This window comes from Porphyromonas miyakawae, from assembly GCF_045865415.1.
GTDB lineage: Bacteria > Bacteroidota > Bacteroidia > Bacteroidales > Porphyromonadaceae > Porphyromonas > Porphyromonas miyakawae.
Map to the genome: position 1 here is coordinate 1,086,200 of NZ_BAAFSF010000001.1, position 57,671 is coordinate 1,143,870.

Genomic DNA, 57,671 nt, shown 5'->3' on the forward strand with positions numbered 1-57,671 from the left:
GAAGAGGGGAAACTATTGACACACGAAAAAGATAAATCTGTACTAACCCTAATGAATGTAGAAAGCCTTATCGAAACAGACTTTCTTACAGTAACCCCTAACATGAGCCTTGGTGATGTAGTGGTGCTCATTGGTAATGGGAGACGCAATATATTCCCGGTGATAGATGACGAAGGAAAGCTAAAGGGATTAGTTCTATTGGATGATATTAGAAATATCATGTTCCGTCCGGAACTATACGAACGTTTTAGTGTACAACGATTCATGGTTTCGGCTCCGGCACAAATAGTATTACCTCAGTCTATGGAAAGTACGATGGATCTCTTTGATCGTACAAAAGCTTGGAATCTACCGGTCGTGGACAAAGAGGGACACTATATGGGTATGCTATCCAAATCAAAGATATTTAATAGCTATAGAGATACTTTGGCAGAACTTACCACTGGTGACTAAAAATCATTGCTAACCAAAACAAAAATTATATGACTACTCCTCATCATCCGGAACAAAACATCGTGTTCATGGGAACCGCACTATTTGCTGTGGGTTTCTTAGAAGATCTTATCAATGACGGGTATCACGTTTCCCTTGTAGTAACGACACCGGACAAACCACAAGGACGCGGACACAAGCTTAAAGGGAGCCCTGTCAAAGAGGCTGCCCTACGCTTAGGATTGCCCATTGCACAACCGGAAAAACTATCTGATACAAGCTTTTTACATACCCTGCAAGAAGCAAAACCCACTCTGGCCCTTGTAGTAGCTTTCCGCATGTTACCCGAGTCAGTTTGGTCTCTACCCACCTTAGGTACGTTCAATATACATGCCTCATTATTGCCTCGATGGCGTGGAGCGGCTCCGATTAACCATGCTATTCGTATGGGAGATAAGGAAACAGGTGTTACCCTATTCCGACTCACTCATGATTTAGATGAGGGAGATATCTATGCTCAATGCAGCACACCCATAGAGCCCAATGAGACTTTTGGCGAACTATACGATCGCCTGAACCAATTAGGTCGCAATATGCTGCGGAGTAAATTACCGGCTCTATTAGATGGAAGTGCTACTGCAACCCCACAAGATAGAAGTACTGAGCTACCTTATGCCTACAAGCTCAATAAAGAGAATAGTCGAATTGACTGGAATCTTCCGGCTCGCTTTGTGCATAATTTCGTACGCTCTTTATCACCTTCTCCCGGAGCTTGGACAATGCTGCATTTAGACGAGGAGCATGAGCCAATCTCTATAAAAATACTATCTACTGAAAGCCTGGAAGAGGAATCGTATGAAAACACTCTCCCGGGTAAGATAATCTTAGATGAAAAAGGCGTGATTAAGGTGGCTTGCCAAAGTGGATGCATTAAAGTACTTACACTCCAAGCAGCCGGCAAGAAAGTAATGTCTTCTCGAGATTTTCTCAATGGAACGAAGCTTACTAATAGTAGATTCCTTGAATAAATGATTGGTCTTTTCAATGATAGCTTTCCTCCCATTATGGACGGAGTTGCTATGGTTACCTATAACTATGCCTACTACCTACAAAGAAAAGGGGCTGAAGTATGTGTAGTGGTACCCAATACCCCCGGAGAGAAAAAAGAGGAACCTTTTGCAATCTATCGCTACCCTTCCATACCCATTCCCGGCAGAAGACCCTATCGGTATGGACTCAGTATGCTGAATATGAAGGTATTCAAAGAAATCAGCTCACAGCATTACACAATAGTTCATGCACATAGTCCTTTTACTAGTGGGAAGATTGCACAAAAGATTGCACAAAAACAGCATATTCCCTTGGTGGCTACTTTCCATTCTAAGTTTCGCTACGACATAGAGCGTTATGTAAAAAGTGAGCTTATCGTGGATCTCGTATTAAAACAGATCATGTCATTTTTCAATACTGTGGATGAAGTATGGGTGCCGCAGCCTGCTGTCCTAGAGACTCTTCGTGAATATGGATACGAAGGCCCTGCAATGGTAATCCCGAACGGCAATGACATGGTCAACAAGTATGACGAAGATACTCTCAAACGATCTTTCAGAGAGAAGGAGCATATCCCGAATGAGGAGGCTATATTACTCTTTGTTGGGCAGCAAACTCGCGAAAAGAACATCCCTTTTCTCATTAACAGTCTAGCTCTGGTTAATCACCCTTTCCGATGTTATTTCGTAGGAGATGGCTATGGGATAGAGCTCTTCAAGGAGCAAGCTACGGAGCTTGGCATAGGAGATAAATGCCATTTTGTCGGCCCCATATACAATAGAGAAGAACTTGCTGCGTACTATGCAGCAGCCGATCTTTTCGTCTTTCCGTCGCTATATGATACATGGGCTTTAGTTATTCGAGAAGCGGCAGCACTGTCTACTCCCTCGCTCCTCATCGAGGGGAGTACCATCGCTAAGCCTATCATACCGAATATAAATGGGTTCATTACTGCGGAGAAAAATAATGAGTATGCAGCCTCCATTGATAGAATATTGGCAAACAAAGAATTGCTAAATTCCGTAGCTGCAAAAGCACGCACTACTCTGTCTCAATCTTGGGAAGAAGTGGCCGACATAGTCCTCAAACGTTATCAGTATCTCATTGAACAATACAAGTCTAAAGATGGCAACAAACACAGCTAAGAAGAAAAGGAATAAACGTATTATTCTTCGTATAGCCATCCCACTATTTATTAGCATCTTAGTAGTGGGTATATTGTTCAACCAAAGCTTTCACCCGAATGCTTTTCGAGAACTCCATTTTACCGGTAGAACCTGTATAGGAATTATACTCGCCCTACTAGCTTTTGCGATACAGAATGCTGCGACCTCCATTCGTTTCGGGCGACTATCGGATAATCAGATTTCTTTCAGAGGAGGACTACGGGTACAAATGATGCAAGAATTCACCGGAATTGTAACTCCCTCTTCTGTAGGGGGAAGTAGTCTGGTCTTCCTCTTTCTCTCCGGTGAAGGTGTCAACTCTGGAAAGGCAGCAGCGATCTCCTTCTCTACCCTTTTCTTAGATCAATTATTCCTTTTTTTAGCCTCCTTGCTGTTATATTTTTTTGCTCCCCATGAAATCTTTTTAGGAGGAGCCGAGCTATTTGGTGTAGGCGTGAGAATAACCTTTTTAATTCTCACGATCATTGTGGGGATTTGGACGTTAATCTTGTACATAGCTCTCTTTAGAAAGCCACAACTAATTGGAGCTTTCATCAAGGGGATATTCCGTTTACGTCTTTTTAGGCGCTATAGTCACAAGGCCTCCGCTCTAATACATGACCTTATCATGGCCTCAGGAGAGATGAAAAAGATGCCCTTTTCCTATTGGGTGGAGCTATTCTTTCTCTCCGCAGTAGCTTGGTGTATGCGCTTTGGCATAGCAATTGCGCTCATATGGGGTTTTAGTTCTGCAAATAGTGGATATTTCATTGCTTTCTTAAAGCAATTTATCATTTGGGTCACTTCATTGATCAGTCCTACTCCGGGAGCAAGTGGTCTAGCGGAATATATGTTCCAATACTATTATGAAAGCTATTTTGATACTGCCTCCATTGCGCTTGTAGTAGCTGTTATATGGCGCGGTATCAGCGCTTATATCTATTTGCTGATTGGAGGGTGGATACTTTCTGTTAAGGCGCCGGATATGGGGCTTCTGACCTCCACTGAGCTTAAGAGAAAGCACTTGTTAGGTGCAAAAAGGAAACGGGGGAAGGAGGAACTTTTGAGCTAATTGATCTCCAAGAAGCCTTTTGGAGGCGCTAAGCTTGGTATATACGCATTACACAGTCGCTACAGTCAAAGCTCAGACGAAATAAGCGATCATTTAGCCTCAGATAGAGTGGCTCCTCATAAGGCATTTTTTTAGATGACTGTGTACAGTAACCAATATGTCGTCGGAGACAATGCTTAGTAGTCATGAGGGCAGCTTCATATACCGGAGTCAACTCATAGGCCTCTTGAGGTACTTTATCAGAGAGATAAGAGTATGTTAATCTTGACGCACTATTAGCTATATTGTAAGCATAAGTCAATGGCTGCTTAATTAAGTGCTCCATTTGGATAGGACGCATATAGTTTCGTTCTCTAGGCTTGAAGCGGAGCCGCAAACTACGCTCCATGGCGGCTACAGCACGTCTCTTTAGTTCTCCCAGTTGAGAGACAGGTACAAAAAAGCCGTTTAATTCTAATTGGCACTCCACGGCAGTAAACGGTGTACCGCCTAACTTAGTCAAAGTCTCTTCTATGCGTTGTACATCCGGCTCTCGTTTTGCTTTATCAAGTGTAGTATGCTGTGCTACAGTGACCTGCATAGAAAGTTCGTCCTTAATAGCCATGGTGAGCTTCAGAAGCTCTTTGCTCGCTTCCAAATGGAGGGTTACTTTAATTGTTCTCTCTGTGGCATTCTCTTGAGAGAGCGCTTTCTCAAACGCCACATCCATATTTCTCCAAAGAAGAGTTCCTTTGGGTATATTCATTTTCTCAGCGGCCATAAAGCGTTGAGCATCTAATACCCTATTGACCCGCAGTCCGAATAGTTTTCCCTCCGGAGTGATGTAGCATAAGCCGTCTCCATTGTGCAGAGCTTGTTTTGTAGTGATGAAAACACATGCCCCCTCACATTTCCTCACTTGACCTATCTCTTCTCCCATGCTCTTAGGGCTCTCCGGTACAATAAGTGCCTCGGACATATTTCCCTTAGAAAGCTGATACTCCGTAAAGGATCGATTAAAGCTCTTGTACGGATTGGGCGTAAAACGATAATTAATTGCTCCTAATGAAGCACGTTTATAGAGATCAGAGTGCGCATCGATAAACGCATCCAGCAACTGCCTGTAATAAGCAGTTATATTACGTACATAGGAGGCACTTTTCATTCTCCCCTCTATCTTAAATGAGGTGACTCCGGCTTTAATCAAGTCAGGTAATATACGACTGCGGTTCAAGTCTTTCAAAGAAAGCAAATAACTATCTTTTATAATAACCTTCTCTTTCGCATCCACCAGATCATATGCCATACGGCACATCTGCGCACATTCACCGCGGTTTGCGCTACGCCCTGTCACAGCTTGCGACATGTAGCATCGTCCACTATAGGATACACATAAAGCTCCATGAATAAATGTTTCCAGCCGAAGTCCGGGAACACCTTTTGCCAAATCAGCCGTTTCCTCTACAGAGAGTTCTCTAGCCAATACAGCTTGCTCAAAGCCAAGCTCTTGAAGAAGTTGGAGTTGCTCTATTGAGCAATTATGACATTGTGTACTTGCATGCAGTGGAATAGGAGGTAAATCCAACGATAGGAGTCCAAAGTCCTGTATAATAAGCGCATCGCACCCAATTGCATATAGTGTATGGATAAGCCGTTCAGACTTCTTTAGCTCTTTTTCGAAGAGAATGGTGTTTAATGCCACATAAACCTTTGCTCCAAATATGTGGGCATTACGGCATATTTCAGAAATATCCTCAATAGAAACCCCACGCGCCTTACGTGCACTGAATTGGGGAGCTCCCACATATACAGCATCGGCACCTGCGGAAAGAGCTGCAAGTGCCGTGTCCAAATTGCCGGCCGGAGCCAACAACTCTAAAGGGACCCGTCTGTCAGAGCTTTTGTCCATACGACAAGTCTCCGGCATCACCCAGTCCGGGTACTATGTAGGAGTGCTCATTGATCTCATTATCTAAGGCAGCCACCCAAACTGTCGTCTCAATATCTTTAGGCAGCGTCTCCTCCAAATAAGCGAGTGCCGGCTTACTGGCTATAATAGCTGCTATATGTAAGCGTTTGGGCATTCCTTTGGTTGCTATTGCACGGAAAGCCATTTCCATAGAGCCTCCGGTTGCCAGCATCGGATCGGTCAAAATGAGAGTTTTGCCACTTATACTGGGACTAGCAATGTACTCAATATGTATATCAAAATGTAATGAATCTTTGTACTTACGATAAGCGGATACAAATGCATTCTCCGCCTCATCGAAATAGTTAAGAAAGCCATGATGAAAAGGGAGTCCGGCACGTAAAATGGTACCCAAAACAATGTTATCTGACAAGCGATGCACTTCAGCTTGCCCTAAAGGTGTTGTGGTTGTAGTCGTTTCAAAAGCGAGCCGACGACTTATTTCGTAAGCCATGATCTCTCCCAAGCGCTCAATATTTCGACGGAATCGCATTCGGTCGTTCTGTATCTCCACGCTTCGCAACTGCGCTATATACTCACTAATAAGCGAGGGAGTATGTGTAAAATCGATGAGTTCTATCATTATTGTATTGTTTTGTTTACTCTATATGGGGAAACGGGAGCTTACACAGCACCGCATCGCCTTTGCAAAAATACACTATTCACAGCGAACTGACATCCTATACAATAGGCAAACCGCCAACATACCTATAAAGTTCCTCCTACTTACTGATATAAAACATCTGTATCTTTCATTTGAAACATCTGTATCTTTCGCATAAAACATCAGAACCTCTCAATTGAAAGGTTCTGATGTTTCATTTTCAAAAAGTACTACTTCAGTATCGCCTTTTTGATCTTTTTGACGGCATGATGAAAAGAGGCCTTTAAAGCACCCTCAGAAGTACCGGTGAGCTCTGCCATTTTAGTATAAGAAAGCTCCTCATAATGACGCAAAAGAAAAACTTGTTGTTGCTTGGGTGGAAGCTCATCAATTGCCAAACGCAATTTGATTTCTAACTCATCCCCATCAAAGTAGGGATCCTCAGAAAGCTGCTCAATGAGGTATTGGTTATCTTCCGTAAGCTCTGTGAAATGGCGTTGTTTTCGTCGCTTTGCTTTTAGGAAGGAGAGGGACTCATAATATGCGATCCGATACATCCATGTAAATAGCTTAGCCTCACCCCGGAAGTCTCCAATGCCATTCCATATTTTAAGAAGTACCTCCTGAAGTACATCATTAGTATCCTCATGATTAATAAGCATATGACGGATCTGTGCATAAAGCTTCTCCGCATAGAGATCGACCAACTCACCAAATGCAACACGCTTCTGCAGAGGATCTTGTAGTCGATTGACAAGATCTTGCTCTGCATCGCTATTGCTATCTTGTATTTTTCTTTCCTCTGCCATTATTGGACTATAGAGGGTCACTTTCATCCAGTAAATCGTCCTGTTCGGTGAACGGCTCAACCCCTTCATACTCAGCGCCACTGACCTGTGAGAAATCGGGCAACTGCTGCGGAGTAACCTGCTCAACATCTTCATTCACAGGAAGCTCTTTGTAGTCGTAATAAGAAAGTTTTTCTTCCAACTGCTTGATATGCAACTCCAAACCATCCTTTTCAGTATGTAACGCCTTTAGCTCCTTTTCATTCTTCAGCCATCCCATTACCCCACGTATAGATAGACCGAGAGCCATCAAAGAGAGTGCACCCAAGCATCCGAATATGGAGACTGTTCCCTTATAGGGACTCATCGGAGAGCACCAACCAAAAATGGCATTGAGTAACAGCTGCAGAAAGAGCCCTATCAGCATCATCAGTACTACAACCGTTATGTAAGCCCCAAACATACGCTTTCGCATCATTCGCGGTGCGAGCAGATAGTAATTGGCATACCATAGTGCAATTAAGAAGAGATCCGTTATCCACAAAGAATAATACAGATTCGGACGCTGCCAAAAGAAAGGAACATCTGCAGCACTACCGCCTACTATTAAGGATTGAATAATCATTAGGACCGGCCACAAGAGTGTGTACACAATCCAGGACGAATGTTTATTTGATTTTCTCTGTATTACCATACTTAAGCGAATTATACACTATCTTTGCCACAAAGATAGAGGAAAAAAGTCTCTTGAAATAGAAAATGAACATTACCAGCGCACAATTTGTCAAGAGTAGCTCTTCAGTAGAAGAATGCCCCACGGACAATCTCCCCGAGTATGCGTTCATTGGGCGCTCCAACGTAGGAAAGAGCAGTCTTATCAATATGCTTACCGGGAAGCCAAAGCTTGCCTTAACAGGAAGCACGCCGGGTAAGACAAGGCTTATTAACCACTTTTTAATTAATGAGTCGTGGCATATTGTTGATTTGCCCGGTTATGGCTTTGCACGCCGCGGACTTAAAGAGCGTGAGGCTTTTGCAAAGATGATCGATGACTATGTCACGAAGCGCAGCCAGTTAGTAAGCCTTTTTATTCTCATTGACAGCAGGATAGCACCTCAAGCAATTGACTTAAAGTTTATTCGTGACATGGGAGAAAAAGGAATTCCCTTTGTACTCATCATGACTAAGATAGATAAGATATCTAAAGGGAAACTGCAGTCAGCCATTGCGCATTACAAAGATGTACTTAGTGAGGAGTGGGAAGAGCTTCCTCCTTTTCTTGTATCCTCGGCAGAAACAAAACAAGGACGCGACGAAATATTGCATTATATATCTCAAACCATCCACTTATAAGCTATGAAAAAAACTGTATTGGTAACAGGAGGAACCGGCTATATAGGGTCACATACTACAGTTCGACTGATTGAAGCTGGGTATAAGGTCATATGTGTAGATAATTTATACAACTCAAAGTTAGAGGTATTAGATGCGATTGAAGCCATCAGCGGAGAGCGTCCTCGCTTCTATCAGGTCGATTGTACGGATCGTAATGCTATGAAGCAGGTTTTTGCTGAACAAGAGATACATGCCGTGATCCATTTCGCTGCGCTAAAAGCTGTCGGTGAATCTGTTGAGATGCCGGTTGCCTACTACCGCAATAACATAGACTCATTACTCACATTGCTTGAATGCATGGAGCACTCAACAAGTACATGCGCCTTAGTATTTTCTTCCTCTTGTACGGTCTATGGACAGCCTCATAAGCTGCCGGTAGACGAGACTGCTCCCATACTACCGGCCTTATCTCCCTATGGTAATACGAAGCAGATCAACGAGGAGATAATTCGAGACGCTATTTCAGCCGGTGCTACATATAAGGCAATTTTATTACGCTATTTTAATCCTATCGGTGCCCACCCTTCCGCCTTGATCGGTGAACAACCCAATGGCATACCCCAAAACTTAGTACCGTATATCGTACAAACAGCGGCAGGCATACGCAAAGAATTAGCTGTTTTTGGAGATGATTATTCCACTCCAGATGGTAGTTGTATTAGGGACTATATAGACATTATTGACTTAGCAGATGCTCACATTGCCGCTCTCCATCATTTACTTGAAGAAGAGTCAGCTGCCCCCATTGATAGCTTCAATATAGGTACAGGAAAGGGTGTGAGCGTATTAGAGCTGGTAAATACTTTTGAGAAGGTAAATGGAGTAAAGGTACCTTATCATATTGCTCCACGAAGAGAGGGGGACATAGAGGCTATTTGGGCAAATTCAGATAAAGCGACTAAAGAACTCCATTGGCAAGCTAAACGCACACTTGAAGAGACCCTCCGGAGTGCCTGGAAATGGCAGCTACACTCAATGGGCAAAGAGGAATGAGCTACTCACTTTGAAATATTTGAAAGATGAAGAGTTATGCAAATGCATCACTTTTTCATTCCGGAGATTGGTCTATTAACCATTGATACACAATCACTTCCCTGGAGCATAAAAGAGCACCCTATGGAGATACCCATGGACGAAAGCCTGGAGTTATATCAATGGATGACTCATGCCTGCCCCAGTCCAGTACCTCTCTTATTAGGCACATCCTTTCAACAAAAGGTATGGAACGCACTTTGTAAGATTCCTTTTGGGGAAACTATATCCTATCAAGATTTAGCAATTCAAATTGGCCAAAGCAAAGCGTTTAGAGCAGTGGCAATGGCGGCAGCTCACAATCCTTTTCCTTTGGTAATCCCATGTCACAGATTGATTAGGAGCGACGGATCTATTGGAGGATATTCGGCAGGCTCCGGACCTGAACTAAAAGAAAAGCTACTACTTTGGGAGCAGCGCTTAGCGCAAGAGCTTCATCTTAATAGCAGGAGTAAGCAGTGAGGTAAGCCGCATGAAAGTATCAAAGAGAACCACTTTGGTAAATACATTACCCTTAACATGGCGGATAGCTTTTTCAAGCAATTCAAATATTTTGGCAAGCGTATCTACCGTAACTATGCCCTCAAGTGATGTTACCAGCTGCAATTCCTCACTGGTAATCTCTGATTCGTCTATTCCACTACACACACCTGCACGAAAGGCGTAGCGAAAACTATCCTCCATATAAGCCAAAGCAGCAATAACCCACTCACGTCCTTTGCCCGACATTGTCTCAGCAAGCCGCTGCATATTGGCCACATTTCTTTGTAACAAAGCTTGAATGAGGGTTTTATAAGCCACAAAGAAGTCCGGAGCGGCACCACTCAGCTCCATCTGTTTAATGGCACGACTTAAGATTCCATCGGAGCGAAGCATAGCGCGCTCAATGGCTGCGGGAGTTGCTTCAGGATAATACTTGCGTAAAGAGGTTATTATGCTCTGCCTATTCTCAGGGAGCAATTCAATCCTCTGCATACGACTTTTCACAGTAGAGAGCAATCGCTCTGTATCATAGGAAACTGAAATAAATAGACTTCCCTGAGGGGGCTCCTCCATCAGCTTAAGCAGCTTATTGGAAGCATCTATACTCATACGTTCCGGCTCATAAATAATGATAGCCCGCCAATTGCCGATGCTAATTGTTCGGCTGAGCTTATCTTCTATATACTCTGCATCTTTTGCGTATATAATGGGTTGGCTGTTACCTGCGTCAAGAGCATTAAGCCAATCTGAGTGATCATAGAGAGCACCTTTCTCCATTATCATATCACGCCACGATTCAAAGTATATCTCAGAGGGGTTAGTTGCTCCGGAGGCCTTTACTACAGGATAAACAAAGAACAACTCCGGATGGGTAAGCGAGGCAACTTTTCGACAATTGGAGCAGACTCCACACGAATCCTCATTACTTCTATGAGAACAGGTGAGATACTGAAAGAATGCAATGGAAAGAGCTATTCCGGGCATTCCATCTTCCATTTCAATCAAAAGGTTGTGTGGGACTCTACCGGTACATGCCATCTGCCGCAAAGTTTCCTTTGCTACATCATAACCCTCTATGTCTACAAAGCGCATTCTTTACTCTTTTTCTAAGGAAGTAATTTTAAACGATAGGATTTGGGGTAGTAACTATTGATTCGTTGCCCTACCCTATTACCAAAGCCCAAAGGGATACCCTGATAAGTAAGCGTAACCAAACCTCTCTGCTTACTTTCAATTGATAGAGCGGCACCGGATAAATAACGAAGTGCATCTTCATATTCAAGCGAACAGCTATCAAAAGCCCCCATAGAGAATTGCATAGATAAAGGAAGAAGAGAATGGGGAATCTCACCATTACCCTTCTTTTCGGTAAGCGGGATACCGGCAAAAATAGGCTTTATATCAGACTGACAAAGACTTCTATAAGCACACTCAACTGACTCACTCATAAGAAAATGAACGCCTCCTTCTAAAGCATAGATAGCCCCTGACCGAAAGCGATCGTCATGTATCCAATCCTTATAAGGTACTTTAGGACTTTGGGTAGCAATTTTAGATAGATCTTTAAGCCGCTTTTCTCCACACTTTGCATTTTTCCTCAAGACGGCAAAGAAAAGCCCCTCTCCATTTAATCGATGTGGGAAAAGATGATAGGAAGATGTGGAGGTTTGCACCCAATTCCACTCAGTAGGAATTTCAAGTGCCACCTCATCGCACCTCTTTGAATGCAAGTAAGCCACCTGTTCCTCATTCTCTTTTCTATTAAAAGTACACGTAGAGTATACGATGAGGCCACCGGGACGAAGCATATCAAAGGCAGAATCCAGTATTTTCTTTTGGCGGGAACTACAGAGCGCTACGGTGTCAAGAGACCAATCTTCACGTGCCGATATACTCTTTCTGAACATTCCTTCTCCGGAACAGGGCGCATCAACCAAGATAAGGTCAAACAGTATACCGCAAGAAGCAAGCTGCTCAGGAAATACAGACGTCACAATTGTTTCTGGATATCCCCATTTAGCTATATTCTCTACTAATGTACTTGCACGCTTAGGAATAGGCTCATTTGCAATAAGTAAAGACCCATTCGGCAGAATAGAGCTTAGCAAAGAAGCTTTTCCTCCGGGCGCTGCACAAAGGTCTAACGCTTTAATAGGCTCAGAAGGCAAAAGAGACTTAACCTGACTGATCGCTTGTGACGAAGCCTCCTGTACATAGTACCCGGCGGCATGCCAAAGTGGATCCCATGCAAAAACAGGACGCTCCGTTAAAGTAAAACCACCTTTATACCAAGGTACCGCTGCTTCAATTTGTAAATGGTCTAAAGAGTATCCATATCGCTCGCTTTTTACAGCGTTCAGACGTATAGCATAACTTGGTGAAGTCTCCTCCAAGCATTGAAAAAGAGCGTTAGCTTCATTGGGATATTCCTTGGCAAACAACTCCTTAAATTCGCTGCTTAGCTGTGGCATCGGCACTGAACATTCTGGTTGTCTCATCTACCTAAAATAAATAAGGATGGTACTTCAGGCAATTTAGTTTCCTTGCTACGCCACTCAGTTATCCTAAGGGTTTTTACAAAACCATCTGCAGCGGTTAGGTTACTAGCTACAGTAAGAAAGAGATTTTTACTGCAATGCGTCAGTATAGCTTCAAACAATCGCTGTGTACGGTAGGGAGTTTCTATAAAAAGTTGAGCCTCGCCCTTACGCTCTATCTGGTTCTCCAGTTGCTTCAGTGCATGTTGCAGATCTTCATCTCGACGAGGTAAATATCCCTTGAATGCAAAGGACTGTCCATTCTGTCCTGAAGCCATTAGGGATAGGAGCAACGAAGAGGGACCAACAAGAGGAATAACCGGTATACCGACTCTATGAGCTTGCCTGACTACCTCAGCCCCAGGATCAGCCACACCGGGACAACCGGCTTCCGATAAAATGCCTGCTGACATTCCTTCCTTTACTAAATGCAGGCCTTCTTGTATCTCTGCATCATCGCTTCTTTTACCTATCTCTATAAAGCGGATTGAAGCGATATCCTTCTCGGGACATGCGAATCGGATAAAGCGACGCGCTGTGCGTATCTTTTCAACAAAAAAAAGATTGATTCCACTCAATAACTCCAAATTGACTTGTGGAATAACGTCACTCAATCTCCCTTCTGCAATAGGTACCGGAAATAGGTACAACTTTCCTTCTTGCATACCCGCTCTATTAATTTGCCGTCTCGTGTCTCACTTAGAGGATTTGACAATAGTCATTTTCTTAATGAGCACATCTTTTACCGGTCTATTAGTAGGATCTGTTTTCAAACGTTCTATTTTCTGTACTGTTTTGTACCCATCAACTACTTCACCAAATACTGTATACTCCCCATCTAAATGCGGAGTACCGCCCAACATCTTATATGCTTCCCGCTGCTCAGGTGTAAACTTTCGCTGATGCGATTTCTCAAAAGCGTCTAAATCCAAATCTGTAAAGTAAGTACCGGTAACTATATAGAATTGAGATTTTGAAGACCCTTTTTCAGGGTTTACCTCATCCCCTTCGCGCGCTGCCGCTAAGGCTCCTCGTTTGTGAAAGAATAGATCGGCATTTACTTCTATGGGTATCCTTTCACTAATTGTATCTACGCTTACATCTGTAGACTTCGTAGCCCCCTTTGTAAGTAGGTTTCCTCCTTGGATCATAAATCGCTCTATCACACGATGGAAGAGCGTCCCCTCATATGCTCCACTCTTCACTAAGGCAATAAAGTTATCTCGATGCAAGGGCGTGCCATCATATAAAGCAACAGTAAAATTGCCCATAGAGGTCTCTATCTTTACATAAGTAGAAGATTCTCGTGTAAGCGTGCTTTCTTTCTGTGCATCTACGGTAAAGAAAGCAAATAAAGCCATAAGAAGTGTATATACTATTCGTTTCATATTAATGGTGGTAACGTATCGTTTGTTGCATTCATTGTAGCAATAAAGGCCTTAGGATCTTGCTCCAGCACCTTTTTCTTAAGTTGTGGCACCTCCTTACGTTGTGCAATCATAAAGATAATATCTCGCTCTTTCCCCATATACATACCGCGTCCATGTAGGTAGGTGGCACGTAGCCTTAATTCTGTCACGATCAGATCTCGCAACTTTTCAGGCTGCTCACTAACGATAAATATGGCTTTATTAGGATTCTCCGGACTCAACAAATCAAGCACCTTACCATAACAAAATATCGTTATCAGGGAATAAAGCGGCACCTTAATATCTCTAAAGACAAGCAATCCAAAGAGTACAACCAACGAATCAATAAGAATGATATAGTTACTTGTTTTGTTATTAGTTCCCTTTGACAGCACACGTGCCAATACATCCGTTCCGGCACTGGTACTTCCTACTCTAAAGGTAAGGAATACCCCTAAACCGAGCGTTGCTCCCCCATACACAGCGGAAAGAAGAGGATCGCCTACCACAACCGGTTGCCCTTTCGTAATATACCTAGTTATAAAGTCCGTCATCAAGGCAATTAGTACAAAAGTAGCTACTGTTTTAACCCCGGACCTAACTCCTAACGAGCGAGCTGCGAGTAGAAAAAGAGGAACATTAAAAAAGAGCGATACCGTTCCAATGGGCAAGCCATTTGGAAAAGCCTCAAAAATTCCTTTAGTCAAATGGTTAATCGCTATACTAATACCATATACCCCCCCGGGTACAATGCCGGCAGGTGCATTAAATAGACCATAGGCGGCCGACTGGAAGATAGCTCCTAGGATAAGGAGAGAGGCATCAGTAGCTATGCGCTTTACTTGCGGAGTACCATTTTCGCTAAATGGGTTCCGTCGCTTTGGTGCTCTATCGTTACGAAAGAGCATTTTCTCTTTATTGTTCAAAGTATCGTTTATTCAAGAGGTCGAACTGCAGGAAGGGTATCACTTTTAGGCAATGCTAGATGTAGAATTTCATTAGTTTTCTCTGCATCTACTAAGCCTTTTTCACCGAACTGCACCTTACGTTCTCTGAAGCGGTGCACTATTTCCTCAATAATATCCTCTCCGATAGCATTTTCCTCTAAACGAGTTGATAAGCCGATAGAGCGGAAAAAACCTTCGGTCATAGCAATAGCAGCTTCAATACGCTTTTCCTCATTCCCCGCTGTAATCCCCCACACACGATCGGCATATTGCAGGAGTTTCTCTCTTTTACCATGATTCTTCATCACTCTCAGAAGAGCTGGAAATACAACCGCAAGCGAATGTCCATGTGTAATATTGCATAGAGCAGTCAATTCATGTCCGATCATATGGGTAGACCAATCTTCAACCACCCCCCATGCAATAAAGCCGTTAAGCGCCATCGTAGCAGTAACCATAAAGTCGCAACGCAGGTCATAGTCAGGGGCTTCCCACACGACCTTAGGGCCGATTTCCTGTAAGGTAAGCAACAAGCCTTCTGCCCAGCGATCCATTACTCGACTTTGTCCGGGATAGGTCATATATTGCTCCAGTATATGGGCGAAGCTATCAGCAACCCCACAAGCCAACTGATACTTAGGCAAAGAATAGGTCACCTCAGGGTCTATGATAGAAAAAATGGGAAATTGTCCATAAAATGCAAATTTCTCTTTGGTTTCTCCCTTTGAAATAACACTTCCCCGGTTCATTTCACTTCCTGTTGCCGGAATAGTAAGTACTGTACCTAAAGGCACAAATGGGCCTTTAGCTACTCCTCGCCTCACTATGTCCCAAGGATCTTTATCTGATAAAAGTGATGCAGAAATAAGCTTTGCGGCATCTATTACCGAGCCACCGCCTACAGCCAGTACAAAATCACTTCCATGCGCACGACCTACGGCAATAGCGTCTCTGCAAGTTTCAACTTTAGGATTACTTTCTATACCCCAAAACTCCTTCGTATCGTATTCTTTGAGTGCATTTGTTACTTGCTCATACACACCATTACGCTTCACACTGCCTCCCCCAAAAAGTAGAAGTACCTTTGCGCCTGTCGGAATCTCTTTACTCAGTGTACTGATCGAATCCTTTCCAAAGATGAGTTTTGTCGGATTTTTGAAACTGAAGTTCTGCATGACTTAATTCCCTATACCTTACTTAATCTTATTCTCGAAGCAAAGTTAGGTAATTAAAGATAGAGTATCACAAAGCTAAGTTCTTTGCAGAATACCTCACGGGCATAAATTCGCCCTTCATCCACAAGGCAGTATCTTCCGGATTCCGCATTTGAGCGAGTAACCGACAAATAGGTTTTTCTCTGCTCGTAAGAGCCTTTTTCACGGCTCCAAACTGTTTTGCTCTTTTACATAGTTAGTAAACAGATCATCTATGATACCATCGGCAAGTCCACTGGTAGGTACAGAAATACCCTTTGCTTTTAAAGTATCCACAACAGAAAGAAATATTTGCGCTGCCGGCACTATGACATCCGCTCTGTCCGGCTTAAGATTAAAGCGCCTCATTCGCTCTGTAAACTCTAATGGGGCAAGTTCATCAAAAAGTGCATGAAGGTCGGCAGTTGAAATATACCGCTCTTTCTCTGTGGATAAAGCATTCTCGCCTAATCTTACTAATTTATTGATATTGCCTCCTGTACCGATCACTACAATATCCTCATACTCGGCAGCAATCTTTGAAAGCACATCAATAAAGGCCTCGTAAATACCATCTTCTACTTTTCCTTCAAGCATACGCACGGTGCCAATGGGGAAAGAGCCGGAGGAGAGCAGACGTCCCTCAGAGAAGAGATTCAACTCCGTACTACCACCTCCCACATCTACAAACAAAACTGATTTATTTTTAGGAGTGGCTAAACGAAGACGTATATCACCCACCAAACGAGCTTCTTCTTTACCGGTAATGATATCTATCTTAATTCCGGTACTTTTTTCTATTTCTGCAACTATTTTCTTTCCATTAGTTGCCTCTCGCATTGCACTCGTTGCACATGCCCGATAAGCGACCACATCAAAAATAGACATAATCTCACGATAGGCAGTCATCAAACTAATGAGGTGTTTCCGCTTCGTTTTGGATATTTTCCCTTCAATAAATACATCCTCACCCAAACGAATGGGGACACGAATAAGTTGGACTTTTTCCAATGGTAACTGCGGCTCATCAGGATAACCTCTCTTCAACAAAAGTCTAATCGCATTAGAGCCTATATCTATACCGGCAAAATACTTGATATTCATTCTCCTATATGTGATTATACGATAGAGTCTCCCTCAGCTTCTTTGTAATATTTATAGAGTTCTTCTTGAGAACGGAACCAAGGTTTCTCGCTAACTGAGCGAAGAGGAATTCCGTCATTGTAATTCACATAGTAAGCTTGTGACACATCCTGCATGCCAAGGGTTACGATGCGATCTAAATCAGCCTTTATATCCTCTTCATATACAGGTGTAATAACCTCTATACGACGATCTAAATTACGCTCCATCCAATCTGCTGATCCTATAAAGTATAGTGGCTCTCCCCCATTTCCAAATATGAACATACGAGAATGCTCTAAATACCTATCGATTATCCCATGTAACTTAATTCCCTCACTTATTCCTTTAACCTCAGGTACTATGCTACAATTTCCGCGTACCAGCAACTCAATCCTCACTCCTGCCTGAGCTGCTGCATATAGACGCGATATAAGGTATCGGTCAGTTATATGATTGATTTTAATCCTTATAAAGGCCTCTAACCCCTTTTTTTTGTTGCGTATTTCCCTATTTATAAGTGCTGTAAAGCGTTTCCGCATATCATTAGGCGAGACGATTAGCTCTCTAAAATAGGTATTAATAAATGGTCTTTCAATAAAGTCAAATACCTTCGCAACCTCATTTACTATAGACTTGCGATGGGTGATAAGCATATAATCCGTATAAATCTTAGCAGTACCTTCGTGCATATTACCGGTACTTATGCAGGCAATATCCCCATCACGTGTAGTAATATAGACCAGTTTACTGTGTATCTTTAGCTTTTCCGGTCCAAAGATTACATGCACTCCGGCCTCAACCATCTCCTGGCTCCACGAAATGTTACTCTCTTCGTCAAAGCGAGCTAATAGTTCTACTACCGCTGTTACTTTCTTACCATTTGCCGCGGCAGCCATTAGAGCTTCAACCACATTAGAGTGCTTTGCTACCCTATATAAAGTAATCTTAATTTCTTTTACACTGTCGCTAATAGCAGCTTCACGCAACAGTCGGAGAAAGCGGTCAAAGCTATGATAGGGGAAGTGAAGACCATAATCCTTGCATCGCACAGAATCAATCATACTATCCGAAAAGTCTATATTACTTCCCATCAAAGGCGGGTGGGGAGTAAACTGTAGATCTTTTCTTCCACAATCAGGAAAGCTCAATAGATCTTTAGTATTGTGATAGCGCCCTCCTGCCATGCGGGCATCATTGTGGTCTAACTCAGCTTTCTTAAAGAGTTGGCGCTTGATACGCAAAGGCATATTGCGATCAAAAGCCATACGAAGCATTTCCCCCTTTCGGCGACTTTTTATACCACTGGTCACACGCTCCAACATACTTTCTTCAAGCCCACCCTCAACGTCCATCTCGGCATCTTTTGTGAACTTAAAAGCATAAGCCTTAAAACTATTGTAAGGTAATCCCACGAAGATATACTTTAGATTGTAGCGAATAACATCATCAAGGAACATCAAGTAGGTTTCTCCATTATCATCAGGCAAGCGCACAAAGCGACCAAACTTCTCTACAGGCACACGAATAAGTGCGGTATCACGCTTTATCACCTCGCCATCCTCATCAAGCTGCTTAAGGTCAACAGCTAAGTATAGAGCTTCGTCCATCTGTTCAGCTGAAAACTGCATCTTTTGGATAAAAAGTGGATTCGTGGAGGCATTTAGTTTATTAAGGTAGAAAGATAGCACCTGCTGCTCCTGCTGCGGTTTTAACTGATTTTCATCAATTATGTGAATATGCTCTGCTTCAAGAGCATCCATTAGCTTATTGAAGCACAAGTCATACTGCTTAGCACCGGCATCTGACAGTTTGTAAATCTCTTTGAGCGTTTTCTGTGCCTTTTCCTCTTTTTTCCGATTTTCATCACTTTTCCCTTCTGCTTCGCGACGTAATGAAGCTACTCGTACACGAAAGAACTCATCTAAATTATTAGAATAAATACCTAAAAACTTTATCCGCTCTAATAGGGGCACATCTTCTCGCTCAGCTTCCAGTAAAATGCGACGATTAAAGTACATCCAACTTACGTCTCGCTCCACATAAGGAAATTTTATGTTCTTTGCCTGTTTACCCATACTATACTTTTTACTCTGCACTATCAATCTATTCAAAGATAACGAATTGGAAGCAAATAACTCTTGAGAAAATGTTACAATAATATTACCATCGATTAGAAATGTTCTATCAATGCACTTCGGAGTAAGTAGCACTTTTGCAATACATTCTGATAAACAAAATATTTTATCAGAATCTTTCAACTAAAACTTATAGATGTTTCAATCAAAAGATACAGATCTTTTGAGTGAAAGATATAGATCTTTCAAATGGTATATCTATACTTTTTTTATCGAGTAGGTCGGGAAACGAAAGTTTTCTGACCTACTTTCGTTTCCTTTCCTCTCACACCACCGCACATGCGGTTCCGCATAGGGCGGTTTAATTCGTTTTCAAAGAGTGACTGATCATATCCGATTAGTTTCATCTTCCCTCTTTCTTAATTTCCGCTTCCGATGATTGTGTGCTTAGCTCTATGTGGTCGATCGCATGGACGTTTTGACCGTTGCCACTTGTCAAAAAAGACATCGGAACATACATTCTTGCTTGTCGTTGCGAATTATTTGATACTTCACCTTGTCCAGCTCGAGAAGGGCTACTTCGACCTCTGCTGACTCCTCGACATTCGTTGTTACTATCCTTAATGGACTGCCGAGGCCTCACGGGATAAGCCATACATCTTTCATCGTTTACCTGCCTAATTTACCACTAATAACTTCAGTTTTGACGATACACTTTTTGCCGCTAAAAGGGGCAAGAGGAGGAAAAATCTTTTTTCGGCCAATATTGCATTTTCATGCATCTCTTTTTAGCGTTACTCACTTTGTATCAGTATATTACGAATTTCCGATGCACGATTTTGCATAATCATGAAAACGAAATTTAACAGTGGATGCACGATTTTGCATAGTCGAATAGCTCCATCTTGCCTATATTTGCCGGTGAAAATAGAACAAGAAAATTATGAAGAGGGATAAAAAGCCTCAAAGCTTGAAGGAGCAATTACGACTGTCGTTTCACACCGTTACCGATATGGTGGGTAGGGATATAGAAAAACGCAGGCAAGCTTTTACTGCTGCCGAGCATTTTTCTGTGGAGAATAATTCCTTTAAGCATCGAGGCACACACACTTATATAAAGAACGTAAAAAGACATATTAACCTCTCCCTCGGTAGCAACGATGGATACAAATCAACTTTATTACCATGAAACGTAAAGTATTACTTATTTGCGCCCTATTAGTCAGCGTGATTACGCTCTCCGGCGCAGCCAATCGCTCCTACCGCATTGCATTGGAGCAGTGGAACCCCATCGGCTTTACGCAAGCCCCATCCGGGTCCCCAATCACTAACCGCCTAACGGCAGGTAGCGCTATCCTACCCACAGTCGCTACGGTAGCGCCCTCCGGCGTGCTACGCAGCGACTCAGACAACGTGATCACCTTCACTACCGCCAAAGCGGTTGGGGAGACGGTACGTCTCAGTATGCAATATTCGGGTGACAAGCCTACGCTGACCGGTCTGACCGGTACACCCAAGAACAATGGGGAAGGAGTAACCTATACGCTCACATCGCAAACCGTAACCATCCGGGGCGATGTAACCTTCCTTGACTGCTCTTGCAATCAGCTGACGGCATTGGATGTATCCCAGAATACCGCCTTGACAAGGCTTGACTGCTACACCAATCCACTGAAAGCGTTGGATGTATCCCAAAACATCGCGTTGACATATCTCTACGGCTCCAACAATCAACTGACCACGTTGGATGTATCCAAGAACACCGCGTTGACAGATCTTGGCTGCTCTGACAATCAGCTGACCGCATTGGATGTATCCAAGAATACCAAATTGACATATCTTAATTGTGGAAGCAATCAGCTGACCGCATTGGATGTTTCCCAAAACACTGCGTTGACAAATCTTGTCTGCCATGACAATCAGCTGACCGCGTTGGTTGTATCCAAGAACACTGCGTTGACAGAGCTTTACTGCTCTCACAATCAGCTGACCGCATTAGATGTATCCCAGAATACCGCCTTGACAGGGCTTGACTGCAACACAAATCAACTGACCACGTTGGATGTATCAAAGAATACCGCCTTGACAACGCTTAACTGCTTCAACAATCAGCTGACCACGTTGGATGTATCAAAGAACACCGCCTTGACTGATCTCCTCTGCTCTCACAATCAGCTGACCGCATTGGTTGTTTCCCAAAACACTTCCTTGACATGGGTTACCTGCTTCAGCAATCAAATAAAAGGAGAAGAGATGACCCGCTTGGTAAATGGTCTGCCCGACCGTACAGGAAAGAAAGCCGGTGAATTTATTGTGGTGCAAGAACCGTCACCCGAAGGCAACCGATGCTTAAAAACAGATGTGGCTATTGCTAAGAGTAAGAACTGGAATACGCTAAAGTACAACACCGATATCCATAAAACTGTTCCCTACGAGGGTGAAGAGCCTATTCCTTATGCCGTTACGCTGACGAAAGAGGGCGAAGGCACGCTCACCGCTACCGGTGCTGCCGACCTTAACGCCGTTCCGGAAGGTACTGAGCTGACCATTGAGGCTACCCCCGCAGCAGGCTACGAGCTAAAAGCACTCACCGCCAACGGAACCGATATCCTCGCTACCAAGAAGTTCACAGTTACGGCAAATACCGAAGTGAAAGCCACTTTCACCAAGAAAACTGCTGCAGAGGTGGTAGCAGCCGGCACCCTGCGCCTCTATCCCAATCCGGCAAGTGCATACGTCAACGTGAAGGGTGCAAAGGCGGATACCTTGGTACGCCTCTACGATGCGAACGGCACGTTGCTATATGAAGCCCGCACCGCTGCCGACGGCATGTTGCAGATCGACCTATCTGCCTATGCAGAAGGTGTTTATCTGCTCCACATAGGTGACGCCACACAACGCCTCCTCATCCAACGATAACCGAATGACACAACCCACAGCGCAGTAGATGCGCTGTGGATGTACTGAGTACTGCTGATGCAATCGAGTAGGAGGTAAACACTAATGATAGGTGCTTATCTCCTACTTTCGTGTTCACCGACCTCTCACACCACCGTACGTGCCGTTCGGCATACGGCGGTTTAATTCGTTTTCAAAGAGTGGCTAATCATATTCGATTAGTTTCATCTTCCGTCTTTCTTAATTTCCGCTTCCAATGATTGTGTGCTTAGCTCTATGTGGTCGATCGCATTGACGTTTTGACCGTTGCCACTCGTCAGCAAAGACACCGGAACATACATTCTTGCTTGTCGTTGCGAATTATTCGGTCCTTCACCTTGTTCTGCGCGAGAACGGCTACTTCGACCTCTGCTGACTCTGCGGCATTCGTTGTTACTATCCTCGTGGACTACCGAGGCCTCACGGGATAAGCCATACATCTTTCATCGTTTACCTGACTAATTTGCGCATCAAGGTTACGATTGCCTTTGGAAACTTCACTGCCTTTGGCCGGCTTGTCCGTTTGATACGCCTTAGTATTAGGTTTCTGTTCGTCAGGCCACGAGTTCGCTATTGCTTCTTCTCTCCCAAGGGTCACCCCTTGAAACTTGCAAGTCGCTATGGGGTTCGTTGGCAACTACGCCCCGGGTGGTCTTTCACCACAGATGTATGACATGCCTGTCATACCAAAAAAAAGGACTGAGGAGCATAAAAACTCCACAGCCCTTGTTCATGGTTACAATATCACTCAGACCTTTTTCTGGGCTGAGAGACACAGTAAGTGCTAAATTACCCGAAGCCGGCTACATATCCCTAAAGTAGTAGCTTGCAACTGCTTCAGAAAAAAGTCTTCTAAGCGGTTCATTAGGAATAGCAGCAATAATATCTTCCGTAAAGGCCATTGAGAGGATCTTCTCCGCTACTTCAAGCGGAATACCCCGCTGCTGCATATAGAAAAGCACTTCCGCATCCAGCTGACCCGTAGTCATACCGTGTGAGCACTGTACATCATCGGCATATATTTCAAGGTGCGGTTTGGCATAGATATAGGCGTCCGGCGAGAGCAAAAGATTACGATCCTGCTGATAGGCCTCTGTTTTTACAGCACCTTGTGCTACAAATATTCGGCCGGTGAAAGAGGCTGTGGAACGTCCCAAAGCAACATGCTTATAACGTTCATTGGTGTAGCAATGTGGTTTGACGTGCTCTACACGGGTGAATGTATCAATTAGCCGCTCCTCATCTACAATAGCCATTCCGTTAAGTGTAAGAGACGCATGCTCACCTAAAAATCTACTCCACACGTTATTGCGAGTAACTCCATTGTGAAGTACCACGGTGTGCATAGCCACCTTACTATAAGCCTGCTGGCGAATGAAATAAGAAGCTAATTTGTTGTGTTTCTTAGAGGTCTCCTCACTAAGGTATATCGTGGCTAAGGCAGAGGGGCCTAAATCCACTTCCACGACCGAGAGATACAAGCTCTCATTGTCCCAACTTGAAGGGTTCGTATCGCTCAAAAGAATCTCCAATTGAGCATTTTTTTCAACTACAATTACTACTCTATCCACAATCATTTGCAAGCTATTTGCTGCAATGATGTGCTCAAGATGAAGAATCTTATCAATACAAGTTCCTTCAGGAACAAAGACAAGAAGTGCATCAATTGCAAACAGCGTATTTAATGCAACCATTGCATCATTATCTGGTGCTGCATGCTTAGCATAAACATCCGCTACGCGTTTTTTCTGTTTCTCGGGAGCATCAGAAGAAAGGAAGCTATTTAACGAGCCTACGTAGCACCCGGAAGGGAGCGACTCACGTAAGCTTTCCAGTTGAGCGTCATCCGGACAATTTCCATTAATTCTCGCTATTTGATAACCATCAAGGGTTGCAAAGCGATTCTTAGTCTCCGTTTTAAGCTCTCCTTCAGAAGATATATTCCACTGTTTTCCGAGCAGCGAAACCATATCAATGTGCCGATAATCCTCAGAATGAAGGGAGGGGAAGCCATAATCTTCCAAATAATGTAAAGCTTCAGCCTTAGCCTCTGATGTCAATCGACAAGCGGCACAGTCTAAATCTTTCTGATGTGCCAAGTAAGTATCTATGAAATACTTTACTTCCGGCTTCAATGTTCGTATCCCTTCCATGGATTAGATCTCCTCTCTTAGCCATTCGTAGCCCTCTTCCTCCAACTTGAGGGCAAGAGAGGCGTCTCCACTTTTTACGATTGAACCATTGATTAAGATGTGCACAAACTGAGGCTTGATATAGTTTAGCAGTCTCTGATAGTGTGTGATCACCACGGTGCTTTTCTCAGGGGTATGAAGCCGATTGACTCCTTCAGCAACTATACGAAGCGCATCTATATCCAACCCACTATCCGTTTCATCCAAAATAGAGAGTGTGGGATCCAACATAGCCATTTGAAAGATTTCATTTCGCTTTTTCTCCCCACCGGAGAACCCTTCGTTAACAGCTCGCTTAGAAAGCTGTGCACTCAGCTGTACAAGCTCCTGCTTCTGCTTCATCAACTTTAGGAAGTCGGCAGCCGGCATTGGCTCTTGTCCCTGAGCTTTGCGACGCTCATTTATAGCTGTGCGCATAAAGTTTGTCATACTCACTCCCGGGATCTCTACCGGATACTGGAAGCTTAAAAATATACCTCGATGCGCTCTTTCTTCAGGGGCCATCCCTATCAAGCTCTCGCCTTTAAATAGTATATCCCCTTTCGTGACCTCAAATGCAGGGTCACCTGCTATCACACTCGAGAGTGTACTCTTACCACTTCCATTTGGGCCCATGATAGCATGTACCTCTCCGCAACCGATGCTAAGGTTTACTCCCTTTAATATTTCTTTTCCCTGCACCGAGGCGTGCAGATCTATTATTTCTAATAGTTTATGATTCATTTATTAAGTATCGTTTGTTAGGTTGTTTATATATTTTCATCCTACAGAGCCCTCTAGTGTTACGCTCAGTAGCTTTTGAGCTTCCACAGCAAACTCCATAGGTAGCTTATTCATTACTTCTCGTGCATAGCCGTTTACAATCAAGGCAACCGCATTCTCCGTAGGGATTCCTCTTTGGTTACAATAGAAGAGCAAATCGTCACTAATCTTAGAGGTAGTTGCTTCGTGCTCAATGACAGCACTCTGATTCATCACTTCTGCATAAGGATAAGTATGCGCTCCACAATGATCAGTCAGTAGCAAGCTATCGCACTGGGAGTGATTTCTGCTATCCTCAGCTCCCTTTCCAATTTTTACCAAACCTCTAAAGCTATTCTGACTGCTACCTGCCGAAATGCCTTTTGATACAATAGTACTACGAGTACGCTTTCCCAAGTGGATCATTTTGGTACCTGTATCGGCTTGTTGGTAATTATTGGTCACAGCCACAGAATAAAACTCGCCAATGGAATCATTACCCACAAGCATACAACTGGGATACTTCCAAGTGATCGAAGAGCCCGTTTCTACTTGTGTCCAGCTGATCTTACTCCTATCACCTCGACAAAGTCCTCTCTTCGTCACAAAGTTGTAGATACCTCCTTTGCCATCAGCATCTCCTGGGTACCAATTTTGAACAGTGGAATACTTTACTTCAGCATCCGTTTCAGCAATAATCTCTACAATGGCTGCGTGGAGCTGGTTTTCATCGCGCATAGGAGCTGTACAACCCTCCAAATAGCTCACATAAGCCCCCTCATCGGCAACAATCAAAGTACGCTCAAATTGCCCTGTGTTGCGCGCATTTATTCTAAAATAAGTCGACAACTCCATAGGGCAACGTACTCCTTTAGGGATATATACAAAAGAACCATCGCTAAAGACAGCTGAGTTCAGTGCAGCAAAGTAGTTATCTGAAGCCGGTACGACCTTACCCAAGTATTTTTTTACCAAATCAGGGTGATTTTTTACTGCTTCACTGAAAGAGCAAAAAATTATCCCTAACTCAGATAGTTGTTTTTTAAATGTCGTTGTAACAGACACACTATCCATAACAGCATCCACAGCAGTGTTTCCGGCAAGTATCTCTCTTTCATGAAGAGGAATACCCAACTTATCAAAGGTTTTCACCAACTCAGGATCCAAATCCTTTTTCTCGTTGACATGCTTGCGAGGAGCTGCATAATAAACAATGTCCTGATAGTCGATAGGCGGTATATATAGATGCGCCCAATTAGGTTGCTTCATGTTGAGCCACCTCTGATAAGCTTTTAGCCTAAAATTCAACAACCACTCAGGTTCACCTTTCTTAGCACTAATTAGTCGGATAGTATTCTCCGAAAGCCCTTTGGCAATAGTATCCGTCTCAATATCAGTTGTGAACCCATACTTGTATTCATTCTCAGTGACCTCAAAGAGAATATCATCAGGATGTGGTTCGTCGGGTATATAGTTATTATTTATATCTTGATTCATCTTTATACTGAAAATTGTCTCACAGGAGCCTGCTCCTTTTTCTCTACCATTTTGTTAGGCAACAGCCGGGAGGGCAAAAAAGTTGTAGCAAAAGGCTTTATTTGGTCATAATAGTGCGATATATTACGAATATCGACCTTTTCAATCCCATTTTTTCTCGGAATGAAGCGATCAAGTACTACGAATGAGTAGCTCATGACAAGAAGAGCTATAAGTAGTGAGAAAACCATCCCAATCAAACGATTAACAAGCGAGAGATGCAAGATACGCACCCCTCGATCTATCCTTTTTCCAATAAAAATGATTACTCTGTATACCAGCACATAGCCAAGAGCTAACGTAGCAAAACGAATGGCAACCGGAGGGAAGCCAGAAATCTGCGTGAAAATATTTTCAAGGAGCTTAGAGACACTTCCGGAAAGCATGGCAGCGACTACCACTGCAACCAATGCCATAGCCCTATTGACAAAGCCTTTCTTATAGCCTATCCACAAAGAATAAATCAATGCAATGCCAATCGCAATGTCTAGCCAGCACATGGCTCCTCTACATCAAGCGATACTTTTCCGTTATAGTTTCTTCTTTACTTCCGTCTCCATGAAGGACTCTATGCTATCGCCCTGCTTAAGATCGTTATAATTAACAACCTGAAGCCCGCACTCTAAGCCTGTGGGCACCTCCTTAGCATCATCCTTAAATCGCTTAAGGGAAGCGATCTCTCCGGTATAAATCACAATACCATCCCTTATGATGCGCACCTTATCGGAGCGTTTGATCTTCCCTTCTTTAACCATACAACCTGCAACAGTACCCACTTTGGTAATATCAAAGGTTTGAAGTACTTCAAGCTGTGCCGTAACAGTTTCACGAATCTCAGGTGACAGCATACCTTCCATGGCGCTCTTTACGTCATCAATAGCATCATAGATCACCGAATAGGTACGTATCTCTACCCCATCCTGCTCTGCCAGCCTTCTAGCTTGAACCCCCGGACGTACTTGGAAGCCAATGATAATTGCTTCTGAAGCCTCAGCCAGTACGACATCTGATTCGGAGATTTGCCCTACGGCCTTGTGAATGACCTTCACTACGATCTCTTCTGTCGACAATCTAATCAAAGAGTCTGATAAGGCCTCTATAGAACCATCCACGTCTCCCTTTATTATCAAATTGAGCTCCTTGAAGTTTCCGACTGCTATACGATGGCCTATATCATCCAAAGTAAGCATCTTCTGTGTTCGGATTCCTTGTTCACGCTCAAGCTGTTGACGTCTTCGAGCTATATCTTTTGCTTCTTGTTCACTGCTAAGTACATTAAAGGCATCTCCGGCAGAAGGTGCTCCATCTAAACCTAACATAGTGGCAGGAATGGAAGGACCGGCCTCTTCAAGTCTATTCCCGGCTTCATCGGTTAAGGCCTTAACACGACCGAAATATTTACCTGCTAATACGATATCACCGGTTCGAAGTGTACCATTCTGCACCAAAATGCGAGACACATAACCACGGCCTCTATCCAAAGCAGATTCGATAATCATACCATTGGCATTACGATCCGGATTTGCTTTTAGGTCTAATAGATCTGCTTCCAATAGTACCTTTTCCAAAAGTTCAGGTACACCTTGTCCAAACTTAGCGGAGATTTCCTGACATTGGTACTTCCCACCCCACTCTTCTACGAGGTAATTCAATCCAGCCAACTCCTCCTTGATACGGTTTGGATTAGACGTGGGTTGATCTATCTTATTAATAGCGAAAACGATGGGTACTCCTGCTGCGGCTGCATGATTCAAAGCTTCAATTGTCTGAGGCATTACCTTCTGCGTAGCATCCACAATAATGATAACAATATCCGTTACCTTGGCACCACGCGAACGCATAGCGGTAAATGCTTCGTGACCCGGAGTATCTAAAAAGGTGATCTTACGACCCGATGGAAGCGTTACGTTATAGGTACCGATATGCTGAGTTATACCTCCGGCTTCACCAGTAATAACATTCGTCTTACGTATATAGTCCAAAAGGGAGGTTTTACCATGGTCAACATGCCCCATGATCGTAACTACCGGAGGTCTGGGAACTAAATCTTCCTCACTATCTTCATACTCTTCTGCCTTAATAGCTTCTACTACATCGGCACTGACAAATTCTGTCTTAAAGCCGAATTCCTCAGCCAACATTTCTATGGACTCCGTTTCCAATCGCGTGTTGATATTGACCATTAAGCCGATATTCCAGCAAATAGTAATCAATTCATTCACTGGCTTATCCATCATGTTGGCAAGATCATTAACCGTTACGAATTCGGTTATCTTAATCGTTTTCTGCTCGCCTTCAGTAGGTCTCTCACTTTGAGTTCTAACATGCTCCTTCCTTCCTCGACGTCCATCGGAGGGCTTTCGGGTCAAACGAGCTAATGTCTCCTTTACCTGACGCTGAACTTCCTCTTCGCTGATTTCAGCCTTTGGCTGTTCTTTACGTCCTTTTTTATTGCGTTTAGATTGATTCTTCCCCGTTTGAGCCTGTGTGGCAGAAGCTGAACGAGCACGTTTGCGTGCCTCAGCAGAAGTAGAAGGATCAACCCCTCGAGCTGCCTCCTTCTTTATATCTACTGCCCTGCTATTAATACGCTTGCGCTTACCTCCACGCTCTCCTTTCTTTCGAGAGGGAGCAACCTCTTCAAGGTCTATCTTACCTACTACGGTAAACTTAGGCGCATCTGATGCCGAATTGAACCTAAATATCTCAGGCTCTTGATTATCTCCCGACGGGGCAGCGGCAGGCGCGTCCTCTTTCTTCTCCTCCGTTAAAGCTTCCTTCTTTTCCGGTTCTGCGACTGCTTTCTTAGTAGGCTTAGCCTCTTTTTCTTCATTACTAACAGGCTTTGCAACCTCTTCTTCCTTATGAGGTGTTGCCGTTACCGGCTTAGCAGAAGGCTTTTCGCTCACTTCCTTACTCTTTTCCTTTGTTGCTTTCTTCGGTTCCTCTTTAGGTTTATCTGCTTTTGCAGACTTTTTCTTAAGAGTAGGTTCAAGTGAAATACTGCCCAACTTTTCAATTACGGGGGCAGGATGCTCTTTCTCAGGTTGTGTCTTTTCGGCCTGAGTCACAGGATCTTTCTCACTTTTCTTTTCCTCAGCCCCAGAAAGCACATTGGGTTGCTCTTTAGGCTCCGCTTTCTTCTCCGGAGTTTTTACTTCAGGCTTTTCAGTTATAGTAGAAGTAGTAGCAGTATTTTTTTCACTCTCCACCTCCTTGGTAGGCATTGCATTTGGCTTCGCTTTCTTTTTATCAGGGAGAGATATATGCCCCTTTACGATCACTTCGGGCTTAGAAGGCGTAGATGCGTCATCTTTCTCTGCAGACGTCTTTTTTTCGGAAGCAGTTCCCTTTGTAGCAGTGCGATGAGTCGTAGTGCTCTGTGATGAAGGCTTGGTTTTAGGAGCCACATACTTGAGCATCATAGCATCGATCTTTTCTTTCGGCAAACTATCATGGAACACCTTCATTATGAGAAGAAAAGTAGCTTCATCAATACGCGTATTGGGGTTATTAGGCACCTCTATTCCATTTTTAGTCAACTCTGAGGTCAACGACTCCACCCCAAAGTTGAGATCATTTGCCAATTCAATCAGTTTTATCGCCATATATATTTGCTTTTCTTCCTTTTTCTGTCTGCTCTTGCTTTCTTCTTAACAAAGATATAGATACACAATTAATCTATTCTATTTATTCCTCCTCTTCTTCACCCGGCAATGGCTTTTGTTCTTCCTCTTGTGGGGCTTGAGATTCATAATCTGAATGAGACGGTATACTCTGCGTACGAGGATTATGAGATATATAACCCAGTTCACTCAATTCATCCTCATCAAACTCGGTAGCCAGGACCTCTAATACATTATCAATGGTAGACAACTCAAGATCAGTACGTTTTTCCAAGTCTTCACGAGGTATACGGAGCACACTCTTTGCTGTATTACAACCTATTTTACGAAGCTCTTCAAGCACCCAGTCCTCTATTTCATCAGCATATTCCTCCAAGAGAATATCCTCTTCTTCTACATTAGGAACATCCCTAAATACTTCTATTTCAAAACCCGTCAAGGCCTTTGCCAACTTAATATTGGCTGCATTACGCCCTATAGCCATGGGGACCTCTTCAGGCGGTACACTTACCTCTGCCCTCATCTCCTCGGGAACAATCGTTATAGAGGTAATTTTTGCCGGATTCAATGCGCGTTGAACCAATAACGAGGGATTCTTTGTAAAGGGAATAACGTCAATATTCTCACCCCTTAGCTCACGTACAATACCACGGATACGGCTTCCATTCATACCCACACAAGCTCCTACCGGATCGATACGGTCATCATAGCTCTCCACTGCCATTTTAGCTCGTTCACCCGGGATACGTGCTACCCGCTTGATGGTAATCAAACCATCACCAATCTCCGGTACGTTAAGTTCAAAGAGACGCTTGAGAAACTCAGGGTTGGTGCGAGATACATATATCTTCACCACATTATTCTCATTATCCACGTGATCAACTACGGCATGTACAGTGTCGCCCTTACGGAAGAAATCTCCGGGTATCTGCTCACTGCGAGGCATGAGAAGCTCATTTCCTTCATCGTCTACCAGAAGCACTTCACGCTTCCACACCTGATATACTTCAGCAGATACAAGCTCTCCAATACGCTCCTTGAACATATTGTACAAACTCTCTTTTTGGAGATCTAATATCTTGCCACTCAATGTCTGACGAAGGTTTAAAATAGCTCGGCGTCCGAAGGAAGAAAAGTCAATCGAATCGGTCACGTTCTCCTCTTCTTCTGCATAGGGATCTATTTTTTTTGCTTCACTAAGCCCTATCTCCAAGAGAGGGTCATTTACAGCATCATCTGCTACCACATGACGCGTGCGCCATATCTCCAAGTCGCCTGTTTCCGGATTCACGATCACACTCAAATTCTCATCCGTACCCAGCATCTTGCCCAATACACTTTTAAATGCATCTTGCAAGACTGTGATCAACGTCTCCTTATCTATACTCTTCAGCTCCTTAAACTCGGTAAGCGTATCAGCCATGCTTACCTTATGCGTCTTTTTACTCTGCGCCATATACTCTGTTTTTATCTGTAGGGCTTTATAGTTCTTTTCTTAATATTCTTTCAGAAGCGATAACACGCCTCTTTCACCTCTTCGCTGCTTATCATACGCTCGGCAGATGGCTCGGCAGTAGCTTCTGTGCATTTCTTAGACGTACCCTTCTTTCCTTTTGTTGGGAGGCCTACCACAAACTTGCCTTCATCCTCTACACTAACCAACACGCCATCCAGTCGCTCGCCTGTTTTTAGCAATACCGTAATGGGATCACCCACATGCTTACGATACTGCTCCGGTACGACATAAGGCATATCCAAACCGGCACTTGACACCTCAAGAGAAAAGTCCTCCTCGTCTCTATTTAACGAAGCTTCTATCGCACGAGAGAGCGCAACACAGCGATCTATAGATAGACCATGATAAGCGTCTACACGTACCTTAATCTCATTACGCGGACTCACTTTGACGGAGACTAAGAACTCCTCTCCCTCCGTCAATAGAGACGCTACAATGGACTTAATCTGTTCCTCTGTAGGTTTCATAATAATACCCCGTTGCTATAGCAACCTATCTTTTTCTACAAAAAAGAGGAAACCGCTTGCGCATGGTCACCTCCACCGTCCGTTCAGTCTGCTACTTCCTTCCGTGGCAATGCTCCCAAGGATTCCCTTGTGTTGTGTCCGCAACTCACCATGAAGGATATAGAAAAACCTTACGTTTGCAAAGATACGCTTATTTATTCAAATATTCATCATTCTAATACCCTCTCTCTGCTTTATATTCTACCGAGCAACAGATATTTACTCTTTATTAGAAGAGATGCCCCCTTTTCATGTTGCGATACTTTTGTTGAACCACTGAGCGTATAAGCTATCCGACAGAGAAGACGGCATTACCTTTTTGGATGGAGGGCTAATAGCTCCATTCCCTCTAAAGACAAAAAAGGTAGAGAGAGAGGAGCATTACCTACGACCGATACAGTGCACTCAACACCTCCGTGCTCTTGAGAGAGGGAAAGGCAATCCAGTGAAAGCGCATGAAATCAAGTAAAGCAGCAACAATGCGTCTTCGCTGTATTGCGGTATAGCGATACAAGTGCATATTGCGGTAATTTATACGAAGCAGCGTAACGATGTGGCCAGCATCCTGAGGGGGAATGTCGGTATCGCTATATGGCTGAGGGACAAAAGCAGCCTCCTGAAGGCTAAACCACGCTCTATCCGTACCGCCCAACGACTCCCGGTCAGGTGCTATCCCCACAACTCGCAATAACGACACGAGAAAAGCGATGTGAAAATTCTCTACCCCTTTGCTTGCACCCTCCAGCTCATCTAAAGCATTAGACAGGAAAGCATAGAGCACTTCATCTGTTTGCTTCATCAATACAAGGTGTAGTAAATCAGCCAGAAATAGGGCTATACTACGCTTCTCCGGCTGCATCAATATACTAAGCCGTAAGGGAGCCGGACTCGCCTCTATGAGTCGCTGCAAAGAACGACCGCTGCGATGCTCTGCTACGATATGTACTTCACTCAGTGGATACAGAATACGCTTTAAATTACGCGCTGCACTCTTGTTAGCCGTAGAGAGTGGTAACATGTACGATACACATCCCTCCTTCGGAGTAAGGATATGCACAATGGAGAAACGATCGTTATAAGGGGTCTCGGTGAGTACTATACCATGGCTTTTGATCTGCATAGGCCAAAGCGTATCTTAGAAGGCGCCCATCCGCTCAAAGTAGGTAGCTATATCCTCCCACGTTTTGAAGGTTGGGCTTCCGAATGTTACCACTGTACCCATAAAAGCAGGTAGGAGGGACTTCTCTTGTGGGGTAATAAAGAAGTCGCCCAAAAGGAGTTGTGGTTGGGGGGTAAAGATCACATGATTATAGGCCGGTACCCCGATATGCATTTTAAGCCACGACAATACATGCTCATACAAAGCAGTATCATAATTAGGAGAAGAGGCAACAAAATATATCTCGTACGACTCAAGCAAGCGTCGGAAAGCCTTCCGCATAGAGGAGCGTTCCTGACCCGACTCATCGCTAAGTGCTTCGACGTCAATGTAGATTACTTGGCGCTTGCGCTGCTCCTGCTGGTCATCTATCCAACGAATTACCGGGATAACACTATTGAGGAATACCTCATCATTCATACGATGCTCACCGTGAAACCATATAGCTTTACGATAATGCTCAGAGAAGAGAGGGAAAGTATGTACGAGCTGATCCTCATCACCAAAAAGTCCCCAAACGTGTTTCTGCTCCTCTTCATCCGTACTATGAGCAAAGCAACCCTCCTGCACGGTGCGGTATTTCTTTACCATCGCCTTTGTCACCAAGAATTCCTGCACCCCGTCTTTACGCGGATTGAGGAATGTTTGTTTACCGGTTAGACCATGTGCACCCATAGTGTCTGCAATACGAAAAGCAGGATTAATGAGAATACGATCAAAGCCGTAAAGCTGCTCTGCATACATCCCCCCCATTGAAGTGCCTATTATAAGGTGTGGACGCTCACTCTCTGCCATTGCACGCAGCACGTTCAACCCCTCTTCGGGATCAACCGGTATATCCTCCGCTATCACTTGTGCCGAAGGCAGCATCTCCCTCATACGTACCACAGTGCCACTGGCGGCTGATGAGCCGAACCCATGCACATACATTATTTTCTTTCCCCGCATCAAGTCGGGGTATTGCTTTTGATAATTATTCTCCATTACCTCTTAAGTGCCTTCTCTACGGCAGAAAATTGCTTTGCGGTAAAGGTACATCATATTGCACTAACTCACAAAGAGATTCACTCATTTTTCTTGAAACAAAGTTTCCAGTCAATCGAATGAGATTTTCGCAATGTACAGTGAGGGAAATGTCAATAAGGGAGTATAAATATCTTTCCCGAATAAGATAAAAAGGCTTTTCCTACTTCTCGCTTAATCCTAATATTACCAATCCATAACCGCCCAAAGACTCATGCTTTAGGCGTAGGCATGCATTCCGCCGAGCCACATATTTACGCCCAAGTAGGTAAAGAGAAGTACGAGGAATGCAAAGAGTTGCGCTGCGTGAAAGCCTAACGGACGGTTCAAGAAGCGAACAATCGGTGCATGCAATAGTGCCGCATAGACCACAAAAGCAATCAGAGCCCACACCTCCTTTGGGTCCCAGCTCCAATAGGCACCCCAGCTTACATTCGCCCATACAGAGCCAATGGCAATAGCTGCAGCAAGGAGTAGCAGAGCGGGATAAAGAATCACCTCGGCAAGCAGTCGAGCTCGGAGCGATACGTTTTCATAATGCGGTAGCTTGTGGGCGAAAGGTGCTGCCAAAAGCATGGCAAGCGAAGGCAGGACGGCAAGGGCAAAGAGTGCGTAAGAAGCCATCGCCAAACTAACGTGCAATGACAAGAGTGGCGAATGAAGCACGGGCATCAGCGAAGCAATCTGCGGATTCATCTGACTGAATGTGGCTACCATTACCGCAAAGCCTCCCATAAGCAAACCGAACGATGCAAGAAGTGGCTCACGAAAGCTAAAAATCAAAGCCACGGCAGTGAGTAGCAAGGCGAGCAAAAGCATCGTTTCGTATCCGCTTGCCATGGGAATGCACCCTATAATATAGGTGCGCCACAGCACTACAACGAGGATTACGGCAAGAAAAAGCCCCAGTAATGTGCGGGCAGCAGGAGCAAGCCACAGCACCTTTTTTCCTTTGATGAGGGCAATTACCGCAAAGAGTGAGGCAAGGAAGCCAAGCATTACGGCACAACGCGCTGCCCAGGGTAGAAAGTCGAAGCCTGTGTAAAGGCTTTCGGCACGGAGCTTTGAGACAGAAGGAAGCCGGTTATCGGTTTGGAGCCGCTGATATGCTCCTATTTTGCTAATAATATCAAGCGCTTTCGGCTCATCAGCGAGACTTTCACGGAGTATTTCCAGTGCTTGCTCCGTAAAGGCGGCATCCAAATCGCTCATCGCTTCGGGGCGAGCATCTCGTGGTGCACGCCAAATGAATTTATCGTGGCTTTCCTCAAAAGGGAATAGCGTCAGCAGCTCACCGGTATGCAGGTGGAAGCACATTTCCACTGCTTCGTGCAGCGAAACCGCTGCGGAGAGAAGTTTGTTTCGTTCACCGCGGTCGTAGGCTTCAAGGAGCGGCTGGAGGCGATATCCCTTGGAGCGATCAAAAAGGTCGGTCAGCGCAACCCGCTTACCGGTAAGTCCGAGGTATTTTCTCAGCGGAGCCTCCTTAACTCGGATTACGGGTAACGATTTCATATGATCAAAACGATAAACCCACTGCCACAAATATTGGCGGTAATCAATTCCTTCTGGTCGGAGTGTGCCGGTTGTGCGTAGCGCAAAGTCTCCTGCCAACACAGCAACCGGAGCAATGCGCCCTTTGTAATGCATCGGCAATTCGCAGAGTGCCTTTGCCTCTTTTTGTGAAACTACCGGAGCAACCATCCCTTCAGCGGAAGCACAGGGCGATACTATAAGAAAGAGCATCAGCATAGGAGCAGTACGCCCAAGGAGGGCGATTCGGCGACGGAAGCCGCCTCGTTTGTCACACAGCAGGGCAATCATAGCCAAAAGGAACAGCACGAAGCCCGAATAGACAAGCGGTGTGCCGACTCTGTCACGAGAGAAGGTAGCGTAAATATGTTGCCCTTCGTGATCCGTTCCCTGCAGAAAGATGCGGACGCCCTTTACATGCGCTATTTGATTCATTGAAAGCACAGATTGATGCGGAGCCTCGTCCGCCTGTTGGGTAGTAATGTGTGCCACCCAGTCCATGGGAGTTGTACTAAGTGGATAAAAGCGCGTCGAGGCACTATCCAAGCGAATGGAAAAACCCAGCTCCATCGGCTGGTGGGATTTATCGGTGCAAGAGTAATACGTTTTACCGCGTTCGAGGGTTAGTCCGCCACTTCGTGCTGTCATTGCGGTAGCTAATGCGCCTATGGCGATCAATACCATGGCGGCATGCATTATGGTAGCTGGGCTCTTTCGCTTAAAAGGGAGGAAAGAAAGAATAATTCCTACAGCACACAATGCCCAAAGAATGGCGAACCAAGGCGTGCCATATATATAGGTAGCCGCAACGAGTTGCCCGGAGCGAGTCTCTACAACTGTGGCATAACCCATAAGGATCATTAAAAGTGCGAGCAATACAAAAGTAGCTATCTGCCCGATGCGACGGATTTTAGAAATAGATAGTTTCAAGGCTAAATAAGTAAGTGTAGGGATGCCCAAAGCGGACATCCCCCACATTGAATAAATATATTGTAAAAGTAAAGCCGCATTAAAGGGCCTTCAGGAAAGCAATAACCTTATCGCGCTCAGCTTTTGGCAAGGCTTTATACTTTTCTTTTACGGTCTCCGCTTCGCCTCCGTGCCAGAGGATAGCTTCCTCGTAGCTCTTGGCGCGACCATCGTGCAGGAAGTTGAAGTATCCGTTCACCGTTTCCGTGAGACCAATTCCCCACAAAGGACGAGTTTTCCACTCGTTACCATTAGCAAGGAAGTCGGGACGGTCATCAGCGAGTCCTTCACCCATATCGTGAATCAGCATATCGGTGTATGCGTAGATAGTCTGGTTAGAAAGTGCTTTACAGTACTTGTTTTCACCCGTTTTCATTGATGGAACGTGACACTTAGAGCACCCCAAGTCAATAAAGTGGCGTGCACCCTCCTTCACCTCTTTACGCTCAAGACCGCGAGGAGCGGGTACTGCTAGCGTACGTGCGTAGAAGACAACGGCATCCAAATCGTAATCGCTCAGTTCGACCGGCTTAGTATTGTCCTTTTCACCGTTAGGCTGTCCGTAGGATAAGTCTACCGGATGGATGTAATGCGTGATACCCATATCATTGGTAAAGGCATCAGCACACTGGTCAAGCAGCGTAGCGGTATTAGCCTTCCAACCGAAGCGCCCGAGGAGTCGCTTACCGGTTTTCTGCTCTATCGAGAAGTTCGGCCGTCCGGATATTTTGTCGCCGTCACGGTCATAGGGGTCTGCATAGGCGAGAATTTGCTCGTCGGGGATACATTCCAAGAGTCCTAACCCATACACAGGCATCCCCAGACGTGGTGATGTCATTGCGTTGGATGGGAAGGGAAGATAGGTATCGTAAACGGAGTAGATCGGCTTACGCAAAACGACTACCGTTCCATCGGGGAATACCTCCTTTTGCTCTTCGTAACGAACAGCAAATTGTACCTCTTTTTGGTGACCACGCACTGCCATTTGCTGCAGCTGACCGCTGAACTGAGGCGTGGCAATAGGTCCGGTTACAGGATCGTTGCCAATGCTGGTACGAAGGAAGAAGCCGCTGATGTCATTTAGGTTGGCGGGGAACTTAGCACGTCCTTCGCGAGGGTGACAAGCGGAGCAGCTTGTATTGTTGTAAAGCGGCCCCAAGCCATAGAAGACGGGTCCTTCGGGAACAAATGTCTGCTCAAATATCTTATCCCCGTGGTCAAAGAGGCGTGCTTCCTCATCGGTCAGTCCACCAATTGCCTGTCCATACGCCTGACTACCCACATAAAGAGTGGTACCATTCTTTCCTCCTGCATAGCTGTGCAAACCGATATCGTAAGGGTCCTCCTCACGCGGCTTATCAGGCGAGCAGGCGGTTACCAGACCTGCCACTGCCAAAAGCAATAATAACTTGTGTTTCATTTCCTTTTCTATACTTCATCAATTGTTCTCTTTCAAATACACTATCTTCCCCATCCTAACTCACTTTAAATAGCGATCTCTCAAATCATTGGTCCCATACAAGTCGATCCTTAGTCCCATACAAAGAGATTTTTCTTCAGAACCAAATAGGAAAAACCCTACAGCCTTTTTCCGAAAACCCTATAGCCTTTTCACAGAAACCCTATAGGGTAAATTTCATTTGATACCGTAGTACCGTCTGTTTGAAGCCGAAGAAAAATTCGATTCCTCATGAATAATCGGGTCCTTGCAGTAAAGGATTACAGTCAAATCTCCCCGGTTTCAAACAGTCGGATTAGAAAGGAAAAGAACGCCGTTCGGCTCTCCTACTCCGCTTTACGGCATATAGCCAAAGTATGAAGTACCCTTATCGGGCAGAGTGCCGTATAAATAGGTACGTCTATCCCGGAGCGACTTTGCGCTCCGAGATAGCCGACAATGTGGGTTATGCGTATGCTTTATTAGATTTTGTCAGCAGGCGCATTGACAATAGCGGGAAGCACTTCTTTTTCAAGGATAGTGCTCAGTTCAGCGGCAGCATCACGTGCAGCAGCAACAGCTTTACGTCCTTCGGGATTATCGATCTTGATAGCATCGGTAAAGGTACCGGGGATCGCGTTTATAGCAGCTTGTGAAGCCTTAATGGCTTTGATGGTTTTTTCGTTTAGCTCTTTCTTTCCGAGTGAAATAAGTATATCGGAAACACCCTTTCCGGAGTGGCTCTTATAACTACCCGTGTAGATATTGTAGATACTCTCAATATTGTTGACATAGTCCGTCTTTGAGTTGTGGCTAAAGCGAGACTCTTCAAGGTCGGGGTGGGGCTGACCATCCTTTCCATCGCCCTTACCGTTCAATGGTTCGTCGATCTTGTCGTTGGCCACTTCGTTAGAGATGGATGACATACCTTCCACAAGCTCCTGAATACCACTACGGGTAGAAGGATACTTGCCATTGCCCTCCATACCGGCATTGATAAGCCCGAATACGAAAGTGCTCCACTCGGTTTTCAGGGTAGCGGTATTGTTGTGCAGGTCTTCACCGGCAGCAACCATCATTTCCAATTCGCGTGGAGTAAAGTCTGCAATAGCTTTGTTGCCACTCTCACCCCAAATGATATACTCAAGCAGGTGGAAGCCGCGCGTATCGTTGTTGGCTGCAATTGTTTCGGCGGTAATAGGATCGGTACCCTTGAGCATAGCGTCCATTTCAACCTGATCAACGGGCCACGAGTCCATAGCGGGGTCCAAACCCTGTTGGTCGGTAGGACCAAAGAGGAAAGCTTCGCTCTGTTCCCAAGCTACACGAGCGGCACGCCATGTATCCTTAACGGCCTTCAGATTGGCATCGTTGGGGGTAGCACGAAAAGTCTTAATCGCCTTCAGGTGCTCGCTGGCAAGCTTTTCCAGATCAATGTAGGTAGCCATAATCACGTTGTTGGAAACGTTTTTCAGTACTTCTACCGTGAGTGCATTACGTGTGTCTTCACTCTTCTTCGGCTCCTGTTGGCAGGAAGCTGCCAAGACGCATACCGCAGCGGCAGCTGCTAATGAGATAAGTTTTAGTTTCATAATATTGTTACTTAATTCTTTTGTTCATTTAGTGATACCTTCTGTTTAATAGACAAAGCCCATACTGAGGGAGAATGTCCGCTCGCGCTGCTTGCGTCCTTGCGGTTCGCTGGTCACACGATCGAAATGCTCGGAGCCCAGGATACGATCCTGATACTCTGCCTTCACAATGAGATAGTCGGCCACCTGCCAGTTAAGCCCGGCAGTTATGGTATTTCGCTGCTGACGCGGCTGCTTAACGATCACACCTTCCGTGCGCCACATAGTATCGTAGAAGTCGTATCGCAAGAAGGGATAGAGCTTATGTTTCTGAATACGTGGGGCGAAAGAAAGCACATTGTATCCTATTTCTGCGGCAAAACCCAATGCCTGATGACCCACCGGCGTACGCTTTACCCCCAATGCATTCGATAGATTGCGGTTGCGCTGGCTGATGAGATCGGAGTGCTGAAGAATACCCCATACCGATGAAGCGTTGAAGCGCAAGGGACCGCGATTATAGGAGAAATGACCCTCCATTAGGAATAGATTGCCCTTCACATCATCCATATCCCGCTTCGGACGGTTAGGAGTGGTATTGTTCCAGTAGGCACTCATACCAAAAAAGTTGTCTCTTTCCGGTGCAAAATGCCAATCTATGCGACCACTCACTGCCAAAGCCTCGGCAACAGATTGCTCAAAACGTGTTTGATGACCACGCTTAATCCAATTGCGACTGCTGAAGCCCGACGCATCCAAGCCGCCTGAGAGAGAGAGCTCGTAACGAAGGCGATTATTAAAGAAACCGCCAAATAGCTGTATACCCGGCTCGTACCAACCCATCGGGAGCATAGTATTCTCCATCTCGGGACGAAGAACCGTAAAGTATTGCGTGGGGTGATCCAACGTTTGCCCCAGCCCGATATGCAACTTAAGCTGACCTACACGCACATTAATCCGCGGGTCCAATGCTAATTCGATGAAGCATTTCTCCATTTTAGCTTCACCGCCCTGCTCTACTTCGATCTCGTATTCACCTGCTTCCTCTTGGGAGTCGAATTCCATCGTAGCTCCCGAGCCTCCATATTCGTACTCAAATTCCGTCTTTAGCGTCATCCACTTGGTAAGACGCAAATCCAGGTACATTACAAACCGCTCAAAAGAGAGTTTATCTTTCATATAAAGGTCTGTATCGTACTGGAGATAGTTATGATAATTAACCGTTCCATAGCCACTCAGGCTGATGCGATCTAAGAGCGAACGGGTAAAACTCTTTTGTGGCGTAGCGCTGCTCACAGCGTCAGTAGTCGATGGCGTAGGTGTGCTGTGGCACGCTTCTGAGCAATGCGGAGTCTTTGCCTGTTCATCGGCAGATTGGTTCTGCGCCTTTGCTGAAAAGGCAAAAGGTAGCACCAGCAATAGTGCAATTAGCTTCTTTCGGTACATATTATTCTTCCTTTCCGGGGTGCCTTGGCGGCCACTCCCCCTTTTTCGTCTGCAAAATTAGTATCCGATTCCATGCAAGCTAATACCTACATTTGGTACAAACGAGAGTTCATTTATACCGAATAATAGGTATTCTGAGTCTAAAACAACCCCACCGACTATGGGTGGGATAGTACTTTCATATCGTAAAGAGTCAGAAAAAGCACTCAGCAGGATAAAAAACGCATCAATTAAGTAACTATGGCATACCGAAACATTATTACACGGCAGCGACTGCCACCACTCGTTAGCTTTCCGAGGGATACTTCTATCCGCATGCTGTTTACCGTAACATTTAAAAGGCAACATCATCCACTTCCTTAACTACCTATCTTTGTATGGGAGCAAGGTGACATACACCTTCCGCAAAACAAGAAAAGTGAGAGACCTACTAGATGGGATACAGAGATTGCATAAAAAGCACTCCCTCCCTACACTCTCCCTATTGTATACAGAATTCGATTTAAGCTGTGAGCGTCACCAATACACACAAGATGTAGAGAGTGCCTGAGGCGACCTAAATTAGCATGGCGAGAGGGAGGCTCATCGGCTCTGTCTATATGCCAAGCAACTACCCTACTATGCTTCACATAGTAAACATTACCACCTATAAATTTTCATTTTTTTATCTAGCAATAAAAGTTTACATTTGCAACGCAAATCGCTATGCAGGGGAGAGGGGATCGGGGCGCAAGCCCGCTCTGTCCCTACCAAGCGACAGGCAGCGAGGCGGTACGCCTCAAATAAAAAAAGTAATAATGAACGCGCAGGGTAACGCCTTTTACGGCACCGCATCGTATCGGCAAGCAGACCTTACTACCCCAAAGAGCAGTGAGGGCGATAGCCGGCATTCCGCTTTTCTCTATCGGAATGCCGCTCCCTACGACATAGCCACACCCTTTTGCCCCACATTACTTTGATGGAAATAACTTATACGTCAATAACAGAAAAACATTTAATACACAGCACAAATGCCTAAAGTAACCGTTACAGAAATTCGGAATATTATGGCACTGATGGCATAAAATAGAAAGTAAACAACAAACAGAATAACAGATAAACTCCTCTCGCGGCTACACTGCCAGTGCAGAAGCCCGATATACAAGCAACAATTAACTGTCATGAAAAAAAGATTATTATTCATGTGCGCCCTATTAGTCAGCGTGATTACGCTCTCCGGCGCAGCCAATCGCTCTTTCCGCACGGAAATGGAGCAATGGAATCCCATCGGCTTTCCGCAAGCCTCTAATGATATGACACAATCCCAAGCCGGGGCCCAAACTACTAACCTAACGGCAGGTAGTGCTATCCTACCCACGGTCGCTACGGCAGCGCCCTCCGGCGTGCTACGCGGCGGCTCAACAAACGTGATTTCCTTCACCACTGCAAAGAAGGTTGGGAAGAAGATATCGCTCTTTATGAAATATTCGGGTGCCGCGCCCACGCTGAGCGGTGCTACCGGTACACCCAAGAGCGGGAAAACGATCTCCTATACGCTCACATCGCAAACCGTAACCATCCGGGGCGATGTAACAGTGCTTCTCTGCAATGACAATCAGCTGACCACGTTGGATGTATCAAAGAATACGGCCTTGACAACGCTTGACTGCAGTAAGAATCAGCTGACCGCATTGGATGTATCCCAGAATACTGCGTTGAAATGGCTTTCCTGCTCTTATAATCAGCTGACCACGTTGGATGTATCAAAAAATACGGCCTTGACAAGGCTTGACTGCAGAAAGAATCCGCTGAAGGCATTAGATGTATCCAAGAATACCAAATTGAAATATCTTTTTTGTTCAAAAAATCAGCTGACTGCGTTGGATGTATCCAAGAATACTGCTTTGACAAGCCTAACTTGCTCCTACAATCAGCTGACGGCACTGGATGTATCCCAAAACACCGCGTTGACAGCACTTTACTGCTACAACAATCAGCTGACGGCATTGGATGTATCCCAGAATACTGCGTTGACAGTGCTTACCTGCTTCAACAATCAAATTAAAGGCGAAGAAATGACCCGCTTGGTGAACAGCCTGCCCGACCGTACCGGAAAGGATGCCGGTTCATTTACTGTGGTGCGAGAACCTGGCCTTGAGGGCAATATTTGCCTTAAATCCGATGTCGCTATTGCCAAGGGTAAGACCTGGAATACGCTAAAGTACAACTCCGATACCAAAAAGTTTGTTTCCTACGAGGGTGAAGAGCTAAGTCCTTACATTATGTCCTTCACCACCGCCAAAGCGGTTGGGGAGGTGATATCGCTCTATATGAATTATTCGGGTGACACGCCTACGTTGAGCGGTGCTACCGGTACACCAAAGAGCGGGAAATATGTAACCTATACACTCACATCGCAAACCGTAACCATCACCGGAGATGTAACCTTCCTTTACTGCTCTGACAATCAACTGAAAGCGTTGGATGCATCAAAAAACACTGCGTTGACAGAACTTTACTGCTCCAACAATCAGCTGACCACGTTGGATGTATCAAAGAATACCGCCTTGACAACGCTTGACTGCAGTAAGAATCAGCTGACCACATTGGATGTATCCAAGAATACTGCTTTGACAAGCCTAGATTGCTCCCACAATCAGCTGACGGCATTGGATGTATCCAAGAATACCAAATTGACATATCTTATTTGTTGGAGCAATCAGCTGACCGCGTTGGATGTACCCAAGAATACCGCGTTGACAGCACTTTACTGCTACAACAATCTGCTGACGGCATTGGATGTATCCCAGAACACTGCACTGACCGAGCTCGTCTGCTTCAGCAATCAAATTAAAGGCGAAGAGATGACCCGCTTGGTGAACAGCCTGCCCGACCGTACCGGAAGGGCCGCCGGGAAAATTGTTGTGGTACAAAGCGACGCTGAAAGCAACCGCTGCTTAAAATCAGATGTGGCTATTGCTAAGAGAAAGAACTGGAATACCCAAAAGTACAAAATCGATACCCAAGAGTATGTTGACTACGAGGGTGAAGAGCCTATTCCTTATGCCGTTACGCTCACTAAGGAAGGGGAAGGAACGATCACTGCTACCGGAGCCGCTGACCTTAACGCTGTTTCGGAAGGTACCGAGCTGACGATTGAAGCTACACCGGCTGACGGATACGAGCTAAAAGCACTCACCGCCAACGGCACGGATATCCTCGCCACAAAGAAGTTCGTTGTAACAGCGGCTACCGAAGTAAAGGCAACCTTTACGAAGAAGACTGCTGCGGAGGTAGTAGAAGCCGGCACGCTGCGCCTCTACCCCAATCCGGCAAGCGCATATATCAACATGAAGGGCGCAAAGGCAGATGCCTTGGTACGCCTCTACGACGCCAATGGCGCACTGCGGTACGAAGCCCGCACCGATGCCGACGGCACGTTGCGGATCAACCTATCCGGCTATGCGGAAGGCACCTATCTGCTCCGCATAGGTGACGCCACACAATGCCTCCTCATACAGAGATAACCAAATAACACTACCCACGGTGCAGTAGATGCGCCGTGGAGGTACTGAGCACAACTGATGCACAAAGGACGCTGCGGGTGGCATTCACTCGCAGCGTCCTTCTCTTTTTTTAACATAGTGGGAAAGGCACTACATCAGGGATTTCACAATCAGGCACTACCGGCTATGCACAGTAAAACATTTTTGCCTACCCTCGTCCCCCTTACTATTGTTGGTCGAAGGGAAGAGCTTAGAGGTCAGAAGGAAGCAGCGTTAGCGGTAGTCTGAGGAGTCCATATTGATTTTCCTTAGTAGTACGATTTATTTCTTACGAAGACTTTATTTTCCCCTATTTCCTACGCAACGTCTCAAGGGTAATAATCCTTAGCACCTAAAAGAGCACCTTGCCTAAGAGAGCCGATCTGCCGCTTGATGCGTGCTCTGTAGCAATCTCTTGCAGCGCGACTACCCTTTTTATTCCACCTTATATCTGTAAATATTTATTGTAAAGCGCACCACATAACCTCTCAATTCATTATATCTTTTACTTTGAAAAAGTATGAACTCTATGTTTTTAACCCCCGATTCATAATTATTATTTATATTTGCTCATTGAGAAGCAGATTTGTTTTAGTATGTTCCTAAATAACGCGCTACGAGCAGCCGTCACTCGATGCGAAACTAAAGCGATGGGCGTAGTTACTTCTATGCACACCAACCTTCGGGAGACTTTACAGCCTCTCCGAAAAGAGTCCCCTATCTCCTTTGAGATAATACATAACATATTCTAAAATAGATACAAAGCAATGAAACGAAAGGTATACATTTCTCTCTTCCTTTTCCTCGGCATGCTTTCAGTTGCTGTGCAGGTATTAGGACAGAAATCCGGCTCTGTAGGCGAAGGCATCATCACGCTGACCTCCGCTAAAAATATCGGCGAAACGATTGAATTGAGTATTACGGCTGAAGGCGCTGTCTCCATTGAGGGGGTTAAAGAACAACCACAATCAGGCGACAAGAGCTACACGCTCACTGCTCAGAAGATTATCATCCGCGGCAATGTAACCGCACTGGGCTGCTCTAAGAATAAATTGACAAACTTGGATGTATCGGGCTGTACCACGCTGACCACACTTGAATGCTTTCTCAATCAACTGACTACGTTGGATCTATCCCATAATACGGCATTAACAGACCTCACATGTGGGCAAAATGAACTAACAGAGTTGAATATATCGGGCTGCACCGCACTGACCACACTTGGATGCGAGAATAATCGACTAACGAATTTGGATGTATCGGGTTGCACTGCACTGACTACACTTGAATGCGAAGAGAATCAACTCAAGACATTACACTTATCCGGATGCGCAGCACTGACTACTCTTGAATGCTACACCAATCAACTAACAAGCTTGGATGTGTCGGGCTGTGCTGCACTAACAATGCTTGAATGCTACAACAATCAACTAACGACCTTTAGCGCTTCAGACTGCACTGCACTGGCAATGCTTTCATGTTGGCAAAATCAACTGATCACTTTAGATGTATCAAGTTGCACTGCACTGATAAGTCTTGAATGCGAGAAAAACCAATTAACGAGCCTAAATGTATCGGGATGTGCCGCACTGAACATTCTCTATTGCTACAGCAATCAACTGACTACATTGGAACTATCCAAGAATACTGCCTTGAATGAGTTATGGTGCTACGACAATCAAATAAAAGGAGAAGAGATGACCCGATTAGTCAAAAGCCTACCCGACCTTACCGGAGAGGAGGCCGGTAACTTCCTTGTCATACAAGTGCCCACCCCTGATGGTAATTGGTGCCTCAAGTCGGATGTGGCCATTGCTAAGAAGAAGAATTGGCAAACCATGAAGTTAAATCTTGCAGAAGATCCTTCCGAAGCGGAGAATTACGAAGGGGCAGAGCCTTCTTGTACCGTAACGTTCACTCAAGAGGGAGAAGGGACGATAGAGATATTCGGAGCTGCCAACCTTAATGCTGTAGAGTCCGGTACAGAGCTCGTTGTCTTAGCTACCCCGGCAAAAGGATATGAGCTTACTGCCCTCACCGCCAACGACTCGGATATCCTCGCAACGAAGAAATTCATCGTAAAGGCAGATACCGAAGTGAAAGCAACCTTTACAAAGGAGACTGCTGCGGAGGTGGTAGAAGCCGGCACGCTGCGCCTCTATCCGAATCCGGCAAGCACATACGTCAACATAAGGACAACAAAGGCGAATGCCTTAGTACGTCTCTACGACGCAAATGGCACGCTGCGATACGAAGCGCACACCGATGCCAATGGCACACTACAGATTGACCTATCCGGCTATGCGGAAGGCACCTATCTGCTCCGCGTGGGAGACGATGCGCAACGCCTCCTCATTCGGGAATAAATGAGAATGGACGACAAAATTGATAGTGCATCAAGACAAGCTTTGTGTGTGAGGAGCAGAGCATTCACTTCCTTGCTATAGCAAGTAGTAAGTGCCACGTGACGCCCCTAGTAGAAAAAGACAATCAAACAACTTTATAATTGGTATTAAAAATGACAAAACAAGTACGCATTTACCTATTCCTCTTCCTCGGCATGCTTTCAGCAGGTATGCCGGCATTAGGACAGGGATCCGGCTCTGCGGGAGAAGGTATCATCACGATGACCACCACTAAAAAGGTAGGCGAAAAGATTTTCCTGACTATCGTTGCTGATGGCAGTTTTACTGTTGAAGGAGCTGAAAAAGACTCCTATGGTAACTTTTACTGGACTAATAGTCAGTCAATTACCATACGAGGCAATGTAACCGATCTTAATTGCTCCAATAGCCAACTGACCGAACTAAACGTATCAGGCTGCACCTCATTGACATCGCTTAGCTGCTCTAAGAATCAGCTGACAAACTTGGATGTAACGAAAAGTACTGCGTTGAAAACACTATGGTGCTTTACGAATCAACTGACTGAACTGGATCTATCCCAAAACACAGCATTGACCTATCTACGCTGCTCAGAAAATCAATTATCCTCTTTGGACCTCTCCAAAAACAGCCCATTGAAAGAGCTTTACTGCTCCAAGAATCAATTGTCCACACTGGATCTATCCAAAAATACCTCGTTGACAAAAATCTACTGCAACGACAATAAACTGACCCAATTAGAGCTATCCGCTAACACTCTTTTGGAATCACTTTACTGCTACAATAACCAGCTAACCACATTGGATCTATCCAAAAACACTGCATTGAGATGGCTATACTGCAACCAGAATAAACTGACTACTCTGGATCTATCCAACAACAACGGCTTATGGGAGCTTGAATGCTTTCAAAATCAATTGACGGTATTGGATCTTACCAAGAATGCTGACTTAATGACGCTTTACTGCCAAGAAAATGCACTGACTGCATTGGAGCTATCCAAGAATGAGTTCTTGGCCTATCTCAACTGCTCTAAGAATAAACTAACTACGTTGGATCTTTCCCAAAACACCGAACTGACTAAGATTTGGTGCTCAGAGAATATGCTAACAAGTTTGAATATTTCTAAGAGTGCCGATTTGACCTCTCTCGAATGTAACAACAATAAACTGACCGGCCTAGATGTGTCCAAAAACAGCAGTTTGTCAAAACTAATATGCTATGGCAATCAAATCAAAGGCGATGAGATGACTCGGTTGATCAACGACCTCCCCAACCGCTCGTCAAGGGCTGCAGGTGAACTCGTTGTTGTACAAATACCTCAACCGGAGGGCAACCGTTGCCTTAAATCACATGTTGCCACTGCTAAAGCGAAGAACTGGCAAGTGATGACAATAAATCTTGCTAAAGATCCTACAGAAAAAGAAAGCTATGAAGGTGCAGATGCATACACATTCGCAGTCACCCTCAAGAAGGAGGGCGAAGGAACGCTCACCGCTACCGGTGCGGATAACCTAAATGCGGTAGCGTATGGTACCGAGCTGACTATTGAAGCAACACCTGCAGAGGGGTACAAGCTTGTGGCACTCACTGCTAACGAAAAGGATATCCTTGCCTCCAAAAAGGTTGTTGTGGAGGAGGCTACCGAAGTGAAGGCGATCTTTACTCAGGGTACCTATGCCGTTACGCTCACGAAGGAGGGCGAAGGAATGCTCAAAGCCACCGGTGCGGATAACCTAAATGTAGTAGCGTATGGTACGGAGCTGACTATTGTAGCGACACCGGCAGACGGATACGAGCTGACAGCACTTACCGCAAACGGTACCGATATCCTTGCCACTAAGAAGTTCACTGTTACAGCGGCTACAGAAGTGAAGGCGACCTTTACGAAGAAGACCGTTGCGGAGGTGGTAAAAACCGGCACGCTGCGCCTCTATCCGAATCCGGCAAGTGCATACGTCAACGTAAAGGGCGCAAAGGCGGATGCCTTGGTACGCCTCTACGACGCAAATGGCGCACTGCGGTACGAAGCCCGCACCGATGCCGATGGCACGTTGCAGATCGACCTATCCGGCTATGCGGAAGGCATCTATCTGCTCCACGTGGGTGACGATGCGCAACGCCTCCTCATCCAACGATAACCAAATAACACTACCCACGGTGCAGTAGATGCGCCGTGGAGGTACTGAGCACAACTGATGCACAAAGGACGCTGCGGGTGGCATTCACTCGCAGCGTTTTTATGTAAAAGGGCCGCCTACTTTGGTGCCAATGCACTGCCCCTCCCTTATACGTACCTACTCACATTTATCCGATTCCCTCAAATTTCCGCCAGTAACTTTTATCCAAATATTTAAAACCGGATTATTTATCTTTGTAGCATAAGACTTAATAAAATAAGCAAAATGGAAAAGCATATTGCAATCTTCGACCTTATCGCATCTTGCCTGATGCCCGTTTTTGCTCAGTCTTTTGTGCCAAAGTTATACGCTACAAGTACGACACAGACTTCGTGTACCCCTACTCGGTCAGATGTAAATCCGTACACAGGCGCCCCGGGGTCTCGTGCACATAATTCTTCAACCTACTCCTCTGATCCCCCTATCCATACAGGTAGCCAAGGCGGCCGGTACTATATCAATAGCAGTGAAACTTATATTCCAAAAAGAAATCGTAAAAAAAAAAAAATCAAATCCCATATAATATGAAATCCACATCATTAGTTTTGTCATTAGCAATATGTCTGTTGTGTGCATCTTGTAATTCCCAAAAGAACAACGAGAATAGCTATTACATTGATTCTTTGGACGATTCATACATCGATAATGCACTTAGCAGCGGTTCAAATCCCTATGATGAGGATGCCGATATTGAAAGCGATCCCTACATAAGTAATCATCTCAGTACAGGCTCTTTAGTTTACTCAAATGAGTCATTCCACTCGGGTAAGGGGTCAGAAATATCAGTTATTACTTCAAGCAATTCAAATTGTGATGTGGTAGTAATATTAAAATCAGGTGGAGTGATCGTACGAAATGCTTATATAGAAGCCGGAGATTCCTATTCATTCAGTATTCCCAATGGAAATTATCAAGTATTTTTCTATGGAGGAAGAGGATGGAATCCTAATAAGACCATGCCTAATGAACAATTAGGAGGATTTGTTGCTGACGAATCTTATTCGAAAGATTCTCCCGTATCATTACATGATGAAAAATTGACTTATGAATTAATACTACAGACAAATGGTAATTTCAGCACACAGCCGAGCAGTCCAAAAGAAATATTTCAGTAAATTACAATTTGGAAATGTACGCTTACTATAAAATAACACCTTGAAATGACATGAAGAGAAGCTATCTTTTGGTCATATGTTTGACCTTTGCCCTCTTTTTCTCTCAAAAGGCATGGGGACAAGTCAGTTTCTATGATGCGAGGGTGAGCGACTACGGGCAGTTGGAGCAAGTACTGGGCGACAAGTGGAACACGATAGACTCATTGGTCGTGCATGGACCTATCAATGCTGCCGACTTTAAGACCATCGTTCGATGTGCAAAAGAGGGTTCTATGCGGATTGTCAATTTGCAACATGCACAAATTGAGCACAACAAGATTCCTGATTCCGGCTTTGTCGATTGGGGGTGGTACTCTGCAGGGCATTATTTGGATATTCGCCGCATTATTCTTCCCGATGATATTACGGAGTTCGGGTTCTGTGCATTTTTAGGATTGACATTAAGGACTATCAATATCCCCTCTTCATTGAGAAAGCTGGGAGAAAGTAGTTTTGAAGATAATAAATGGCTCGCAGTGAATCCTCTAATAATACCGGAAGGAGTTACGGAAATCCCGGTCAGATGCTTTCAATGGTGCGATAGTCTTCAAAAAATTGTTCTCCCCTCCTCGCTCAAAACGATCGATCAACTTGCCTTCTATTACGCAAAGGTGAAAGAGATGAACTTCCCCGATGGCTTGGACAGTATCGGATTCTCCGCCATATATGCTACAGATCTTACGGAGATTGTCTTGCCAAACAGCGTAAAAAGAATAGGGGTTGCAGCATTCTCTGACAACAAGAGACTAAAGAGAGTAGTTTTACCGGAAGGACTCTTAGAAACCCCCAAACGACTATGCAGTTTGTGCTCAGAGTTGGAAGAAGTAGCAATCCCGAAGTTTGTAACTAAAATTGATCGCAACGCATTTCAATGGTGTTATAAACTTAAGACAGCACTTCCACCGAATTTGATTTGGATCGGATGTGATGCCTTTAGTTACTGTGCGTTGGATTCCATTGTCTTTCCATCTACTGTAAAATACATTGAGGGCGGAGCTTTTGAGGACTTGACTTCCCTACAAAAGATTTACTCTCTTTCATCCACTCCTCCTGTTTGTACAGAACATCCCATGGGAATCAATCCCGGAGAAGGACCTTTTCATAGCTTCACCCCCAACGACATACCTGTATATGTCCCCATAGGTTCGGGCGAGAAGTACCGTCAGGCTTTCGGTTGGCGTTACTTTACCAATATCATAGAGACGGATAAGCTCCCTACAGGGATAGAGCCCCCTCAGGTGGACCATGCCGGGAAGTACAAGATCTATGGAAGAGAGGGCCGACTGGTCATTGAGGTAACAGAAAGCCTTTCCTCTCCTGTTTCGTATGCTGTTTATGCCATAGATGGGACGCTGATAGCGCAAGGAAGCCTTTCCTCCTCCCATTCCATCCCAATGCCGTCCACAGGCAGCTATATCGTCCGCATCGGCCACACAATTCGTAAAATATGGATGTAGGCGGCATAATACCGATGTATAGCCGCAAGTTGTTGGCTTCGAGACTTGTCTTTCCCACTTTATATCATTCCCTCTTTGCAGCAATCCCGACCCCATTAAGACTGCACGATGGTAATGCCAGTGGAGCCAAGTGACATCCATCCCATTATTGAGATAGAGGCATACCGCTACTTGCATTTCCCTTGCTTGTGGCTCTTTGTGCCTGGAGTGGATTGCAAAGCCGATGCTACCGTTCTCGTCTGCAGAGAAAGCAGAGCTTGCTTCGGTGGTTTAAAGGTTTCCCTTATCATCAGTACCCGAAACGGTGGTGAGCTGTCCTGCTTCTTGCTGGTTCTTTACCTCGGTGCGATCCTCTAAGACCAGCACGTAGTTGTCATTGCCATTTGCTTCCATAAATCACTCTGTTTGATTTGAATAATACCTTTCAGACAGCAAATATATAGGCTAAAATCACCTCTTCTAAGTCTCAGGGAATTATAAGGAAAGGATGTGATGAAAAAGAAAATTCGCCCAAGATTTAGTAGTTTAATTTTTTTATGACTAACTTAGCACCCAGAAAGAATATTATTACAGTAGTACTAAACGATGATAAGTAAGAGTGAAGAACGTAGGAATCAAATTCTTGTAGGGGCATTCAAACTCTTTTTGGTAAAGGAGTATGCGGATGTCACTACAGCGGATTTGGAAGAAATAATCGGATTGTCTAGGGGAGCTATATACTATAAGGTAAAGAACAAAGAAGGACTATACAGAGCGGTCATTGACAAATTCGTTTTTGAACTCCTATCTAACTCCTTAAAGAGAGAAGAGCTTGTATCAAATGAGAAGCCATTTCTTAGCTTCATTATGAACGAATTAAATCTCACGAAAGAGCGGATGAATTCTGTAAGGAACACCCTTATAGATGCGAACTCCACGGAGTATATCAACCTACTATCCTCTGCCAAATTTCATTACGAAGGGTTTAATGATAGGTGCAAAGCTTTGGATCAAGAAATAACACAATTGTGGCTAACATATTACGAGAAAGGCCTCTCAGTTGGGGAGCTGAATCAAAGCATTGACCCGCTCCTTGTCGTATCTATGTTTCGATCATTATATTATGGAGATTCATTTATCCAATCCATAACAGGGAATGAGTTGGATATTGACGAGTTGAAAAATAAATACTTACTGCTATATAATTCTATACGCTTATGAGGAATGTATACATCAATAAGGTCGCGATCTTTTTGCCTAAAAAGCCTATATCCAACGAGGAGATGGAGGCTTATATTGGTCTCATTGGTGGGAAACCGTCGAAAGTTCGGTCTATTGTCCTCAAACAAAATGGTATAAAGACTCACTATTACGCGTTGGACGAAGAGCATACAATCACACACTCTAATGCCCAGCTTGCAAAAGAAGCGGTATTGGGACTGTTTGAAGAAAATGCTGTCCCGAGTGACATCACTCTCTTAGCTTGTGGCACAAGTACTCCAGATCAGTTGCTCCCATCGCACGCCTCTATGGTACATGGTGAGTTGGGTAACTTCCCGATGGAGATATTCTCTTCTTCTGGTGTATGTCTGACCTCATTACAAGCTTTGAAGATTTGCTATAGTAATATCCTCGCAGGGTTGCACGACAATGCTGTTTGTGTAGCTTCCGAACTGACCTCACCTGCTTTGGTCTCCAAGTTTTACGATCCCGAGTATGAGGCGACACACGACAATCCAGACAAAGATCCTTATATGGCTTTTGAGAAAGACTTTATGAGGTTTATGCTTTCGGATGGGGCTGGGGCTGTATTGCTACAAGACCATCCAGAAGGAGATTGTCCTCTTAAAGTGGAGTGGGTGGAAATGACATCTTATGCCAACGAGTTGCCTACCTGTATGTTTATGGCAGCCGAGCTAGAGACTAATGGACGACTAAAGAGTTGGAAGGAGTTCTCACCAGAAGAAATCAAGGAGCGTGGTGTTCTTGTAGGGAAGCAGGATATTCGTCAGCTAAAAAAGCATGCCATCAAGTATTGGGTGGATCATATCGAAACCGTTCTCGCTAAACACAAATTGAATCCAAAAGAGGTTGATTACGTTTTGCCACATCTCTCTTCAATGCTCTTTTACGACCAAGTGAATGAAGAACTCAAATCTCGTGGTATTGCATTAACGAAAGAAAAGTGGTTTGTCAACCTCCCCTCTGTCGGAAACGTTGGCTCTGCTGCCATTTACGTGGCGTTGGAAGAGCTAATGCGAACGAAAGAGATAAAGCAAGGACAGAAGATACTTCTTCTTGTTCCTGAGAGTGGAAGATTCTCCTATGGAACGGTGCTGTTAACAAGAGTATAGTTGAAGGAGGTTCATTCCGTCCATTTTCACCAAAAAAAATCCGTATAATAAACTCATGCTTAAACCAAGACGAAATATTGCTAGCGGTAGTTTAACTCTTAAATCATATTAGTTATGAAACAGAAAGTCAACCTTTTATGCCTATTGCTTTGTTGCCTAACAGCTTCCTCCGCAATAGCACAGCAAGTACGTAACATCTCCAAACAGGAGGCCTTATCCATCGTCAAGATGAGCTTCAGAGGTCAAGATGTGGATTACTACCTCTGTGAAGATGCCGTTCTCAATGTTAGGAGTGAGGGGCAAAACCTCTCCTTCTCGCAAAAGACGTGGGGACAAGTCAGTTTCTATGATGCGAGGGTGAGCGACTACGGTCAGTTGGAGCAAGTCTTGGGCGACAAGTGGAATACTGTAGATTCTTTGATCGTGCATGGACCTATCAATGCTGCCGATTTCACAACCTTGTGGAAATGCAGTTTTGAGGGAAAACTCACCGTGCTGAACTTGGAATATGCACAAGTGAAGGACGACAAGATACCTGAATGTGCATTTTGGAAAAAAGACAAACAAATAATCGATGATCCGAGAGCGTATCAAGGGGTGGTTTATCTCCCTATTCGTCGTCTTATTCTTCCTGATGGTATCCGAGAAATAGGAGATTTCGCTTTTTCTCGAATGAAGTTAGAACAGGTGAATCTCCCCAAGAGTCTAAGGAAATTAGGTGTGTTTAGTTTCTCAAGTTGCCATTGGCTGAGTACAGACCCTTTAATTATCCCTGAGGGAATCACGGATATTCCCGCCCAATGTTTTGTCCATTGCCAATGCTTTGATAAACTGGTCTTGCCCTCCACGCTTAAATATATAGGTGTATGTGCTTTCTACAATACAAGAATAGAAGAGGTAAACTTGCCAGAAGGCTTGCAGGAGATTAAGGAAGGAGCTTTTGCTGGCTGTGATCTAAAAAAAGTTATAATTCCTGGTTCACTTAATGAATTGTCTGGATTTCTTTTTTCCATGTGTCCCTACTTGGAAGAAATACATATTCCCGACCACATTACAAAGATTCCCGGCTCTTTTGCATCTTGGTGTCCTTTGCTCGAGAAGGTAAACATTCCTCAAAGTGTAATAGAGATTGGAAGCGACGCTTTCGGGGCTGCCTATAAACTTAAATCAATTGAATTGCCTGAAGGATTAAAGCGCATAGAGTCAGATGCCTTTTGGTATTGTGCATTCGACTCTATTGTCTTTCCCGCTTCACTTGAGTATTTGGGAGGAGGAAGTGGTGCAAATTGGAAATACATCAAGAAAATTTATTCCCGTTCTCCCATCCCCCCATTCTGTGAAGAAGACAAAGCAAACCCAGGACTCGGACCATTCCATAGTTACACGCCCAACGACATACCTGTGTATGTCCCCATCGGGTCGGGGGAAAAGTACCGTCAGGCTTTCGGGTGGAACTACTTCACCAATATCATTGAGACTGACAAGTTCCCCTCTGGGATAGAAATACCTCAAGTGGATGATGCAGGGAAATACAAGATCTATGGAAGAGACGGCATGCTTGTCATCGAGGTGGCGGAAAGCCTTTCCTCTCCTGTACTCTATTCTGTTTATTCCGTGGACGGGACTATTATAGAGCAAGGAAGCCTCACCACCTCTCATTCCATCCCAATGCCGTCAAGAGGCATCTATATTGTCCGTGTTGGCAACACCATTCATAAAGCATTGCTGTAAAGTCCCGTAAAATGATAGAACTCTAAACGAGGACCTATCTTTGTGTACCCCAGTAGTAAAGACGACAACAAGTCGTGTACCCCCAGCAGGGGCAAAACTAACAAATGGTATTTCGCAGGACTAACAAAGATGACCCGTATACCATCTCAGTAACACCTCCCAACTGTCTACTTTTTCAGGAAGAGAGCATCCTGACGATGATATCAAACAAATTCAGAATCAACTCAACAATATACCTCGTAAAAACTTTGGCTATAAAACTTCCTACGAGGTTTTTCCCCTACATCTGTAACTATGTTGCACTTGTCACTAGAATGTGGAAATGGGAATTAACCAAATGCAAGCTATCACCGATCCCTCAAAAAATAGTACCTTTGTATATCCTATAACTTTAGCATTAATAATAATATGAACAACGAGCATCTTAGTCTTACGAAGAAAGAGAGGTTGGAGTATATTTACCTTTTAAAGATTTTAGAGAAACTATATCCAGAACAAAGTGAGGAATACTCACAATACAGAAACGCACTTCAGCAAGGTTTCTCTTTGCATTATGCGGATATGATGATTGAACTAAGTGAAGATGAATTATCTATAAATGAGTGCAGAAAAGTACTGGACATACTAGAGATGTACAGAGGAATTATTTATTCATACAGAGCCCTTAAGCGTGAAAATACAGACATATCTCTGACTGACGAGGATGTCAAGTTTCCTGGCTTTGATGGGAATAATGAATATTACCATATGGCGTATGTAGAGTACTTTATTGATGACCTAGACAGATACTCTGAAATACAGGAACTATCCAATGGATATTACAATAGCCATTCTCGAATGCTATCGCAATACGAAAAAATGCTCCTAAAATGGAACGAATTCGAATCGCTTCCTAATAGATACCTAATGAATGAAGAACAAATCCGAGAGCTGTTAAACTCTAAATACAAATGACATCTCTTAGCATAATATCATCTATTTGCTCTATCATTAGTGCTATAATTGCGTACCTACAATATAGAAAAGCAAAGAATGCTAGTGTTGCAGCAATTAATGCCAAGAACCAAATTGCTAGTAACAAAGCGATCTTAGACTTAAACTCCTTACTGAAAGATGTTTCTGGACTCGAATTGCTACTGAAGAAGCGGTTAGGAAGAAGGGAGTTAGATACAAGAGGGGCAGATCCCTCTCAAATTTTAACCACGCTCGAGGAGTTTATATCATCTCTTAATAGGAATAGGGTTTTTATTACAGGTCCAGCAAGGTCAGACTTAGATAAAGAATATAACAAGTTGGTTGAATATTCTAAGCTGATAAGAAATTCACAAATAGACAGTCAAGTGTTTGAAAACTTAAGCCTATCTGTCAGGTCAATAATTTATATTGTTAACACAGAGATAGGTGCTAAGAGTTTTTTTCAATAGTCTATTTACCCTATATGATCTTTTTTGAGGCGTAC

Annotated in this window: 46 protein-coding genes (1 of these 46 cut by a window edge); 19 read left to right on the forward strand and 27 right to left on the reverse strand. The window is 44.5% G+C overall.

From position 1 onward, the window contains the following. The 4 genes in view from ACLWMH_RS04440 to ACLWMH_RS04455 are tightly spaced (at most 29 nt apart) and all read left to right on the forward strand, a layout consistent with a single transcriptional unit that may run on beyond the window. Nucleotides 1-453, forward strand: partial view of a chloride channel protein gene (locus ACLWMH_RS04440; RefSeq protein WP_411915609.1) — the final stretch only. Its footprint begins 1,308 nt before the window's first position; the window shows 453 of its 1,761 coding nt (coding positions 1,309-1,761); the start codon falls outside the window, past its left edge; its stop codon occupies nt 451-453. Between the two features lie 29 nt (nt 454-482). After that, nucleotides 483-1,460: a methionyl-tRNA formyltransferase gene (gene fmt / locus ACLWMH_RS04445; protein WP_411915539.1), complete on the forward strand. Its 978-nt coding sequence runs from the start codon at nt 483-485 to the stop codon at nt 1,458-1,460. Next, on the forward strand, nt 1,461-2,627 hold the full coding sequence (locus ACLWMH_RS04450; RefSeq protein ID WP_411915540.1) for a glycosyltransferase: 1,167 nt from the start codon (nt 1,461-1,463) through the stop codon (nt 2,625-2,627). It begins immediately after the preceding gene. Continuing rightward, nucleotides 2,608-3,720 (forward strand): lysylphosphatidylglycerol synthase transmembrane domain-containing protein, encoded by a 1,113-nt coding sequence (locus ACLWMH_RS04455; RefSeq protein ID WP_411915541.1) that lies wholly within the window; start codon nt 2,608-2,610, stop codon nt 3,718-3,720. The genes ACLWMH_RS04450 and ACLWMH_RS04455 overlap by 20 nt, the downstream gene beginning before the upstream one ends. Nucleotides 3,721-3,748: 28 nt before the next feature. On the opposite strand, the gene ACLWMH_RS04460 is transcribed toward ACLWMH_RS04455, so the two are convergent. The 4 genes from ACLWMH_RS04460 to ACLWMH_RS04475 form a co-directional block, all read right to left on the reverse strand. Further along, complete coding sequence (locus tag ACLWMH_RS04460) at nt 3,749-5,608, reverse strand: peptidase U32 family protein (protein ID WP_411915542.1); 1,860 nt, start codon at nt 5,606-5,608, stop codon at nt 3,749-3,751. Further along, complete coding sequence (gene upp, locus ACLWMH_RS04465) at nt 5,592-6,248, reverse strand: uracil phosphoribosyltransferase (RefSeq protein WP_411915610.1); 657 nt, start codon at nt 6,246-6,248, stop codon at nt 5,592-5,594. The genes ACLWMH_RS04460 and upp overlap by 17 nt, the downstream gene beginning before the upstream one ends. Nucleotides 6,249-6,502: 254 nt before the next feature. Further along, nucleotides 6,503-7,081, reverse strand: a complete 579-nt coding sequence (locus ACLWMH_RS04470; RefSeq protein ID WP_411915543.1) for an RNA polymerase sigma factor — start codon at nt 7,079-7,081, stop codon at nt 6,503-6,505. A 7-nt stretch (nt 7,082-7,088) separates the two neighbouring features. Then, nucleotides 7,089-7,685 (reverse strand): hypothetical protein, encoded by a 597-nt coding sequence (locus ACLWMH_RS04475; protein ID WP_411915544.1) that lies wholly within the window; start codon nt 7,683-7,685, stop codon nt 7,089-7,091. A gap of 134 nt (nt 7,686-7,819) precedes the next feature. Between ACLWMH_RS04475 and yihA the strand changes: the two genes are divergently transcribed. Genes yihA through ACLWMH_RS04490 form a run of 3 tightly spaced genes read left to right on the forward strand, consistent with a single transcriptional unit; the run spans nt 7,820 to nt 9,949 of the window. Then, nucleotides 7,820-8,413: a ribosome biogenesis GTP-binding protein YihA/YsxC gene (yihA, locus tag ACLWMH_RS04480; protein ID WP_411915545.1), complete on the forward strand. Its 594-nt coding sequence runs from the start codon at nt 7,820-7,822 to the stop codon at nt 8,411-8,413. A 3-nt stretch (nt 8,414-8,416) separates the two neighbouring features. Then, a complete protein-coding gene (gene galE, locus ACLWMH_RS04485) occupies nt 8,417-9,448 on the forward strand; it encodes a UDP-glucose 4-epimerase GalE (protein ID WP_411915546.1) in 1,032 nt (343 codons plus the stop codon). 36 nt (nt 9,449-9,484) lie between these two features. Continuing rightward, nucleotides 9,485-9,949, forward strand: a complete 465-nt coding sequence (locus ACLWMH_RS04490) for a methylated-DNA--[protein]-cysteine S-methyltransferase (RefSeq protein WP_411915547.1) — start codon at nt 9,485-9,487, stop codon at nt 9,947-9,949. Here the strand turns inward: ACLWMH_RS04490 and ACLWMH_RS04495 are convergent. From ACLWMH_RS04495 to ACLWMH_RS04535, 9 genes are all read right to left on the reverse strand, one after another. Continuing rightward, nucleotides 9,908-11,062, reverse strand: coding sequence for a DNA polymerase III subunit (locus ACLWMH_RS04495; RefSeq protein ID WP_411915548.1), 1,155 nt, complete (start codon nt 11,060-11,062; stop codon nt 9,908-9,910). The two genes, ACLWMH_RS04490 and ACLWMH_RS04495, sit on opposite strands and share 42 nt — an antisense overlap. Before the next feature lie 14 nt (nt 11,063-11,076). Further along, nucleotides 11,077-12,468 carry a methyltransferase RsmF C-terminal domain-like protein gene (locus ACLWMH_RS04500; RefSeq protein WP_411915549.1) on the reverse strand — a complete coding sequence of 464 codons (1,392 nt, stop codon included), beginning with the start codon at nt 12,466-12,468 and terminating at the stop codon, nt 11,077-11,079. Next, the gene (locus ACLWMH_RS04505) at nt 12,465-13,172 is read right to left on the reverse strand and encodes an SAM-dependent methyltransferase (RefSeq protein WP_411915550.1); all 708 of its coding nucleotides are present in this window, start codon (nt 13,170-13,172) and stop codon (nt 12,465-12,467) included. Before ACLWMH_RS04505 ends, ACLWMH_RS04500 begins: the two co-directional genes overlap by 4 nt. Nucleotides 13,173-13,202: 30 nt before the next feature. Further along, on the reverse strand, nt 13,203-13,895 hold the full coding sequence (locus tag ACLWMH_RS04510) for a peptidylprolyl isomerase (RefSeq protein ID WP_411915551.1): 693 nt from the start codon (nt 13,893-13,895) through the stop codon (nt 13,203-13,205). Beyond that, complete coding sequence (locus ACLWMH_RS04515) at nt 13,892-14,824, reverse strand: YitT family protein (protein WP_411915611.1); 933 nt, start codon at nt 14,822-14,824, stop codon at nt 13,892-13,894. Before ACLWMH_RS04515 ends, ACLWMH_RS04510 begins: the two co-directional genes overlap by 4 nt. 26 nt (nt 14,825-14,850) lie before the next feature. After that, the gene (locus ACLWMH_RS04520) at nt 14,851-16,038 is read right to left on the reverse strand and encodes an iron-containing alcohol dehydrogenase (RefSeq protein ID WP_411915552.1); all 1,188 of its coding nucleotides are present in this window, start codon (nt 16,036-16,038) and stop codon (nt 14,851-14,853) included. Between the two features lie 201 nt (nt 16,039-16,239). Further along, nucleotides 16,240-17,160, reverse strand: a complete 921-nt coding sequence (locus ACLWMH_RS04525; RefSeq protein ID WP_411915553.1) for a Ppx/GppA phosphatase family protein — start codon at nt 17,158-17,160, stop codon at nt 16,240-16,242. Nucleotides 17,161-17,174: 14 nt separating this feature from the next. Continuing rightward, entirely contained in the window at nt 17,175-19,256 is a 2,082-nt protein-coding gene (locus tag ACLWMH_RS04530) for an RNA degradosome polyphosphate kinase (RefSeq protein ID WP_411915554.1), read from the reverse strand. 269 nt (nt 19,257-19,525) lie between these two features. Further along, a complete protein-coding gene (locus tag ACLWMH_RS04535; RefSeq protein WP_411915555.1) occupies nt 19,526-19,663 on the reverse strand; it encodes a hypothetical protein in 138 nt (45 codons plus the stop codon). A gap of 536 nt (nt 19,664-20,199) precedes the next feature. Between ACLWMH_RS04535 and ACLWMH_RS04540 the strand changes: the two genes are divergently transcribed. Beyond that, the gene (locus ACLWMH_RS04540) at nt 20,200-20,445 is read left to right on the forward strand and encodes a hypothetical protein (protein ID WP_411915556.1); all 246 of its coding nucleotides are present in this window, start codon (nt 20,200-20,202) and stop codon (nt 20,443-20,445) included. After that, entirely contained in the window at nt 20,442-22,175 is a 1,734-nt protein-coding gene (locus ACLWMH_RS04545; protein WP_411915557.1) for a leucine-rich repeat domain-containing protein, read from the forward strand. Before ACLWMH_RS04540 ends, ACLWMH_RS04545 begins: the two co-directional genes overlap by 4 nt. An 821-nt stretch (nt 22,176-22,996) precedes the next feature. Here the strand turns inward: ACLWMH_RS04545 and ACLWMH_RS04550 are convergent. From ACLWMH_RS04550 to ACLWMH_RS04610, 13 genes are all read right to left on the reverse strand, one after another. After that, a complete protein-coding gene (locus tag ACLWMH_RS04550) occupies nt 22,997-24,346 on the reverse strand; it encodes a SufB/SufD family protein (RefSeq protein ID WP_411915558.1) in 1,350 nt (449 codons plus the stop codon). A 3-nt stretch (nt 24,347-24,349) separates the two neighbouring features. Beyond that, complete coding sequence (gene sufC, locus ACLWMH_RS04555; protein ID WP_411915559.1) at nt 24,350-25,108, reverse strand: Fe-S cluster assembly ATPase SufC; 759 nt, start codon at nt 25,106-25,108, stop codon at nt 24,350-24,352. A gap of 36 nt (nt 25,109-25,144) precedes the next feature. Continuing rightward, entirely contained in the window at nt 25,145-26,623 is a 1,479-nt protein-coding gene (gene sufB / locus ACLWMH_RS04560) for a Fe-S cluster assembly protein SufB (protein ID WP_411915560.1), read from the reverse strand. Between the two features lie 2 nt (nt 26,624-26,625). Continuing rightward, nucleotides 26,626-27,162: a CvpA family protein gene (locus ACLWMH_RS04565; RefSeq protein WP_411915561.1), complete on the reverse strand. Its 537-nt coding sequence runs from the start codon at nt 27,160-27,162 to the stop codon at nt 26,626-26,628. Nucleotides 27,163-27,192: 30 nt separating this feature from the next. Further along, nucleotides 27,193-29,889, reverse strand: a complete 2,697-nt coding sequence (infB, locus tag ACLWMH_RS04570) for a translation initiation factor IF-2 (RefSeq protein ID WP_411915612.1) — start codon at nt 29,887-29,889, stop codon at nt 27,193-27,195. Nucleotides 29,890-30,352: 463 nt separating this feature from the next. After that, nucleotides 30,353-31,744 carry a transcription termination factor NusA gene (gene nusA / locus ACLWMH_RS04575; RefSeq protein WP_411915562.1) on the reverse strand — a complete coding sequence of 464 codons (1,392 nt, stop codon included), beginning with the start codon at nt 31,742-31,744 and terminating at the stop codon, nt 30,353-30,355. Nucleotides 31,745-31,794: 50 nt separating this feature from the next. After that, a complete protein-coding gene (gene rimP / locus ACLWMH_RS04580) occupies nt 31,795-32,271 on the reverse strand; it encodes a ribosome assembly cofactor RimP (protein ID WP_411915563.1) in 477 nt (158 codons plus the stop codon). Nucleotides 32,272-32,695: 424 nt separating this feature from the next. Continuing rightward, the gene (gene recO / locus ACLWMH_RS04585; protein ID WP_411915564.1) at nt 32,696-33,430 is read right to left on the reverse strand and encodes a DNA repair protein RecO; all 735 of its coding nucleotides are present in this window, start codon (nt 33,428-33,430) and stop codon (nt 32,696-32,698) included. A 15-nt stretch (nt 33,431-33,445) separates the two neighbouring features. Then, complete coding sequence (locus ACLWMH_RS04590) at nt 33,446-34,453, reverse strand: YqiA/YcfP family alpha/beta fold hydrolase (protein ID WP_411915565.1); 1,008 nt, start codon at nt 34,451-34,453, stop codon at nt 33,446-33,448. 258 nt (nt 34,454-34,711) lie between these two features. Further along, entirely contained in the window at nt 34,712-36,994 is a 2,283-nt protein-coding gene (locus ACLWMH_RS04595; RefSeq protein WP_411915566.1) for a cytochrome c biogenesis protein CcsA, read from the reverse strand. 40 nt (nt 36,995-37,034) lie between these two features. Then, on the reverse strand, nt 37,035-38,414 hold the full coding sequence (locus tag ACLWMH_RS04600) for a di-heme oxidoreductase family protein (RefSeq protein ID WP_411915567.1): 1,380 nt from the start codon (nt 38,412-38,414) through the stop codon (nt 37,035-37,037). A gap of 500 nt (nt 38,415-38,914) precedes the next feature. Next, nucleotides 38,915-40,024, reverse strand: coding sequence for an imelysin family protein (locus tag ACLWMH_RS04605; RefSeq protein WP_411915568.1), 1,110 nt, complete (start codon nt 40,022-40,024; stop codon nt 38,915-38,917). 45 nt (nt 40,025-40,069) lie between these two features. Then, entirely contained in the window at nt 40,070-41,449 is a 1,380-nt protein-coding gene (locus ACLWMH_RS04610) for an autotransporter outer membrane beta-barrel domain-containing protein (RefSeq protein WP_411915569.1), read from the reverse strand. 797 nt (nt 41,450-42,246) lie between these two features. Here ACLWMH_RS04610 and ACLWMH_RS04615 point away from each other — a divergent pair. From ACLWMH_RS04615 to ACLWMH_RS04640, 6 genes are all read left to right on the forward strand, one after another. Next, entirely contained in the window at nt 42,247-42,408 is a 162-nt protein-coding gene (locus ACLWMH_RS04615; RefSeq protein ID WP_411915570.1) for a hypothetical protein, read from the forward strand. A 201-nt stretch (nt 42,409-42,609) separates the two neighbouring features. Further along, nucleotides 42,610-44,955 carry a leucine-rich repeat domain-containing protein gene (locus ACLWMH_RS04620; RefSeq protein ID WP_411915571.1) on the forward strand — a complete coding sequence of 782 codons (2,346 nt, stop codon included), beginning with the start codon at nt 42,610-42,612 and terminating at the stop codon, nt 44,953-44,955. A gap of 785 nt (nt 44,956-45,740) precedes the next feature. Beyond that, a complete protein-coding gene (locus ACLWMH_RS04625) occupies nt 45,741-47,339 on the forward strand; it encodes a T9SS type A sorting domain-containing protein (protein ID WP_411915572.1) in 1,599 nt (532 codons plus the stop codon). A gap of 152 nt (nt 47,340-47,491) precedes the next feature. Continuing rightward, nucleotides 47,492-49,498, forward strand: coding sequence for an InlB B-repeat-containing protein (locus ACLWMH_RS04630; protein WP_411915573.1), 2,007 nt, complete (start codon nt 47,492-47,494; stop codon nt 49,496-49,498). 563 nt (nt 49,499-50,061) lie between these two features. Further along, nucleotides 50,062-50,652 carry a hypothetical protein gene (locus ACLWMH_RS04635; RefSeq protein WP_411915574.1) on the forward strand — a complete coding sequence of 197 codons (591 nt, stop codon included), beginning with the start codon at nt 50,062-50,064 and terminating at the stop codon, nt 50,650-50,652. 50 nt (nt 50,653-50,702) lie between these two features. Further along, nucleotides 50,703-52,148: a leucine-rich repeat domain-containing protein gene (locus ACLWMH_RS04640; protein WP_411915575.1), complete on the forward strand. Its 1,446-nt coding sequence runs from the start codon at nt 50,703-50,705 to the stop codon at nt 52,146-52,148. Nucleotides 52,149-52,418: 270 nt separating this feature from the next. On the opposite strand, the gene ACLWMH_RS04645 is transcribed toward ACLWMH_RS04640, so the two are convergent. Further along, on the reverse strand, nt 52,419-52,541 hold the full coding sequence (locus ACLWMH_RS04645; RefSeq protein ID WP_411915613.1) for a hypothetical protein: 123 nt from the start codon (nt 52,539-52,541) through the stop codon (nt 52,419-52,421). Nucleotides 52,542-52,733: 192 nt separating this feature from the next. Between ACLWMH_RS04645 and ACLWMH_RS04650 the strand changes: the two genes are divergently transcribed. From ACLWMH_RS04650 to ACLWMH_RS04665, 4 genes are all read left to right on the forward strand, one after another. After that, entirely contained in the window at nt 52,734-53,348 is a 615-nt protein-coding gene (locus tag ACLWMH_RS04650; RefSeq protein WP_411915576.1) for a TetR/AcrR family transcriptional regulator, read from the forward strand. Continuing rightward, complete coding sequence (locus ACLWMH_RS04655) at nt 53,345-54,481, forward strand: StlD/DarB family beta-ketosynthase (RefSeq protein ID WP_411915577.1); 1,137 nt, start codon at nt 53,345-53,347, stop codon at nt 54,479-54,481. Before ACLWMH_RS04650 ends, ACLWMH_RS04655 begins: the two co-directional genes overlap by 4 nt. Before the next feature lie 114 nt (nt 54,482-54,595). Then, on the forward strand, nt 54,596-56,212 hold the full coding sequence (locus ACLWMH_RS04660) for a leucine-rich repeat domain-containing protein (RefSeq protein ID WP_411915578.1): 1,617 nt from the start codon (nt 54,596-54,598) through the stop codon (nt 56,210-56,212). 408 nt (nt 56,213-56,620) lie between these two features. After that, entirely contained in the window at nt 56,621-57,166 is a 546-nt protein-coding gene (locus ACLWMH_RS04665; protein WP_411915579.1) for a YfbU family protein, read from the forward strand. The last annotated feature ends 505 nt before the right edge of the window (nt 57,167-57,671 follow it).

Excerpts from the sequence above, each read along its gene's own strand:
- fmt (WP_411915539.1), top strand. The coding sequence starts at position 483 with ATGACTACTCCTCATCATCCGGAACAAAACATCGTGTTCATGGGAACC.
- ACLWMH_RS04450 (WP_411915540.1), top strand. The coding sequence starts at position 1,461 with ATGATTGGTCTTTTCAATGATAGCTTTCCTCCCATTATGGACGGAGTT.
- ACLWMH_RS04455 (WP_411915541.1), top strand. The coding sequence starts at position 2,608 with ATGGCAACAAACACAGCTAAGAAGAAAAGGAATAAACGTATTATTCTT.
- ACLWMH_RS04460 (WP_411915542.1), bottom strand. The coding sequence starts at position 5,608 with ATGGACAAAAGCTCTGACAGACGGGTCCCTTTAGAGTTGTTGGCTCCG.
- ACLWMH_RS04470 (WP_411915543.1), bottom strand. The coding sequence starts at position 7,081 with ATGGCAGAGGAAAGAAAAATACAAGATAGCAATAGCGATGCAGAGCAA.
- ACLWMH_RS04475 (WP_411915544.1), bottom strand. The coding sequence starts at position 7,685 with ATGATTATTCAATCCTTAATAGTAGGCGGTAGTGCTGCAGATGTTCCT.
- yihA (WP_411915545.1), top strand. The coding sequence starts at position 7,820 with ATGAACATTACCAGCGCACAATTTGTCAAGAGTAGCTCTTCAGTAGAA.
- galE (WP_411915546.1), top strand. The coding sequence starts at position 8,417 with ATGAAAAAAACTGTATTGGTAACAGGAGGAACCGGCTATATAGGGTCA.
- ACLWMH_RS04490 (WP_411915547.1), top strand. The coding sequence starts at position 9,485 with ATGCAAATGCATCACTTTTTCATTCCGGAGATTGGTCTATTAACCATT.
- ACLWMH_RS04495 (WP_411915548.1), bottom strand. The coding sequence starts at position 11,062 with ATGCGCTTTGTAGACATAGAGGGTTATGATGTAGCAAAGGAAACTTTG.
- ACLWMH_RS04500 (WP_411915549.1), bottom strand. The coding sequence starts at position 12,468 with ATGAGACAACCAGAATGTTCAGTGCCGATGCCACAGCTAAGCAGCGAA.
- ACLWMH_RS04505 (WP_411915550.1), bottom strand. The coding sequence starts at position 13,172 with ATGCAAGAAGGAAAGTTGTACCTATTTCCGGTACCTATTGCAGAAGGG.
- ACLWMH_RS04510 (WP_411915551.1), bottom strand. The coding sequence starts at position 13,895 with ATGAAACGAATAGTATATACACTTCTTATGGCTTTATTTGCTTTCTTT.
- ACLWMH_RS04515 (WP_411915611.1), bottom strand. The coding sequence starts at position 14,824 with ATGCTCTTTCGTAACGATAGAGCACCAAAGCGACGGAACCCATTTAGC.
- ACLWMH_RS04520 (WP_411915552.1), bottom strand. The coding sequence starts at position 16,038 with ATGCAGAACTTCAGTTTCAAAAATCCGACAAAACTCATCTTTGGAAAG.
- ACLWMH_RS04525 (WP_411915553.1), bottom strand. The coding sequence starts at position 17,160 with ATGAATATCAAGTATTTTGCCGGTATAGATATAGGCTCTAATGCGATT.
- ACLWMH_RS04530 (WP_411915554.1), bottom strand. The coding sequence starts at position 19,256 with ATGGGTAAACAGGCAAAGAACATAAAATTTCCTTATGTGGAGCGAGAC.
- ACLWMH_RS04535 (WP_411915555.1), bottom strand. The coding sequence starts at position 19,663 with ATGAAACTAATCGGATATGATCAGTCACTCTTTGAAAACGAATTAAAC.
- ACLWMH_RS04540 (WP_411915556.1), top strand. The coding sequence starts at position 20,200 with ATGAAGAGGGATAAAAAGCCTCAAAGCTTGAAGGAGCAATTACGACTG.
- ACLWMH_RS04545 (WP_411915557.1), top strand. The coding sequence starts at position 20,442 with ATGAAACGTAAAGTATTACTTATTTGCGCCCTATTAGTCAGCGTGATT.
- ACLWMH_RS04550 (WP_411915558.1), bottom strand. The coding sequence starts at position 24,346 with ATGGAAGGGATACGAACATTGAAGCCGGAAGTAAAGTATTTCATAGAT.
- sufC (WP_411915559.1), bottom strand. The coding sequence starts at position 25,108 with ATGAATCATAAACTATTAGAAATAATAGATCTGCACGCCTCGGTGCAG.
- sufB (WP_411915560.1), bottom strand. The coding sequence starts at position 26,623 with ATGAATCAAGATATAAATAATAACTATATACCCGACGAACCACATCCT.
- ACLWMH_RS04565 (WP_411915561.1), bottom strand. The coding sequence starts at position 27,162 with ATGTGCTGGCTAGACATTGCGATTGGCATTGCATTGATTTATTCTTTG.
- infB (WP_411915612.1), bottom strand. The coding sequence starts at position 29,889 with ATGCCTACCAAGGAGGTGGAGAGTGAAAAAAATACTGCTACTACTTCT.
- nusA (WP_411915562.1), bottom strand. The coding sequence starts at position 31,744 with ATGGCGCAGAGTAAAAAGACGCATAAGGTAAGCATGGCTGATACGCTT.
- rimP (WP_411915563.1), bottom strand. The coding sequence starts at position 32,271 with ATGAAACCTACAGAGGAACAGATTAAGTCCATTGTAGCGTCTCTATTG.
- recO (WP_411915564.1), bottom strand. The coding sequence starts at position 33,430 with ATGCAGATCAAAAGCCATGGTATAGTACTCACCGAGACCCCTTATAAC.
- ACLWMH_RS04590 (WP_411915565.1), bottom strand. The coding sequence starts at position 34,453 with ATGGAGAATAATTATCAAAAGCAATACCCCGACTTGATGCGGGGAAAG.
- ACLWMH_RS04595 (WP_411915566.1), bottom strand. The coding sequence starts at position 36,994 with ATGTCCGCTTTGGGCATCCCTACACTTACTTATTTAGCCTTGAAACTA.
- ACLWMH_RS04600 (WP_411915567.1), bottom strand. The coding sequence starts at position 38,414 with ATGAAACACAAGTTATTATTGCTTTTGGCAGTGGCAGGTCTGGTAACC.
- ACLWMH_RS04605 (WP_411915568.1), bottom strand. The coding sequence starts at position 40,024 with ATGAAACTAAAACTTATCTCATTAGCAGCTGCCGCTGCGGTATGCGTC.
- ACLWMH_RS04610 (WP_411915569.1), bottom strand. The coding sequence starts at position 41,449 with ATGTACCGAAAGAAGCTAATTGCACTATTGCTGGTGCTACCTTTTGCC.
- ACLWMH_RS04615 (WP_411915570.1), top strand. The coding sequence starts at position 42,247 with ATGAACGCGCAGGGTAACGCCTTTTACGGCACCGCATCGTATCGGCAA.
- ACLWMH_RS04620 (WP_411915571.1), top strand. The coding sequence starts at position 42,610 with ATGAAAAAAAGATTATTATTCATGTGCGCCCTATTAGTCAGCGTGATT.
- ACLWMH_RS04625 (WP_411915572.1), top strand. The coding sequence starts at position 45,741 with ATGAAACGAAAGGTATACATTTCTCTCTTCCTTTTCCTCGGCATGCTT.
- ACLWMH_RS04630 (WP_411915573.1), top strand. The coding sequence starts at position 47,492 with ATGACAAAACAAGTACGCATTTACCTATTCCTCTTCCTCGGCATGCTT.
- ACLWMH_RS04635 (WP_411915574.1), top strand. The coding sequence starts at position 50,062 with ATGAAATCCACATCATTAGTTTTGTCATTAGCAATATGTCTGTTGTGT.
- ACLWMH_RS04640 (WP_411915575.1), top strand. The coding sequence starts at position 50,703 with ATGAAGAGAAGCTATCTTTTGGTCATATGTTTGACCTTTGCCCTCTTT.
- ACLWMH_RS04645 (WP_411915613.1), bottom strand. The coding sequence starts at position 52,541 with ATGGAAGCAAATGGCAATGACAACTACGTGCTGGTCTTAGAGGATCGC.
- ACLWMH_RS04650 (WP_411915576.1), top strand. The coding sequence starts at position 52,734 with ATGATAAGTAAGAGTGAAGAACGTAGGAATCAAATTCTTGTAGGGGCA.
- ACLWMH_RS04655 (WP_411915577.1), top strand. The coding sequence starts at position 53,345 with ATGAGGAATGTATACATCAATAAGGTCGCGATCTTTTTGCCTAAAAAG.
- ACLWMH_RS04660 (WP_411915578.1), top strand. The coding sequence starts at position 54,596 with ATGAAACAGAAAGTCAACCTTTTATGCCTATTGCTTTGTTGCCTAACA.
- ACLWMH_RS04665 (WP_411915579.1), top strand. The coding sequence starts at position 56,621 with ATGAACAACGAGCATCTTAGTCTTACGAAGAAAGAGAGGTTGGAGTAT.